The following is a 57671-nucleotide window of genomic DNA, read 5'->3' on the forward strand; positions in this document are numbered from 1 at the left end:
CATCGCTAAACATAGGAGCTTTCTTTAGCAAATGGGCCAGCAAAAAATACCGTTTTAACTCAAACAGCCGCCATTCAAAGTCATCCTCACTCTGTCTGGGATTTTCCTTCAGATACCTTTGTTTGACTTGTAGAATGTAATCCTCATCCAGCGCAGCATCTAATTGATCGAGCAAAGGCTGGACTGGCACATCCTCAAGCACACCCAGCCTGTCAGGGATATTTTCCTTTGATAATTTAGACCGATTCCTTCTAACAAACGCACGAATCCCGGCCCCAAGCCCCATCAGCACAATGCCGGCTGCAATCACTCCACCCATCATGTCAAACCACTCCCCCATACACAATTCCAACATTTCAAATAATTTACTATTACAAATATGATAAACTACTCTGCCAAATAAGCAAATAGGAAAACAAAAACTTAACATAGGGGGCCAGTCCCCCTCTCCACTGCTGCGTTGACGCACTAACAGAGCGGGGGACTGGCCCCCGCCCTGCTAAAGCGGTGAAATGTTGACGGTGCAGACTTTGAATTCGGGCATTTTGAAGTTCGGGTCCAAAGCGGGATTGGTTACGCGGTTGATGCTTTGAAGGTCCCCCCAGTGGAAGGAGGTGAACAGGGTGTCCTCCCGGATGGAGGGGGTAACCGATGTTCTCATCACAGCACTGCCCTTTTCGATTGGACCTTTACCAAGTCCCCATCTGCCAGTTGATATTTTGAGCCGTTTTTGGGTGAATGGAAATGAACGGCTCTGAAGCGAGGCTAGTTAGTTTGGGGCTTTTTCTTGTCTGTACCCCGGACAAATAATGATACATAATCCGGCCTGTAGTCAGAACTCATGACTTACCGGCTCCTTCGGCTCCTGTTTTGCCACAGCAGAAATCACCGCTTTTCCATCTGCATGAGCAAATATACGTTCAAATTTCATGAAGGTAAGAATAATGGGGATATTGTGCTACATAATTTGACAACTTTTTTAAGAAAAAAATAAAAAGGCTGCGAGAAGCTGCAGCCCTTGCACTGTAATGCTACTTTTTAGAAGTAATGTGGTTACACATCAAAAAAATCGTCCCGCTCCACTTTGCAGATTCTTAAGGAAAAATTTCGATACCATTCTGTTTTTCCTCTTTCCTTTGCCGCCTGATGTGCTGCATGCTCCTTCCAGCCTTTTATGGCCTCTAACGATTCCCAATAGGAAACGGTTATCCCTAGGTGATTGTCACGGGCACTTTCCTCACCTAAAAATCCCGGCTGCCTGGAGGCCAGCTCTGACATCTTTTCAGCCATTTTCTGATACCCTCTGTCGCCTTCCGTTCGTACGGAAGCAAAAATGACAGCATAATACGGCGCCTGCGGCGTTTTAGCAATTCCCGTCAAATGAATTCCCCCAACCGTTTTTTAGTTTGTGTGCTAAAGAGCCTCATATCTACTTATAGTGGAACGATTTTCCAATTATTATTCCATTTTGTCAATTCATTCCAAAATTTTAACGACGGCGGCGAATTTATGCTCCCTTATTCACCGATTCATTTCAAAACAATTGCTGTTCCGGCAAGACTATGTTTATAATGACATCACGCAGCAAAATAAACGAAAGAGGGATACCTTTGAATATATTATGGGACTTTGATGGGACACTGTTTGACACTTATCCGGCTCTTGTCCAAGGATTTATCGAGCTAAGCGGGAGAGACCTGGACCGTGCTGAAGTATTGAGCTGGTTGAAAAAAGATTCGAAAACAGCATTTAAGCATTATGGAATCAGTGAAAGCCAAAGAGAAAAATATCAACAATTGTATAACCATTATTCGCGATTGACCAGCAGGCCGTTTGACTACCTGAAGGATGCTCTAGCTTCTGCTGACCAAAATATTATTGTCACACACCGTGACAAGGAATCTACACTCTACTTGCTTGAAAAATATCAGTTAACAAAATACTTTCAAGAAATTGTATCTGTAGAAGAGCAAGGCTTCACCAGAAAGCCCCACAGCGCTTCCTACGAATACGTTCTAAAAAAATACCCCATCGATTTAGTTGTTGGTGACCGCGAACTCGATTTAATTCCCGGCAGAAAACTAAACATAAAAACCGCAGCCTTCCAAAACCAAAACATCGAAGCGGACTTCCACATCGACAACTACACAGAATTTGCACCAGTGGTCCTTCACTCTCTAAGAAACCAATAGGGGCCAGTCCCCCGCCTCATTAACACTGCATCACTTTATCATAGCGGGGGACTGGCCCCCGCTTCATTAACGCTGCAGTACTTTAGCACAGTGGGGGACTGGCCCCGCTAACGGAGTTTGACGGAGTAGTGTCTCATGGATTTGGGGATTCCTTTTAGCTGAAGGGCTCCGTTATAGACCATGGTTCTGATTCTGTATTCTAGGAATGAGTCGCTGATGATTTCGTCCATTTGGCTTAATGTTTCACCGATTATTCTTGCTGTTAAGATAAATTCCTGGTTTTGCTGTAATTTTTCCAGCATGCTGAGGATTAATTCATCATAATAGGTTTCGGGCACGTTTACGATTCGCTCCTGTTTCCAGATCCGCAAAACCTGTTGTGGTGAGGACCTAGACAGCTCTTGCCATTCTTTCTCATAGCGAAGCCTCTCCTCCTCTGACAATGGGGTTAACGCCGCCATCTCCAAAAACAGCCGTAACTTCTCCGGCTCAATTTGACTAGTATGTGTCATCAGCTGGAAACCGTCCTGCCCCTTCATAAATGATTCATAGAGGCTGGTTGAATTCATTAAGAACACCTTATTGGCTTTTCCGCTTAACAGCTTGAACATGAACCGGATACCAGTCTGTTCGCTGGCATTATTGGCCGTCCAAAGATAAATAGGAAGCTGCTCCGGGATATCCTCTATCTCCATAAGCGTATTTTTAAATAAAGTCTCACGCTCATAGTCTTCCATCTCTGTATTAATATGCTCATAAAGCCATTCAAAGCGAAAATCCTGCCCGGCTGTTTCATGCAGCTGCCAGACGGGGCCAATGGCAAAAAAATCGGGGAACCCAATCACCGTCTTTGGCCGCTCGAGCCCAAAACGCAAACAACCGGCTGCGGATTCAGAGACCACCATGTGAACCGGGCCGTCCATAGGAAACTGCCGATGCTGTTGAATTTGCTGATTTATGTGTTCAAGCATCTTCATACGATCGTCCTGTCTCACAGCATACCCTCTGCCGATGAGCGGCTCACTTTCCGCATGATGAAACGTTTCAAATTCCTCAGAATCGCTGAGTTCATAGGTTTGCCATTCGCCCCTATGATGTAACTCACTTAGCGTCAAGTACCGGCTCGATTCAATCTGATAAACAAAGACAATATTCGGTTCCATAAAAAAATAAATATAGGGATAAAGGGCTTTTGTTCGCATGTTATTTCCTCCTTAATCCAATTGAAAACCAATTTCCAGACCTGTTGGCTCGTCCTTGAACGGGTCCTGATACTCTTTAAAGGTCAGCTTCAGTCCTGAATAATCATCGGGTATCCTTGGTGTGACAATAAAGGTATGAGTGTATTGACCGGTTGTCCCGCTGCCCCGATCCATCCGGCATTCATACGGCTCTCCCATCTCCAATGTCAAAAAGGCAGGCCGTTCGTGCTGTAGATGCCTTAGCTCGTGCTCCCCTTCGGTCTCATGCCAATCGCAATTCAACTGAACCACGCTGGCGTTCTCAAACTGGCGGATAAACGTAATCGTGTACAAACGGCCAGCTTTTTCAACAGACTTTAGAATCGAGAGATATTTTTCAAAATGAATCGGTTCCACCCGTGGTTTAAATTGATCTTCCAGTCTTAAAGAACCAAATAAAGAGTTCAAGAAATCCTCGTAATGGCCATACTTTGAAGCCCACCCAGCAATCAAATCAGCTGGCGGAAATCCCGGGTTCTGATTCGAAAGTTCCCGCCGTTCTTTCAGAAGGGCACAAATCTGTTCATCGATGGAAAAAAGCCTGTCATCATAGTACTCCGTTGGTCGCTCAAACGGCAAACGCCTCATCTTATCTTCCTCCTCGTAAACTGTCCATTACCTTTAGACTACCAAAAATTGGTGTTTAGTTAAACTATGACTCCCAAATATATTTTTTTAAATAGGTATGGCTCCAACTAAAGCATAATGGTAAAATCATGAAAAAACCGGGAGGAAAAGCCATGATAACGTATCCCTATTTAAAAAAAGGAGCCACAGCCGGGGTAACCGCACCATCTTCCGGTGTGCCGGCTGACTTACATCCTCTAGTAAAACAGGCTTGCCAACGGCTGGAAAAAGAAGGATTCACCACGATCTGCGGCGAGACGGTTTGGACGCAGGATAAGGCGAAATCGGCTCCAGCCAAAAAACGGGCAGCTGAATGGAACGAAATGATGCAAAATCCCGCCATCGACATCATCCTTCCTCCATGGGGCGGAGAACTGATGGTGGAAATTCTCGAACATCTGGACTTTGAAAATATCGAAACCAAATGGGTTTTAGGTTACTCTGACATGAGCGGCTTGCTGCTGGCGATTACGTTAAAAACAGGAATGGCTACCGCTCATGGCACAAATCTAATCGACTTGCGGGGAGAATATTCCGACGATACGACAGCCATGTGGCAAACCGTATTATCGACCAAACCGGGAGAATCCGTCGTCCAGCATTCCTCTTCCCTCTTTCAAAAAAAATGGCGCCACGACGAGCCAACGGCTTGTGTGTTTCACTTAACGGAAAAGACGGTTTGGAAAACCATTCCCGCCCGAACAGTAAAGATCGAAGGACGGCTTTTGGGAGGCTGCATCGACATTATCAGACATCTAGCGGGAACTCCGTACGGCAATGTGCAGAATTTTAGAGATCAGCATCTTCAAGGAGATCCGGTGATTTGGTATTTAGAAAACTGCGAATTGAATACGGCTGATTTGCGCAGGTCTTTAGTCCAAATGAAGCTGGCGGGCTGGTTTCATAACTGTTCCGGGCTGATGTTTGGCCGCAGCCCAGCCAATAGGGCTGTGGAAAACTATACCGTGGAAGATGTTTATCAGGAGCTGGCTGATGAGTTGAAGGTTCCGATTATTTTTGATATCGATTGCGGCCATGTTCCGCCGCAAATGACCTTTATTAACGGGGCTTACGCAGAGGTAGAAGCTGCAGACGGAAAAGGCACAGTCATACAATCTTTTCGGCCGTAACTTTCTTTAGGATGGAAGGTGTAATCATGAATCAGCCATGGGAACCAGAAATCACCGTTCAGATCGGTCAAGCCGCCAGGATGATCACAGCACAGTTTCCACAGCTGCAGCCTGTTCATATAACCAATTTCGGTGAAGGCTTTGATAATTCGGTTTTTCTTGTGAATAACCAATACGTTTTTCGGTTTCCACGGAAAGAAATGGCGGTCAGCTTACTGGCGGCAGAATGCCGGATTCTTCCCTTGCTCGCCCCAAACCTGCCCATTCCCATTCCCCATCCGCATTTTTTGGGGAGGCCCGAAGCAGGTTATCCTTGGCCATTTGCCAGTTATGAACTGCTGCCCGGAAAGACTCCGTTCAGGTTGACAGAGGAACAGCGAATCATGTCTGCGAAGCCATTCGCGCTTTTTTTAAAAAAGCTGCACGATTTTCCAAAAGGGAAAGCGGAACAACTGCAAATTCCCTATGATCAGCTTGACCGAATGAATTTAGTAAAAAGAAAACCAATGCTGGAAACGAGTATCGAAAGCGCCAAGAGAAACGGGTTATTGGACTCTGGGACGGAGGAAAAACTTCATGATTTCCTTTCAACGATCCACGCGTCCTTTAAGGATGAAACTCGAACATTGGTTCATGGTGACTTACATATGAAAAATTTTCTTGTGGATGATAAGGGGAAGATTTCAGCTGTTATCGATTGGGGTGACACACATATTGGCCACCCGGTAATCGATTTATCAATCGTTTATAGTTTTTTACCCCCTGCAGGCAGAAATGAGTTTTTCCAGTGGTACGGAGATGTTTTGCCTGAGTGGAAAATAGCGGCAAGGTTTAAAGCGATTTATTCGCTTATTATGCTTCTCTCGTATGCGAATGACCAGGAGGATCTTAAGTTAGTAAACGAGTGTTGTGCTTCCTTACGAATAGCATTAAATTAGCTGGATCACACATAAAAACAGTCCTGAAAAGATTCATCTTTTAGACCTCTTCAGGACTGCCCTGCAAATGCTAAATCATCAAGATTTCTCGAATATCTTCCTCGGTAAGTGCGGCCATGGCCCTATCTTCGTCCGAATCAATGATCTCTTCCACCAGATGACGCTTTTTTTCTTGAAGTTCATTCATTTTTTCTTCAATCGTTCCCCGGGCAATAAGCTTAATGACTTGAACCGTGTTCTTTTGCCCCATCCGATGGGCCCGGTCCGCCGCTTGTTCTTCGACAGCCGGATTCCACCAGGTGTCATACAAAATAACCGTATCTGCCCCCATCAAATTAAGGCCCGTGCCCCCTGCTTTTAAGGAAATCAGAAAGAAATCCCGCTCCCCAAGATTAAATCGCTCACAGATTTGCACCCGTTCCTCTGCAGGAGTCTGCCCATCCAGGTAAAAGAACGGCAGGCCTTTCATTGTGAGTTCCCGGCCTATCATCTCTAACATTTTAGTAAACTGGGAAAAGATGAGCACCCTTCTTCCCGATTGCTTCGATTCATCGATCAATCGCATCAGCTGTTCAAATTTGGCGGAACTGCCTTGATACCCGTCGACAAATAAGCCTGGATGGCAGCAAATCTGCCGCAGCCGGGTCAAACCGGCCAAGATTCTAATCCGATTTTTTCGAATCGTATCCCTGTCTAAATGCTTGAGGGTGTCATGCCGGAGTTTCGCCAAGTAAGCGGCATACAATTTCTTTTGATCTCCAAGCAATTCCACTGATTCCTGCGACTCCCTTTTTTCAGGCAGCTCTGAAAGAACATCCTCCTTCATCCGGCGCAGGAGGAAGGGGCGGATTCTTCGGGCAATCTTTTCCTTGGGAAGCTTGCTAAATTCCTTTAACCCAAGGAATAGCTCAGGAAATACCACATGATAAATCGACCACAACTCTTCCAATGAATTCTCAACGGGTGTACCTGTCAGGGCAAACCGATACCGTGATGGCAGCCGTTTTACTGCCCGTGCCGTCTGAGTCAGCGGGTTTTTAAAGGCCTGCGCCTCATCAAAAAACACAGTATGGAAAAATTGCTTCTCCAAAAAGCCAATTTCCCGCCGGACTAGCGGATAGGAAATGATCAGTGCATCAGCTGCCGAACCTTCCTTTAACAGCTTTGTCCGTTCAGACTTTGTTCCATCGATGACAACCGCCTGCAATTCGGGGGCAAACTTTTTCAATTCACTAAGCCAGTTATACGTCAACGATGCTGGACAAACTATGAGAACCGGCTGCTTTGCATTGCGGATCTCCGACAGCTCGGATACCATAAAAGCGATGCTTTGAATCGTTTTTCCCAGCCCCATATCATCCGCCAAGATCCCCCCGAAGCCATAGTAAGCCAATGTTTTCATCCATTTGAACCCGTGCTTTTGATACTCCTTCAGAATCGGCTCCAAGCTGGCTGGCACCTTGAACTCTAAGCGGCCGGGATTGCGCAGGTCCTCAAGAAGCTCGCGGAAGGATTCTTCCAGCTTAAACGCATCACTGATCTCCACCGTGTCAAGCAGCTCCAAGCATTTTTCCATGGGCAAAGCTAATCCATTGGCCAAATCCTGATTCTGGGCAAGCGGCGAAAGCAAAAACCGCTGAATTTCAGCAAACTCCTTGGTTTGCAGAGAAAGCAAGGAGCCGTTTGGCAGGCGGTAATATTTTCGTTTTTCTTCTAACGCCGCTAACACTTCCCGAATTTCACCATCCGAAATGCCATCCATTTCAAACTTGAATTCCAGCCAATTGGTCCGCTCCTTTTTGACCTTGACCCGCACTTGAGGGATCGACGTTCCGCGGACAATTCGATTTCGAACAGCTGTAGTGGCATATATTTGCACCAGCTTTTGAAGTTTGGGTACTACATGAACCAAAAACTCATATTCCAGCTCCTCATTTTGCAAAAAATACCCGCCGTCCGTTTTCGCAAAGGAACTGTCATCCATTATTTTTAAAATGAGCTCTTCCTTCTCCATATCCCGAATCAACAGGCTGCCGGCCGGCAGGTCTTTCCTTTCCAATGGATTGATCATCCAGTTTTCATAATGGAATTCGAGACCGGCGAGGAGCAAATTGTTGACACGATCCAAATAGAGCTTCGCCTTTAAAGGTGTGCTCCGCCATTTTTTCGCAACGGCCTCTGATACATGAACTTGGCCCAGCCTTTTCAACCCCTGTGCAGCTTTTTCAAGAAAAAAATGAATTTGTTCAGCCGAAATCGGAATTTGGTTGGTACCGGATGCTTCAAGCATTTGTTTCATGTCTAACAGCCGTTGGCCATCCTCGCTTTCCAGCTGCTTTATTTTTCCATCATACAGAACGGAATGATAGGAGGGCAGGACGAGCAGTTGCTCCATGCCTTTTATCCTCAATTGATAATGGTCTTCCTCTGTGTAGGAAAAATCGAATTGCAATGGCAGTGGTCCTGTTAGTATTTGCAGCCCTTCATACATATGGCCATCGTATTCGACAGACACATGGGGGGCAGCGATCAGCAGCGGCAAAAGGCGCTCCCAGGCGGATGGAGGGAGGAGCATCAAATGCTCCTCCTCCATAGCCGACAGCTTTCCATATACCCGTTCATCCTGCATTACGTGAATGAGCTCTTGAAGAACGGCATCTGTTTCTTTCTCAAAGCAAAAATGTTCAGGGTTAAATAGGAATGTCTCAGCAACTTGCCAGGATTGGCCTTTTCTCGCCTGCTCCAAAAATTCTCTCAGCTGATTCACTTTGAACGAATCAATCGACATTTCAATGCCCAATAAATACTGGCTGTTCCCCATCTCGACCGGCTTACAGCTAAAGGCGGCAGCAAGCACTTTTCTTTGCTCAAAATGAGGCAAATGTCCGGTTGGCTTAACGGACGAAGAGTTGAAAAGTGTGAGAAAATCCTCGGTAAGTTCTCCACTGGCACCCGTTAGCGGTATTTTTTGGCGCTGGTTTTCAGAAATGGCGATCAAAACAGCAGCTATATGCTGACAATCCTTATGAAAAGAAGCTAATTTAGGACAAGTGCATTCGGTGTACATTTCCCCGATTTCATCTATTTGAATTTCAACATGAAATTCTTCCTCTACTGTTACGGTTGCACGATAACGATTGGGAAGATATTGCTGAAAGGCAACTTTATTCGTTCGATAAAAATACTCCCCCCGTTTGAAGGAGACATCGCCGCACAGTTCCTTGATGTTTTTTTGGGTGAATGGCATGTTCATGCGCCCCGCTCCCTCCTTTTCTGGTATAAAAAAACGCTTGGATTACCATAGTTAATAAACTCCATTTTAACACATAAAAGGACTAGGCAAGGTTAAAATAAGGCAAAATGAGGCTGTGCCGATCAGGGTAAAGGAAGGATTCAAATGAAGGATAACAACCAATCCGAACGTTTAACATCTCCAGAAATTTCTAATTTATGGACTCATTATTTCCGTGAGACCTTATCTGTATGTGTGACAAAATATATGTTAAGAATTGCCCATGACCCAGAGATACATAATCTGCTTCAAACGGCACTTGATTTGTCCAATCAACATATCCGTACATTAAAGGATTTATTTCATAAAGAAAATTTTCCTGTTCCTAATGGCTTTACCGATAAAGATGCAAATTATGATGCACCCCCATTGTTCTCTGAACTTTTTTGTTTATATTATCTGCATACCATGACCCAGCATGGTGCCCAATCTTACAGTCTTGCCTTTAGTGTGTCGATCCGAAAAGATATTCGGGATTTTTATTATCAATGTAATTTAGATACGATGAATCTTTATAATCAGTCTCTCGAATTGCTGATGACCATGAAGTGCTACGTGAAGCCGCCATTTTATGAATTACCGAAAAAAATTCAATACGTCCAAAATCTTCAATACATAACCGATGTATTCGGAGACAGCCGGGCCTTGAACTCCATGGAGGTTGGAAATATTTTCTTTAATTTAGAAAAAAGCCGGTTAACTAAGGCACTGTTAGTGGCATTCAAACAGGTGTGCAAAGATCAAGCGGTAAATAAATTTTTGGATAAGTGCATCCAAGTAAAAAACAAACATATTAGCATCTTCTCCACTATGTTGTTAAAAGAAAATTTTCACACCGCGGTTACTTTAGATACGGAAATTACTACTTCCACCGTATCCCCTTTTTCTGATCGGCTCATCACCTTTCATTCCGGTTTCCTCATTGCAGCTGCCATCAGCTACTACGGAACCGCCAGTACCGCAAGCGCAAGAGTCGACATCACCACCAGCTGCGAAAAATCCATAATCGGCAACTTCCTCGTCCTCGGATCATTCAGCAAATTAGTCATAAAAAAAGGCTGGATGGAACAACCCCCCTTTGCCGACGACCGCCTAAAACTACCTGAATAGGGGCCAGTCCCCCGGCAGAGTAATACGTTAATGCAGCGGGGGACTGGCCCCCGGCTCTTTAAAGCGTTACTGTCATTAAAAGTTAATATGTTTCTTACAAATAGTTAATAGTTTGGTAATATTGGTGGTTTATAGTAAGAGGCAGTGGGGATAGCGAGTGTGGCTATCATGGTACTCGGCGAAGGAGGAGCCGATGCTGAATCATTTTTTAGTTCTCTCGAGTATGGCTGAATCCAGTTTAAGATTGGGATCCAGTCCTAAAAATGTGTCTGTCTCATGGTGAGGAACATTCCCTCACATCAACCAAAACAATAGCTGCTATTTAGTGAAAGTATCATCCCCACATCTAATGATGGGGAATGATACTTTTTCCAATTTATTGGCCTCCATTTCACCAACCAATCAGAAAACTCCGAAAAAATAAGTTGAGAAAATGCCTGTTTTGTGATTGGATTAAACATTAGGAGGGATACCATATGAGGGGAAAAATGAGACTAATCGTGACCATGCTCATTTTTGGAAGCATCGGTCTCTTTGTAAAAAAAATTGATTTAACTTCTAGTGAAATTGCCTTTTTAAGAGGGATCATAGGAAGCCTGTTCCTGCTTATAGCCAGTTTGCTGGTCAAGCACAAGCCATCGGTAAAAGCATTAAAAGAAAATGCCGTTCTGCTTCTAGTATCTGGGGCTGCTATTGGGCTGAACTGGATTTTTCTCTTTGAATCCTATCGGTTCACGACCATTTCCAATGCCACCATCAGTTATTATTTTGCCCCCGTGTTCGTCATGATTTTAGCTCCATGGGTTCTGAAGGAAAAATTGACGGCCGGCAAAATCGTCTGCATTCTCATGGCTATGATCGGTTTATTTTTAATCGTCAATCCTGGTTCAGGAGGCACGGACGGTTCAGCAAGTCATACACTCGGCATCTTCTACGGCCTCTTGGCGGCAGCATTATATGCCAGTGTCATTTTAATGAATAAATTCATGAAAAATCTGTCTGGTTTTGAAATCACATTAGTGCAATTGATGGCCGCGTCTTTAGTCCTGCTGCCATATATCAGCTGGAAGGGACAGCTCAGCTTTGCTGGGTTAAATGCAACATCGATTATATTTATTTTGATACTCGGGATCATTCACACCGGGTTAGCTTATTTTTTATACTTTACATCGATCCGAAAGCTAAAGGGGCAGACCATTGCGGTTCTCAGTTACATCGACCCGATTTCAGCCGTCATTTTTGCAGCCATTTTCCTAAACGAAAGCATGACCTGGATGCAAATGATAGGTGGAATCCTAGTCCTAGGCTCCACTTTCGCCAGCGAAAAACTAGAAATGAAAATCGAAAAAAACCAGGCAACCACCACATAGACGCTTTACCGCGGCGGGGGACAGGCCCCGCGGCGGTAATACTACAGTTTAACTTCCTTCAGGCATTTTCCCAGTTTGTCTCAAATTTGTTATCTTGTTCAAAAGTTCGCCATAACATTTCGAACAAAATTTGAACTTATCCCTATTGCCATGTTTTTTACCTTTAAATTTTATATATTAATGGTGTAAAGGAAAACAAAAGAATTTAAGGGGTGGAAAACTTATGTTTAACAAATTTTTAAGAGAAAACAAATACGCTGCTATCATCCTTGCGGTTTTACGTGTATATCTTGGTTATTCTTGGTTCACAGCCGGGCTTGGCAAATTAACGGGTGGATTTGATGCTTCTGGATTCTTAAAAGGCGCGATTGCCAATCCGGTAAAAGGTCCTGAAGGCGACATGGTATTTGGCTGGTACGTCCATTTCTTGAAAGGCTTTGCTCTGCCAAACGTCGATATCTTTAACTTTGTCGTTCCCTGGGGAGAAACATTAATCGGTTTAGGCTTATTGCTTGGATGTTTAACGACTGCTGCCATGTTCTTCGGATTATTCATGAACTTTATGTTCTTCTTAGCAGGAACGGTTTCTCACAACCCTAGAGACATTTTCATCGGCTTCATCATCTTAACAGCAGGCTACAACGCTGGCCGGATCGGTTTAGACCGCTGGGTCATTCCTTACATCAGAAAGTTTACAAACAAAAATGCCTCTGCTGAAAAACCAAAGGCTGCTGCGTAGCGATACACAAGGCGATTCAGGTTTCCTGAATCGCCTTTTTTTGCGCACATTATTGGATTCCTCCCTCTATTGGAAATCAAAAACAGCATCCTTTCTTTGCATTAGTGTTATAATAGTTATGTTTTTTTCACAACAGGAGGAATTCCTATGGATCAATTATTGCAATTAAATACAATCTTTATCAGTATAGTGATTGAAGCCATCCCGTTTATTATTATCGGAGCTTTCGTCTCAGCCCTTATCGAAGTATTCGTTTCTGAAAATATGATTGTGCGGATTATGCCAAAAAATAGAATTCTTTCAGTTATTACAGCCAGTTTAGTAGGTGCCTTGTTTCCAGGATGTGAATGTGGAATCATTCCCATAACTAGAAGATTAGTAGAAAAAGGGGTCGGACTTCCGGCAGCCATTTCATTTATGCTGACAGGACCAATCATCAACCCAATCGTTCTGTTTTCTACTTACATTGCATTTGGAAATAGCTGGACGATGGTCTGGTACCGGTCTGGGTTCGCCATCGCTGTTTCCATTTTAGTAGGGATTGTCCTTTCTTTCGTTATTAAAACCAATCAATTAAAAATTAACCCGGATGAGCACGTTCACGAACATGACCATTCGAAGCAAAATACAAAGCAAAAAATATGGAGTGTCATTACCCATACGATTGATGAGTTTTTTAACGTAGGAAAATTCTTGGTGATGGGGTCATTGATCGCCTCAGCGATGCAAACCTATATCCCTACCGCCACGCTCGCCACGCTTGGACATTCAAAAGTGGCGGCCATCCTTGTGATGATGGCTTTAGCTTTCATCTTATCGATTTGTTCTGAAGCGGATGCTTTTGTTGCTTCCTCCTTCAGAAACACATTCTCTCAAAGCTCAATTGTGACATTTTTAGTATTTGGTGCTATGGTAGACATTAAAAACCTGCTAATGATGTTTGGAACCTTTAAACCGAAATTCGTTATTCTTCTTGTATCCTTAATCTCCGGATTCGTGTTTATCGGCTCATTGTTACTGTAAAGGGGTGAATGAAAATGTTCCGTGTGATTATACTATTAGCGTTTACCTATTTGTTCTTTTATTTGCATCTTTCAGGAAATATTTCAAAATATATTAACATGAAGTATTCCTTTCTATCCTACAGCATGATTTATGCCCTATTTTTTCTGACGATCATCGAAGTTATCCGATGGTATCGGGCTGACAAAAAATCAGAAAAACAAGCAGATTGTCAGGAATGCCATCATGACCATGCACACGGCCATACCCATAAAGCCGAAAAGCCTTCAGTAGGCAAACGGGTAAAAAGAGTCATTTCGTATACCATGGTGATTATTCCAGCACTCACAGGTGTCCTGCTGCCGGTTGCAACCCTGGACTCCCAATTAGTCAATGCGAAGGGGTTTAGTTTTCCTACGCTGGAGGACGGGGCAGATAAATATGGAATGCATCAAATTTTAAATCCTGATATGAGCCAATTTCTGGGGAAAGACGGATTTTTAGAATTGGTAAGCAAAGAATTCAAGTCCTATAAAGGTCAAGATGACATCACCTTGACCGATGAGGATTATTTAAAAGGCTTAGAGGTCATTTACAATTATTCGGGGGAATTTGTTGGCAAATCCATTACCATGAAGGGTTTTTCCTATAACGGTCCGGGTTTGAACAGCAATCAAATATTCTTGTTCCGATTTGGGATGATCCACTGTATCGCGGACTCTGGCGTGTTCGGCATGCTCATTGAATTTCCTGAGGATGTCCACATTCCAAATGACCAGTGGTACCAGGTGACAGGAACCGTTGACACGATGTATTATCAGCCGTTTAAAATGAAAATTCCTATCTTAAAGGTAACGGATTATAAAATTATCGACCAGCCAAAAGATGCTTATGTATACCGAAACAGTTTTTAAACACTAAAAGGGGCTGCCAGAACACTTACTGTTAATGGCCAGCCCCTGAATTCATTTTTTCTTCTGTTTTTTGGTAACCTAGTTTTTTCTTTCTCTGGCCTGGTTTCAGGCACGTGTAGAAGCTTGCCAGAAAAAACTTTTTCCTGTTTGGCTTGTACATCATGATGAGACGTGCTGAACAGGGTTCCAAACGCAACGGTTGACAGGACCGCAACCGGTATAATTTTTCCCTTCATTTTGTTAAACAAACGAATTCCCCCTCCATTTTTTTTAAACACAAGTAAACTTTAATGATAAATTGTTAATCTACTATTACTGCATTGTAAAAATAGAATTTAGATTTTTAGTATATTGGCAGCAGTCCAAAAGATGGACAGCCTCATTCTTGTGTTTTTCCCTTTTAATGTTAATAATGATAGATGAAATACTTACGAAGGTGGGATGAAAGATGAAATATGTTCAGTTACAAAATGACCAAATCCCCTCCATTGCACTTGGCACATGGTCGTGGGGAACTGGCACAAATGGCGGCGATAAAGTTTTTGGAAACCAGCTTACCGCTGAAGACTTAAAACCGGTTTATGATGCTGCCATGGCCGCTGGATTCAATTTATGGGATACCGCAGCTGTTTATGGAATGGGGGCTTCGGAAACCATCCTGGGCCAATTTATTGACGGAAAACAGGATATCGTGATTTCAACGAAATTCACTCCGATCGGTGATCAGCCAGACCTAGCGATGGAGGAAATGCTCAACCATAGTTTATCCCGCCTTGGAGTGGACCATACCGATATCTATTGGATTCACAATCCAAAGGATGTTGAAAGATGGACAGCCAAACTCATTCCCCTGATGAAAAGCGGGAAGGTAAGGCACGCTGGTGTTTCCAATCATAATTTGGCAGAGATTAAATTAGCAGCTTCCATTCTTGAAAAGGAAGGCTTTAAGCTCTCTGCCGTGCAAAACCATTACAGTCTGCTTTATCGATCTTCCGAGGAAGCTGGCATTATTGATTATTGCAGCCAGCATGATATAGTCTTTTTTTCCTATATGGTACTCGAACAAGGGGCTTTAACCGGAGCCTACAGCTCTAAAAATCCGTTTCAACCGGGGACAAGACGAGGTGATGCCTTTAATGCGGATATCCTGGCCAAGCTGGACCAATTACTGAATGTCATGGATTCGATTGGCCAAAATCACGGGGCAGATCCGGCTGCCATTGCTATTGCTTGGTCGATCGCAAAAGGGACCGTTCCGATTATTGGCGTGACCAAGCCAAAGCATATTGAAGGGGCCATTCAGGCTGCCAATATTGAATTAACCGAAGCAGAAATAAATGATCTAGAAGCGGCAGCAAGGGAAACAGGCGTTGAAATCAGAGGCGCCTGGGAAAAGAGCATGGTGTAATACACTGCTATAAAAAAAGAAATCCCCGCCTTTAGCAAAACAGATTGCCGGCGTCACGGTCCTTACTGCTGTGACGCCATTTTAATAGGGATCCACTCCTCATTTGCTGGCAAACACCACTGTTCAAAAGTTCGCCATAACATTTCGAACAAAATTTGAACTTGTCACTATTGCCATGTTTTTTACCATGAAATTTTATATATTAATGGTGTAAAGGAAAATAAAAGAATTTAAGGGGTGGAAAACTTATGTTTAACAAATTTTTAAGAGAAAACAAATACGCTGCTATCATTCTTACGGTTTTACGTGTATATCTTGGTTATTCTTGGTTCACAGCCGGTCTTGGCAAATTAACAGGAGGATTCGATGCTTCTGGATTCTTAAAAGGGGCCATCGCTAAACCTGTTACAGGTCCTGAAGGCGACATGGTATTTGGCTGGTACGTCCATTTCTTGAAAGGCTTTGCTCTGCCAAACGTTGATATCTTTAACTTCGTCGTTCCTTGGGGAGAAACATTAATCGGTTTAGGCTTATTGCTGGGATGTTTAACAACTGCTGCTATGTTCTTCGGATTATTCATGAACTTTATGTTCTTCTTAGCAGGAACGGTTTCTCACAACCCTAGAGACATTTTCATCGGCTTCATCATCTTAACAGCAGGCTACAATGCGGGCCGCATCGGTTTAGACCGCTGGGTGATTCCTTTCATCAGAAAATTTGCAGGCAGGAACGCCAGCGATGAAAAACAAAAAGCAACAGCGTAATGACAGCATAACAAAGACGGTTCGATTTCCGAACCGTCTTTATTTGACTATATCCCTTTTGAATAATAACACCTCAACATTCCATATTAGTAATAAAGAGGTGATATTATGGGACTTTTCCATCGAAGCACAACGAAAGCTAACGCGAAAAATAAATGCCCAGTCTGCCGGGGTAAAGGCTATCATTCCTTTGCAGGAAGTGATTTCTTTACTGCAGAGCATCATCGATGTTCCCATTGCCAATCTAGTAACAGCAGCAGTTTATTTACAAAGTGGGAGTAGATCGGGGCTGGCAAAGCCGCCAGTTATTCTTTTTTCACAAAAAAACCGCTGAATTTTATCAGCGGTTTTCTTTTTGCGGCTATATGATGGACGTTCTTTAAATAGCCCAGTCTCCGTTGCGGAAGATCGGTACAACCGTGCCGTCTTGTTTAATGCCGTCAATATTCATTTGATTAGAGCCAATCATAAAGTCCACGTGGACAGTGGAAGTATTCATGCCATTCTTCAATAGTTCTTCTTCACTCATTTTGGTGCCGCCTTGAATCGTTGTTGGGTAAGCAGCCCCAATCGCTAAGTGGTTGGAGGCATTTTCATCAAATAGTGTGTTAAAGAACGTGATGCCGGATTGGGAAATTGGTGATGGGTCCGGTACTAAGGCTACTTCCCCTAATCCTGTGCCGCCTTCATTGTCAAATACCAGCTTCTTGATGGTTTCGTCCCCTTTTTCAGCAGAGATGTCGACGATTTTTCCATCTTTAAAGTGAACTTCGATTCCTTCAATAAGGGTGCCTGCGTAGCTGAGCGGCTTGGTGCTGCGAACGACACCATCCATTCGGTGTGTATCAGGAGCGGTATACACTTCCTCTGTCGGCATGTTGGCAATAAATTCTTCGCCCTTTGGATTTTGGCTTTCTGCACTTAACCAAATATGATTCTTTGGCAGTCCTAAAGTTAAATCTGTGCCAGGTGCCGTGTAGTGCAGGGCATCAAATTGGATTTCATTGAGCACAGCTGCTTTTTCATTCAACGTTTTCTTGTGTTCATCCCAGGCAGCCACTGGATCGTCTTCATACACGCGGCAGGTCTTAAAGATTTGGTCCCATAAGGCATCCACTTGTTCTTCAGATGTTGCCAAATCTGGGAATACGGTTGCTGCCCATCCGGCTCCAGCTGCAGCCGCAACGGTCCATTTCAAGTCATCATTTTGTGTAGCAACGCGCTGGGCTTTGAACGCTTTTCCAGCCACATTTTGGTAAGCCGCAATTTTGGCCGCGTCTACTTCATTAAGCAGGCCAGGATCGCTCGATAGAATCGATAGACGGCTTACCCGGTGATTCAAGACATGGTCTTCTGATTCTTGAATTTCGTAATCAGGAATGTTTGTCAGTACTTCAACAGGCTGATGTATGTAATTTAGTTTGGTAATTTCGTCGTCGGACCATTTAATGATTATTTTTTCCGCGCCTAATGCATAGGCTTCTTTCGTAATCAAGCGGGCCAGCGGAGCTTGGTCAACCGTAATCGTCATTTTCACCCAATCACCGGGTTGAACATTAATTCCTTTCGCCACTAACAGACGAGCGTATTTTTGTAAATTCTCATTAAAATTAGGGAGCACCATACTTTACCTCCAATATTTATTATACCCTTTATACTAGCATAGTTAATCGAAAATTTCTGCTTTTGGCAACTATTCAATATTACTCATTCTTACCTGATTCAGGGACAGGCATGCAATGATTGACAGATGATTAGTAAAGTCGTTTCGTATAGCTCTCTTCCAATGCTTTCTCGATTGCATCAACACTGCTGCCCGGCAATTTCGCGTGATCAAATAGGACTTTTGAAGGAGATGGAAGTGTCCCTTTATCAGGCCAAGTGTGGGGTTCCCATAGTCCTGAACGCTTAAAGGCTTTCGCGCAATGCATAAAACATTCTTCTACTTCCACGGCAATTCCTAGAAGAGGTTTCTTCCCGTTTATGGCCATTTTATCCAATACTTCTTTCTCTTTTACAATGACAGCCTTCCCGTTGACTCTCAATGTCTCCCCCATCCCTGGAATGAAAAATAGCAGGCCAACCTGCGGGTTTGACAATATATTTCTCATCGTGTCCATTCTCTTGTTACCTGGCCGGTCCGGGATGATTAACTGCTTTTCATTTAAAACCTCGACAAATCCTGGCATATCCCCTCTTGGAGAAACATCACAATTTCCATAATGATCGGAAGTGGAGATAACCATAAAGGGAGATCTGGAAATAAAGTCCGAACAATGGTGATCCAAAAAGCCGATCACCTTGTTCTTTACCAACTCACTCGAAAATCCAACAATTGACCGTAATTCCTCTTCCGAACTAACCGTATCCTTAAAAACCTTGCCCTCTGCCATTCACATAACTCCTTATTCAATTATAATCAGGCTTTCTAAAACTACCCTATCCCTATAAATATTCAATAATAACAGCCCATTTCCTTCCGGAGAAAAGCGGACCTTCCCAACTGAATTGGCTGGGGGCCTGTCCCCCAGCCAATTAATGCGTTACTACACCGGGGGACAGGCCCCCTTTAGTGTTCAATAGTTTGCCATAAGATTTCGAACAAAATTTGAACTTATCCCTATTGCCATGTTTTTTACTGTGAAATTTTATATATTAAGGGTGTAGAGGAAAACAAAAGTAATTAAGGGGTGTAAAACTTATGTTTAACAAATTTTTAAGAGAAAACAAATACGCTGCTATCATCCTTGCGGTTTTACGTGTATATCTTGGTTATTCTTGGTTCACAGCTGGTCTTGGCAAACTAACAGGTGGATTTGATGCTTCTGGATTCCTAAAAGGGGCCATCGCTAAACCTGTTACAGGTCCTGAAGGCGACATGGTATTTGGCTGGTACGTCCATTTCTTGAAAGGTTTTGCCTTGCCAAACGTCGATATCTTTAACTTCGTCGTTCCTTGGGGAGAAACATTAATCGGTTTAGGCTTATTGCTGGGATGTTTAACAACTGCTGCTATGTTCTTCGGATTATTCATGAACTTTATGTTCTTCTTAGCAGGAACCGTTTCTCACAACCCTAGAGACATTTTCATCGGCTTCATCATCTTAACAGCAGGCTACAATGCGGGCCGCATCGGTTTAGACCGCTGGGTGATTCCTTTCATCAGAAAGTTCACAAACAAGAACGCCGGTATCGAAAAACAGAAGGTCACAGCATAATTAAATATAATCGAGTAGGAAGGGGCGATTAATCCCCGACCTCTCACACCACCACCCTACGAACCGTCCGGTTTACGGCGGATCAATTAAGTTTGACGTAGAAATTCATATCTCTGATATAGACTTTTCAGCCCTCGATTGCTCCAATAAGCGTAATCGAGGGTTTTGTGTAGAATCGGACTACCAGTTATTCTCCAGTATTGCTTTCTAGCGTTTCCCATTCGTATGCCTTGTATGGTGGAACTCCCAGACTTTTGAGTTTTCTCACTCTTGTTTTGGGTATTTCCTTAGCTTCCATTCACTCATCAAATTGTTTGAACTTACTTGCTGTATCCGTTAAAGCAAAATATCCACATCAGCCCGTTAAATATTGATTTAGTTTCACAATTCTTATTTCCATCGGGAGGGGTCTTGAACGTGAAGTTTGCTCACGTATTTTTGATTTTAATCTTTGAGACTTTCACTGGAAAAACGGACCTTCGGTTTCTTATAAACTGTAAAACTCCGATTGAAGAAAATTATCTCTCGGATTCTCACTATATTGTCTTTAATAAGCGGGATTGAAGACAGTTCCCTTCATGAAAGCCAACAGTCTGTCTTTAATGGTTTTCTGTCAAGAAAGCGGACACTAAAATTTGGTGGACTTGCCCCCTAAAGATTGCACCCATGCTGAACGCACCAGCACAAAGACGATTCGGGGAATCCGAATCATCTTTTCAATTGTTCTTATAGGAAAGACAAACCAAAAAATCGCTATTGATCCGTTAAAGACTTAATTTTTCTAATCGACGGGAACAAAATCATCCACAGTCCTGCAATCAATACGGTACCGATTCCCCCGATGAACGCGGCCGGCACAGGCCCAAGCAAACCTGCCACCGTACCAGACTCAAACTCCCCAAGCTGATTGGAGGTTCCAATAAACAACGAGTTCACCGCATTCACCCGCCCCCGCATCTCATCTGGTGTTTGCAGCTGCACCAGAGATGAGCGAATGACCACACTGATCACGTCCGAGCCGCCAATCAGCAGCAGCGCAATGATCGATACAATGATATTGGTGGATACGGCAAAGAGCATCGTAGCCAGCCCAAAAACGGCAAGAGCCCCAAACAATTTAAGTCCCGCGGCTTTCTGAAGCGGAAAATAAGCCAAAAAGATCGAAACGATTAATGCTCCCACTGCCGGTGCCGTCCGCAGCAGCCCCAAGCCCCACGGCCCAACATGTAAAATATCCTGAGCAAAAATCGGCAGCAGGGCTGTCGCTCCTCCTAATAAGACAGCAAATAAATCCAGCGAAATCGTACCTAAAATAACAGGATGTTTATAAACAAATTCCAGGCCCATCAGCATCGACCTTAATGTAACCGGCTCCGCCTTCCGGACAGGAGCCTGCTCAATCCGGATCAAGAAGGTAAGGATTGAGGCCAATAACAAAGCAGCGGCTGCCGTACTATAAACGAAGTTCGGCCCTAACGAGAACAAGACCCCGCCAAGGGTCGGACCAAGAATTTGAGCAGTTTGCCCAGCCATCGTAGTCAAAGAGATCGCTTGCGCTAAAATCGACTTTGACACAAGCTGCGGCAGCAAAGCCGAGGATGTCGGTCCCTCGAACGCCCGGCAGGCGCCAATAATCGCGGCCGCAAGCAAAATCATTTCACGGTCGATCCAGCCAGCCAAATTGCCGTATAACAAAAGGGCCGCTACCACGCCTTCAATAAATTGGCAAACCAACAAAATTCTCTGGCGGTCAAACCGGTCTGCCGCCTGTCCGACCACCAATGTCAGCATCACCATCGGGATAAACTGGGCGAGACCCACTAACCCAAGACTAAAGGCGTCATGCGTCAAATCATACATCTGCCAGCCGATTGCGACAGAAAGCATTTGAAAAGAAGTAGAAGATAAAATCCGGCCAGTCCAATATTTAGAAAAAGAAGGCTGCTTAAATAATGAATTACCTGTTTGAACCAAGATGCAACACACGTCCTTTAATCATGAATAAAAATGGAAGCACCGATGCCTGCCGCATCAGCAAAACCAGCCAAAGGTATTTCTAAAAATTCAGGCAAATCAAAGTGTCCTGTATCCCTATCTTTGAGCCAAAAAAGACAGAACGGCCTCGTTCACTTTCTCATACTGTTCAATCGTCAACCCATGGCCTGCCTTCGGAATCATTTGAGCAGTCACATTCGGCATCAAACGTATGGCTCTTTCCAGCATTTTGACGGGGTTATAGATCACTTCGTCTGCACCAATCAGAAGCAATGTCTCAACAGAAAGATTTTGAAGCTCCATATCGCTAAAAACAATAGGATTAACCCGCTGACAGGGCACACAATTCAGGCCGGAAACAATAAATTGGCGGAACAAGATCTCTGACTTTTCATCCGGCTGAAAGCTTGGACTTACGAACCACTCAATTTCTTTCTGGATCCGCGATTCTGAAGGAAACGCAAGAGCAGGATACACCTTGAGAAGAAACTTCGGTGTCACCTTGCCTATTCCCGCTGCGGGAGCAAATAAAACTAGTTTGTTCACCTTTTCTGGGGCCAGAATGGCATAATTCAATGACAGCCAGCCGCCCATTGAGTGTCCCGCAAAGACAGCTGAGGAGATATTCAGCCCTGATAGGACATCGTCAAGCCAGTCCTCTGCGTCCTGACGAGTTTTCATCATTCTTGTCACATTCCCTTTCCCTAAATCCCCGATCGTATCCAAGGCATAAACACGATAAAAGCGGGAAAGCGGTTCAATATTCGGGTACCACATCGTCGCGCTAAACGTCATTCCATGAATGAGAATGAGCGGCTCCCCATCCACCGGCCCTGCTGCAATGATATGTGTATCCCCGAAACGGGTCGGAATCAAAAGCTCTTCGTACGGAACCGGCCAAAGCTTCAGCGTTTCATCATAGGCTTCAATAAAAGATTGTTTATTTCCTTTTTTTCTTATGATTGTGAGACTATTAGACATATAGCACCGCCCTAAGATAAATAGACAAACTTTTCCAAACCCCATTATATCATAGGCAAAAAGCAGCAGAGCCTCTTGGAAATAAAAATTTTTTAATGATGGAAATAGTCATAAGCATTTTTCGCCAACAACAAAAACGTGACCAAAATAAATAACGCACGGACATAGCTGCTTCCCCGTTTAATGGCAAATCGGGAACCGCAAATGGCACCGGCTAATTGGGCAATTCCCATAGGAATCCCATACGCGTAATTGACCTGGCCCAAAACCATGAACATGATCAGTGCGGCAATATTACTTCCAAAATTTAAAAACTTCGCATTTCCTGCCGCCTTTAAAAAATCAAACCCCATCATTAAATAAGCAAAGATTAAAAAAGAGCCTGTTCCTGGGCCGATAAATCCATCATAAAACCCAATCGCAAAGATTAACACGACAAAAATAATAGAATGACGGATCGATAATTCTTTTTTAACTGAAATAGTGCCCAAATTTTTCTTAAAAATCGTATAGATGGCGACAGCGGCCAGCATCACAAGCATGAGCGGCTTCAGTACTTCTGGATTCATCAGGTGAACGGTCCATGCCCCGATCATTGAGCCAATAAAGGTGAGCGGAAATAATTTATAAATGGATTTGAGCTCAACCTTCCCTGACCGGTAAAACATAATCGTGCTCGTTAAGGAGCCGACTGTTCCTGCTAATTTATTGGTTGCCACCGCTGCTGCTGGGGGCAGGCCCGTAAACAATAATGCCGGCAGGGCAATTAGACCGCCTCCGCCTACAACGGAATCAATAAATGCCGCTAAAAAGCCAAAAACAAGCAAAATCAGTAATAACGAGGGATCCAAATCAAAAAACATCTTATCAGCCTTTCTTATGTACATATAATCCAAATTATACCTTACTAGTTGAGAGAACTGAAATGCAAAACCTTCTGCCAAATGATACAATAAGAACGATTTTCTAGTTTAATTGCCACAATCGGCCCTCTAGCTTTTTCCAACAATTACATCCGCTAAATACGAAACTATTAGCCTATGTTTTTCGTCTTAGAGGATAAGAATTTTTGCAATAAAGGATTTGAAACGATGAAACGAAGAAAAGTAAAGAAATCCGTTAAGAGATTTACTATTCTATTGATTACTCTCCTCGTCTTGATTCTCATTATCCATTGGAAGGACCAAGAACCTCTCAAAAAAACAGAAGCAAGGGAGCCAGTTTCTATGCCCACTGAACTGAATCCGATTGTGAAGGAACGCAGCCAGCAGCTCCTTCAGCAAGCAGCGGACAAGGGAATTGTCGTCGTGATCACAGATGGATTCCGTAGTGCAAAAGAACAGGACAGGCTTTATAAGCAAGGCCGCACCACAGATGGGAATATTGTCACCCATGCCAAAGGCGGCGAATCCTACCATAATTACGGACTTGCCATTGATTTCGCCCTCCAGACCCCGTCAGGAGACGTGATTTGGGATATGGAGTACGATGGAAATCAAAATGGCAAAGCCGACTGGAAAGAAGTCGTCACGATGGCCAAAGCATTAGGGTTTAAATGGGGCGGTGATTGGGCGAAATTTAAAGACTATCCACACCTGGAAATGGATTTTGGTTTAACGATTGCCGATTTGCAGAATGGACAGAGACCGCCTTCCTCCTCCTTAACAGCGGAGACCGAAGGAGACTAGCCGCTTATCTAAGAAAAATGGGGACAGATATCTGCTTGGCGAAGCAGGAAATCCGTCCCCGTTTTGCATTAAATCGCCGGCAAAGTCCGTTGCAGGAATTCTCTCGTGCGTTCCTCTTTTGGAGCGTTGAAGATTTGCTCCGGTGTCCCCTCTTCAGCAATAACCCCTTTGTCCATGAAAACGACGCGGTCGGATACTTCTTTAGCAAAGCCCATCTCATGTGTGACAACCAGCATCGTCAAGCCTGATTCAGCCAGTTCCTTCATGACTTTTAGAACCTCGCCGACCATCTCAGGGTCAAGGGCTGATGTCGGTTCATCGAACAGCAGCACATCCGGCTCCATTGACAAGGCTCTGGCAATGGCGACCCGCTGCTTTTGCCCGCCTGAAAGCTGCTTTGGTTTGGCATGTATATATTTGTCCATCCCCACCACTTTCAAATATTTCATGGCGACCTTTTCCGCCTCTTCCCTAGACCGCTTCAACACTTTGATTTGGCCGACCACACAATTGTTTAACACATTGTGGTTATTGAACAAATTAAATTGCTGAAACACCATTCCCAGCTTGGTCCGATAGGCAGCGATGTCATGTTTTTTATCTAAAATATTCTCGTTATGATAAATAATTTGTCCGCCTGTTGGTTTTTCTAATAAATTGATGCAGCGAAGGAGTGTGGATTTCCCTGATCCCGATGAACCAATAATACAGACCACTTCGCCTTTATGAACGGAAAAATCAATGTCCTTTAACACCTGATGTGAACCAAAGGATTTACTTAAATGTTGAATATCTATGACTGTTTCCATTTGGCTGTCCCCTTTCTCTACCTATTTTTCTCCTTTATAACCGGCGTTTCCACCTGCATCTGATTGCCCATCATAATCATGTCATAATTGTCAGGACCGTCCAGTTTCCGCTCAATATACCGAAGGATTCTAGTAACTGCAAAGGTCATGATTAAGTAAAGAATACTTGCCACAAAGAACGACTCAAAATAGCGGAAATTATTTCCTGCAATCGATTTGGTTTGGAAAAATAACTCTGAAACAGAGATTACGTTCAATACCGATGTATCTTTAATATTAATGACAAATTCATTTCCGGTTGCCGGTAAAATGTTGCGGATTGCCTGTGGCAGCACCACATTGATCATTGTTTGAAAGTGATTCATCCCGATGGCATGGGCTGCTTCAAACTGTCCCTTATCAATCGAAAGAATGCCGCCGCGGACAATTTCTGACATATACGCCCCTGTATTAATCGAAACGATAAAAATTGCAGCAGCCACTCGGTCCATGTCAAAACCAAACGCCAGTGCCGAGCCATAATAAATGACCATTGCCTGGACAATCATCGGTGTACCGCGGAAAAACTCGATATAAATCGATAAAATTGCATTGACCACTTTTAACAGGCCTTTTTTGGCCCCTGATTCCGGTACTGGGATCGTACGGATCACGCCAATCAGCAATCCGATAATGGAACCGATGATCGTGCCGATTAACGATATTAACAGCGTCATCCCTGCACCGCGAAGGAACATCGGCCAATTCTGCTGGATGATGGTCATTAACCAATCAAAACTCATAAGGTTCTCCTCCTGTTTTTGCTTTTCCGTTCACTTAAAATTAAAAACCGGCTGCACTAAGAGGCAGCCGGTTGATCACATCATTGCCTATTTTTCTGCGGCTGGCTGATTTTTAATGGCTTCATCCATGATGCTGGTGCGCTCATCCTCAGAAATGCCAGCTAAGATCTCGTTGATTTTCTTCGTCAGCTCGCTTCCTTTTTGCAGTCCGACCGCAATCGCCGTATCATCATCAGAAGTGTTAAAGCCGTCTTTGAACTCAACCATGGCATAGTGATCATTGGCAGCCGATGCACTGACCGCTTCCGGACGTTCAGACACATAGCCGTCTATTACACCTGACTCCAGCGCCACCCTCATCGCCGGGAAGTTATCCATTGCCGGCTGCTTGCTGACACCCTTAATCTGATCAATCACGGAATAGTGGAACGTATTTAATTGAGCCGTGATTTTAGCACCCTTGAAATCTTGAATGGAAGCGGCGTTCTCATACTTGCCGCCTTTTTTAACGACCATCACTAAATCTGATTTATAGTAGTTATCGGAGAAATCAATCGTCTTTTTACGTTCAGCTGTTGGCGACATCCCTGCGATGATCGCATCAATTTTCCCTGAAGTTAACGCAGGCACAAGACCGTCCCATTCTGTTTTGACAATCACTAATTTCTTCCCTAGGCCATCGGCAATTTTCTTAGCGATTTCCACATCATAGCCGCCGGCATATTCGGCTGCACCGTCTATTTTCACGCCGCCATTGGCATCGTCTTTTTGTGTCCAGTTAAATGGAGCATAGCCTGCTTCAAGTCCCACTCTAAAGGTATTTTCATCTTTTGCTGATGCCGTTTTTGTATCAGAAGCGCTGCTTGTTCCGCACGCTGCTAACATACCTGCTGAAAGCAGCATGACAATCATCATTAAAAATCCTTTTTTCATTTTTTTCCTCTCCCCCAAATGATTTTTTTGTGGCTATCTATGATGCAATGAGAAGGTCATTAAGATTTTTGGCAAAATAAAAACGGCCTGAGATGAACTCAGGCCGCCGCATGTAATCATAGCCGTCCTTAAATTCCCCTCTTTTTCTCAAACGAGATAGCGCTCCTCAATAAACCGGGAAGTTTATTGAGACAGTCCTGCAGTTATTCACTGCAGACCCAGCAAGTAATAGTCGAGTCCTATTACAAGCTTCGGCGACATTTCCTTCTCCATAGCTTCATTGCTTCTCGAGCTCCGCTAAAGACTGTTAAATATCGCGCCTCTACCCCACTGTAAAAAGCGAGGTCTTATTAAATTATAGTATATTTATATAATAATATTTCGCTTGTGTCAACCGATAGTCACAATTATTTCTGTTTTTTAAGTTTACATTCAATCACAAAAACTCTATGGGAATAATTTCCGATTTTAAATAAATGAATGAGGGACTAATCTTTTGTGATTAGTCCCTCCTATAACGATTAAGAGTTCAGCAGTTCGTGAAGGGTTGTTCTTACTGCACCTGGACCTTGGATTAGCTGTTTAAAGAGCGCTTCTACTTTTGTGCCCATGCCAATTTGGTAGAGGTCAACACCAAAGATTCGTTGGTTTGAAAGGATTGGCTTTAATTGTTCGCCAACAGAATCAGGGTTTCCAAATTCAATCGTTTTGATCGATTGCTGAACTTCTTCCAAAAGCGGATCCGGGCTGAGATTCATTTCCTTGCCTGCATCATTAAGGCCCAGCAAGTATCGGCACCATCCGGCTAACACTAATGGAATAAAGGTTAAATCATTGACATCCAAGTCGGTTCTTTCGACATATGCCTTAATGGTCTCCCCAAAGCGGATCGCCAGCTTCTGTGAAGTATCTGTTGCAATCCTTTGCGGCGTATCCGGGTTGTTTGGATTTGGAAAACGCACGTCAATTACTTCTTTAATAAAGTCCATTGGGGCAATGATGCCAGGATCGGTTACGGTCTTCATGCCTTCCACATACCCAATTTTTTCAACAAGGGCTTTTAAATCCTCATCATTCATTTCATCGGCAATCGACGTATAGTCCAGCAAGCAGCCAAAAATCGCCAATGCGGTATGCAGCGGATTTAAACAAGTGCAAACCTTCATTCTTTCGACCTGGTCAACTACGCTTCTTTCTGTAAAATAGACGCCAACCTTTTCTAATGCAGGACGTCCATTTGGAAAACGGTCCTCGATGACTAAGTACTCCGATTCCTCTGTATTCACAAATGGGGCAATCGCCGGCCCATTCGGTCTTGTATAAATCAATTCGGCACTGCCATAGCCAAGATTGGTCAACTTATCTGCGACAATTTTAGATGGCTGCGGGGTAATTTTGTCAATCATACTCCATGGGAACGTGATTTTGGTTTCATCATTCAAATAGTCAATGAATCCTTCATCAACAAAACCGAGTACCTTCCAGGCAGTAGCGACCGTTACGATTGCATCCTTCAGCTTGTCTCCATTATGCGAAAAATTATCGGTGCTGACTAAGGCTAACGGTGCTTGGCCATTTTGATATCTTTCGTATAAAAGAGCGGCCACCATCAGCATCGTATGGCTTGGCTGAGCGGGTCCCTGCTCCATTTCTTTTTTAACATTTTCACGGATTTCCCCGCTCAAGTCCCGCAGGTCATAGCCTTTTTCCGTGATCGAAAAAGTGGTGAATTGAAGGGATGGATTGCGGAAAATTTCCTTCAACCGTTCCCACGGTTCTGGATCACCATAGGCGGCAATACTTTCAGCCACACTGGCGATCACTTCCATATCCAATGTCCCATCTGCCTTCATGACGACATTCAGACTTAAATTATCATGCGGATGATAGACTTTGTCGATCACGCCATCACTAAAAGTGGAAACTGCAATAATTCCCTTGTCAGACTCGCCTTTTTCAATTAAGTGCTGCTGCAGTACGGAATGGAAGGCCCTAAATAAATTTCCTCCTCCGAAATGCAGCCAAATAGGGGATTTTTTCGTTGCGTCCCAGACTTTCTCAAAATCATAATTGGGTGTTTTCATTCCAAGTGCTGAAAAACGATCTTTTTTTGTTTTGAGTTCTTCTTTTCCTAAATGTAGCATGTCGATTACCCCTTTTCGTTATGCGTCCTTGATGGGCACCAAGGACGCTATATGTTTACTTCAGCTGAAAATTAAAATAGTTTTTGGCGTTGGTATAGGAAATATCCTGCACGATTTCCCCTAACCATTCTAAATCATAAGGATACTCTCCGTTTTCAACCCAAGTCCCGAGAATATTGCATAAAATCCTTCGGAAATATTCATGCCGGCTGTAGGATAAAAAGCTCCGGGAATCCGTCAGCATCCCTACAAATCTGGCCAATACGCCTAAATTGCCGAGGATTTTCATTTGCGCGATCATGCCATCAATATGATCATTGAACCACCAGGCCGAGCCAAACTGAATCTTAGACGGTGTGCCGCCTTCCTGGAAATTCCCCGCCATCGCTGCCAGCATTTCATTATCATTTTGATTCAGGCTATATAAAATCGTTTTTGGCAGCTGCTGATCCCTGTCCAGTTCATCCAGCAATTGGGATAGCGGCACAGCAAAGGAAGCATCCCTCATCGAGTCCACGCCAACATTTATGCCAATCTTGCGAGTCAGTCGTGAATTGACACTTCTCAATGCGCCAATATGGTATTGCATGACCCAGTCCCGCTTGCTGTAGGCTTTCCCAAGGCTGACAAGTAATTGAGTAAGAAATTGATTGTTTTCCTGCAGTGAAATGGTTTCCTTATTTAGCGCTCTTTGGACAATCCGATCTAGCTCATCTAATGTGGCAGGTTCATACACGACAACCTCTATGCTATGGTCAGATAATCGGCAGCCAGCCTCATGGAAATAATCCATTCTTGCTTCCAGCGCTTCTATTAAGCTTGTATATTGATCCACTTGAATCCCGGTGATTTCCCCCAGCTTGCCGACATAATCGGCCCATGCTGGATTTTGAATCGCCATCACTTGATCTGGACGGAAGGACGGCAATACCGTTGTTGAAAAATCTTGATCGGCCTTCAGCTGCATATGGCAGGACAAATCGTCAATCGGATCATCGGTCGTGCCGATAAGCGCTACATTGGAACGCCGGATCAAACCTCTTGCTGAAAAATCAGGACTCTGCAGCTTCTGATTGCAGGTTTCCCAAATTTCCTTTGCTGTTGCTTTTTTTAAGACCGTTTGAACATCAAAGTATCGGCGCAGTTCAAGATGTGTCCAATGATAAAGTGGATTGCCAATTAATTTTTCTACCGTTTCAGCCCACTTTTCAAATTTTTCATAGTCATCCGCTTCACCGGTAATATAGTACTCTTCAACACCATTGGCCCGCATTGCCCGCCATTTATAATGGTCGCCCTCTAACCACAATTCTGTCATGTTTTTATAGGTTCTATTTTCATAGATTTCCTGCGGGCTTAAGTGGCAATGATAATCAAAGATCGGCATGCTGGCAGCAAATTCATGATAAAGTGTTTTGGCTGTTTCCGTTTCTAGTAAAAAGTCTTCGTCCAAAAACGTTTTCATTTGTTACATCCCTTTCAATTAAATGACTTTTGAAACATGTTGTTCCGTTGTACCAGATCCACCCCATAGTTTTTCATATTTATAACCAGTAAGCGCCTCCACTACTACTTTCGTTTCTGGATCGACATCTTCCTTGCGGCCGTTGTTTTTCAAACGGTTGATTTCATCCACAAGGATGCCATGTGTTTGTTTATTCAATTTAAAGGTAAAGGCAGCAATCAGCGCCACAAGAAGCAGGCCGACAACCCCAATCAGCATGATGCCAACAATGGTGTGCACAGCACTATCCGGCTGTACAGATGCCTTTTGCACAAAGCCTCCCGCTTCAAGAACGGCACCCACTAAGAAGGTGGCCAGTGCTACAGAAGATTTTCTAAAGAAAGTCATAACCGATGCAAAGATTCCTTCGCGTCGTTTTTGCGTAATCATTTCATCGACATCCGGGATGAACGGGAAGATGTTCCAAGGCACAAATTCCAGCATACTTCTTCCGATTTGGTAGACGACAGAAATCAAGATCAGTGTAGTCATTAAGTTGCTTGGATGAAGGAAATAGACGGCTCCATATCCCAATAAGCAAACGATCATCGTAGAGTAAGAGATTTTTGCTAAATTAGCCGGGCCGATTTTAATCATTAAATAACCATAAACCATCGCACCTGGAAGTCCAATGATACTAAAGGACAATAGGTTAGCTGCAACCTCTGATGTACTGTTTAGGGCATAGACACAGTAATAAACAAATACTGCGTTGAACGCATCTTTTGCGGTCATTGAGCTAATATAAATCAATAAATGTTTACGGAAGCTTTTTACTTTAAATGTAGAAGCAAAGTCAACCAATGTTTGTGTGACCACTTTCATACTTTCAGCAAAGCTTTTTCTTTCTCTCTTTTCATTGATGATTTTCTCCATATCTTCAGGAGAAACTTCTCTTTCCCATGTTGAGCGATAAGAAATAAACACACAGACCGCAAACACGACGGCGAAAAAAGCACCATTCGCGAAGAAAGCCATTGAATTGTCTTGTCCTAAAGCACTGAATAAGCGTCCTGGAATAAAGGTGGCCAAAAATGTACCCGTTGCCGAGATAAACATTCTAGCTGTTGATAAGAGTGTTCTTTTATTAAAATCCGTTGTCATTTCTGACGGAAGTGTTTCCCAAGGAATTAATACTAATGCTGCAATAATTTCAAAGGCTAAATATGCGAAAAGATAATAGAAATAGTTCATTCCTGTTATCCATAGCAAGACGTAAATCAGCATTAATGGCGAGCCGATTAATAAGAAAAATCTGCGCCGTCCAAATTTTCTTCCCAGTTTAAATCGAAAGAAGTTATCAGAAAAGCTGCCCATGAACAAACTAACAACTGCATCCACAATCCGGGCAATAGCAATGATCGAAGCACCTTGAACAGGTGTTAATCCAGCAAAGGTGGTAAAGAAGAACAGCAGCCAGGCACCGATGATCGTAAAGGCGCCTCCGCCCATCATATCCGTTAAGCCAAAACCAACACCTGTTTTCAGCGAAACTTGCTTATTTTTTTTAGACATTAAGAATGCCTCCTTTAAAATATGTTAACAACATGGATGTAGGTTAAACGCTTTCAACCCAAGTTTTAAAAAATAGGAACAAAAATTTTTGTTCCTATTCACATTTCGATCAAACATTTTGAAGCGTTTTTCCAGCCTGTTCTTTCAATAAAACCTGGGTATCCCAAGCACCTAACAAATACATGACACCTAAAGCACGGTCATATAAGCCGTAGCCTGGGCGGCATACTTCATCCCAAATATGGCGGCCGTGGTCTGGGCGGATATAGCCATCGAAACCGTTCTCATACAGGGCCTGGATAATGCCCGTAATCGGAACAGAACCATCTTCCACGCGGTGGGAGGTTTCGATAAAGCTTCCATCGCCAAAATGCTTGACATTCCGAATATGAGCGAATGGAATTCGGCTCGTAAACGTTTTCGCGATATCGACCAAATCATTGTTAAGATTTCCGCCTAATGAACCCGAACAAAAGGTTAACCCATTTGATGGACTATCAACAGCATTTAATAGATTCTGAATGTCCTGCTTGTTTTTCACAATCCGTGGCAATCCGAAAATGGAAAATGGCGGATCATCTGGGTGAATGGCCATCTTTATGCCGTTTTCTTCAGCGACAGGGCAAATTTCCTTTAAGAAATAGGTGAGATTTTCTAAAAGTTCTGCTTCAGACACATTCTTATAAAGATCGAATAAACGCTTTAAGTCTTTTAATCTTTCAGGCTCCCAGCCTGGCAGTGTGAAGTCCTTTGAGTTTTCTTCCATGTTCTTGACCACTTCTTCTGGTGTAAGGGAAAGAACTTTTTTCGCATCGAAATATAAGGCGGTACTGCCGTCTTCCATCTCTTTAAATAAATCAGTGCGGAACCAGTCAAATACAGGCATAAAGTTGTAGCATACGACCTTCACGCCAAATTTGCCTAAATTTCTCAACGTTTCTTTATAGGCTTCAATGTATTGGTCTCTTGAAGGCAATCCCAATTTAATATCTTCGTGAATATTAACGCTTTCAACCACTTCCGTATTTAATCCATAGGCTTTGGCTTGATTGACCACTTCCTCAATTCGTTCAACCGTCCAAACCTCGCCAACCGGCACATCATGCAGGGCCCAAACAACTCCTTTGACTCCTGGAATTTGGCGAATTTGCTTTAAAGTAATGGAATCATTGCCTTCTCCGTACCATCTAAATGTCATTTGCATATTAGTTACCTCCTCATAGTGTTAACGCTTACTTTTTCTATAAAAATAATGGTTCACTTGAATTATCCGAAATACTCTGGGTATTGTTGAAGAAGAATATCCTTTTCAGAAATCATCAGCCTCATATGGCCAGACATAATCTCTTCCGCTTTCTTTTTATCCTTTTGCCGGATGGCTTTAAAAATTTCTTTATGATGATCCATCAAAACATCCCAATCCAAAACCTCGGTATCCATTAATCGCAATAAACGGAATCGATTCAAATGTCCCGCCATGTCATCGATCATCTTCCAGGTGCGTTCCTTCCCACAGCATTTAAACAGCTCTTTATGGAAGGATTCATCCAAGTCAAGGAATTTTTCTACTTCCCGATTTCCAATCTCGTTATGGACGAGCATTTCTTGCATCTTTAAGTTGACTTCCAGATTAAAGATCATTTCATCCGTAAGGTTTTCACAGCATAGCTTCACAATTTGCGGTTCCACGATTTCCCGAACGAACCGTGCTTCTTCAGCAAGATCTAAATTGATGCGTGAAACTGTTGTTCCGCTCTGCGGGATAATGGTTAATAATTCTTCCTGGGCTAATTTCAGAAAGGCTTCTCTGATCGGGGTACGACTAACTTGCAATTGGTCGGACATTAATTTTTCTGAAATTTTTGTACCAGGAATAAGTTTTAATTTTAAAATTTGCGACTTCAGCTGCTCATACGCAAAGTCTTTGGCATTAATATTTACATTTGGCATGGATTTTCCTCTTCTCTTCCGACTCTTATCTACCTCCTATTTTATCAGGTAAACGTTTTAATTACCATACTATCATACTACTATATTACAACATTAATATACTAATATGGTAGTTATATTTCCATAATAAACCCCTTTCATAAATTTTGCAATATTCATTTGTGACAAAATTTATAACATCTATGAATGAAAACTCAAATAAAACAGTAAAAAAATGAATTCATTCTTTCTGGTTTTTTTTACTATTTTTCCAGGTATGATTAGGTAGGAAGGATAGGTGATTGAATGTGATGATTGATAATGGGTTGATCATGATTGAATTGGAGGCTGAAGCTTACGGGCAGAGGTCCATCCTTCATCCCGTTTTAATATGGGACGATACGGCCGCCGTGTTAATCGATACCGGGATGCCAAAAAGCAGATCGAACAAATCATCAGGGAAAGAGGGCCCAGTGATTTCATTCATTTAGAAAACAATCAGAATTTCTTTTAAAAGTTTCTTATTTCTTTCATCTTGTGTTACACTAGGTATACCATTTGAATTACTGTTTTCATGTTCCCTATTCATTCGTGAATGGGGTTTTTTTATGCCAAAAAGCCTGGCTTGGTCATTTTTTTCAAAAAAAAAAAAAAAACAGACCCCAAATTGGAGTCCGTTTCTGATGGTTAATTAAGCTTTACGAACGTTTGCAGCTTGAGGTCCACGGTTACCTTGCTCAACGTCAAAAGTAACTGATTGACCTTCTTCAAGAGTTTTGAAACCTTCGCCTTGGATAGCTGAGAAATGAACGAATACGTCTTCTCCACCTTCGCGCTCGATGAATCCGAAGCCTTTTTCGCTGTTAAACCATTTTACTTTACCGTTTTCCATGTTTGTTGCCTCCTAGTGTGCAGACCACACAATGTAATACTATCCTTGCTCTCAGTGATCATCAAGACGAAAAGTTTAAAACTTATACCAATCCTTTACACCGGACAAAAATAATTCTTTCTAAGAATAACATTTTTTTGAAGTAATAGCAAGTCACCGTGAAACATAATTAAAAAAATACCCGATTAAGTGGTTAATCATGCGGTTTGTTAAATATTTCCTAAGCAAAATCCACCCTTTATTAGCTCCAAAAAAACCATTAATAGTGCTTTTTTCGTCAAAAGATTTCTTTTATAAAAATAAAATTCTTCACAAGTTCTGCTTCACTGATCGAAATTCTATTCGCTAAATCTTTCGTTCTAAATACAAACTCTTTAACCCCTATAAATTCTGACTCACTTATCAAGTAAAACTGCGTTCCTTTTTTATAGCCATTAAACTGCCTGTTTAGTCGATATACTTTCATGTAATAACCTCTACTGCTTGATTTGGAAATGAAGCTTACTCTTCTTTACTTGGTTGAAGCGGCTCGTTTTTTAAAATACTTTCTACTTCTTCATACCCTTCTAGAAAAGCAAAGTTATATCTTGCTGGAAGCGCAAAAACATATTCTTTATTTTGCCCCAGCATCTTTGGTCCAATTGGTGCTGCTCCAATATGAAATTCTTCGTTTTGAAGGGAGGACCATTGTTCCATAGTGAAAACCATAATTGGAATATCTTGTCTCGGGTTATCTTCTGTCCAATCAGGATGCCTAATTAAGAGGATCGGTCCATTTTCCATCGGCTGTTGGTCAGCACTAACCCCTTCCCATGAATCCGAAACAATTTGGTACCCCTCCCAGCTTTTTGGCAATGAGAAAGTAAATCCATATTCTGTATTTTCATATACCATATTTTCATCCGGTTTGTTCTGATCATGATCCTCTGTATCAGGGTTCTTACTATTTTTATCTGATGAAATCGGTTCTTCACTTTTCTTTCTTGCTTCAGTTGAACCAGATTGGGATGGGCTGTCGTCATGAATCGGAAAAGTAATAATTGCAAACAGCAGGAGAGCCGCGATACTTGCTAAGCCGACTGAAATCTTTTTCATTATACCAGCTCTTTTTTTCTTTTGATCGTATGAACGTGCAAATTGGAGAATGGTTTCATGGATGGCATCTTGAACTTCCTTCGTATACTTCTGATCATAATCAGGTTCAGGCAAGGATCGAATTTTTCTCTCTAAATCATAAAATCTCTGATTGTCATTCATAGAAAAATCCCCCCATACTTTTTTGTAGTTTTTTTAAAGCACGATGATAGGTGATTCGAACCTTATTCTCATTCCAGTTTAAAATGGAGGCTGTTTCAGAGACGGAGAATTCTTTAATCCCTCTCAGAAAAATGGTAGATATCTTTGTTATATAAGTAAAACCACTCAGAAATTTTGCTGCTAATCATCCGCTGATCAACTCCATTTCCCCTCCAATTTTTTTCTACTTAGTAAGTTAGTCGATTCAGAACATGATTTATTTCAATTTATATAAAATTAGGTTAACACGAATCGTAACCATGCAAAAAAGGGAGACAGAATCCTAAAAAGAATACTGTCTCCAGATGATCCCTAGTCCCTTTGGCCATGATCGGATCGTGAAACTATTTGTTCACTTTTATTTTCTCGGGTATGGCCTTCCAGTATGCAGGGTTTTCTAAGCCGAGACGCCAAATCCCGATTCCCAGCAGGTCATATTTTTCTACAAGGTTCAGCTTGAACTTCAGACTATAGCTATTTTCAAACCAAGCCTGGTGGCTATGCTGCTTAAACTGGTGTAGTATGAGTCGACGGTCGGCTGGGAGCCTGGAAACGTTCCTTCTTGTTCGGTATAGAAGCCTAAAACTTCACGAGAGGTTTCCTTCCTTTTGCTTTCCTCTTTTCCTTCTGAAGGACTACAAGATGACATGAGCCATAATCCGATGCTTAAAGAAATAATGGTGAATAACCGGCAGCCCTTTTTCACCATAACACACCTTCTTCTATTTTTTGTATAGGTCTTTAAGTTGATGAGAAAAGTGGGAACTTATTCACGATTTGAATTTTCCCTTTTCCTCTCTCGTCCGGGAGGTTAAGGCAGCAGCATTGTGTTATAATATCCACGAGTTATTTTGATTTTTTCAAGGAGGCAATAGGTATGGACAAGCAAGGTCAAGAAATGTTTTTAAATTTTATTATAGAAAGAGTTCAGGAGGGCAAGGAGGAGGAAGCAAGAGCGATTCTTGCTGAGAACTTCAAAAAGCTAGAGGCAGGTACGTTTACACAGGCTGATATTGCAGCGTTTGTCCCTAAGATGATCAGCATTATTAAGCCAGAAAAATTAGCGGAGCTTCAAGCAGTGGCGATGCAATTTGCCGGGAGCTTCGGTATTAAATAAGAGCCAACATAATGTAGGATCAGCCCGCCGCTCTTAAAGGATTGGCAGAAGAAGAGAATGATTCGTTACGAGAGAACCGCGAATGGTTCTCTTATTTTTGTATTTTGCCCATCCTCTTCAAGTTGAACTAATCTTAAGATTTGCCGTCTTTCTTGTTAGTTCTCAGAACGGTATTTGGCAACTCTAATTACCAAATTGTTTAACTTATTAAATTATATTTTTTTGGAAGAATTCTGTAATTTCCTCAAATGGTATAATATCCGTCTTGTCATACAAATCTGTATGACGAGCATTTGAAATCACCATCAGTTTTTTTCACCTGTAAATTTTTTAAATGCGTCTTGACTAAAGTATAAAGAATGAGCTTTTTCACTATGTACCATGAGAACCGCATTGCGAATTTCATTACTATATTGTAAAAGTGGCATATTCATATATGACAAGCCATCGTTTGAGCATATAATCAAAGAACCGAAAGAGTTGTTGATTGTTCCTGAAGTAGACCATGTGGACTTATACGATAATAAGGGAAGTTAACGTGTTAATCCACAAGAGGGATAACCCACCAGTGGTTCAATAAGGCGTAACTACTATATAGGCTGCCGACCCGGATTCTCAAAGAAAATTCGGATAATCAACATCGTGTGTTGATGCCATTGGAGGTTCTTGATACCAATCACCCTCATCCCCAGTGTTCACCATTTTGCGTATCAATTATTAAACTATCCTGCCCCGGTTGTTCTATAAAAATGGTGATCCTTCGTTATTGGTTAAAGCAGTTGTTCAATTTATTTATTTCTGGATAGTGTAACAATAATTTCTCGTTTGCTAACTCTATCTGCATACAATACTCCGAATAAGAAACACTTAATTTTTTCATTGCAGGAATGAATACATCATAATAACCACTTGTATTATTAAACACTTTAAGAATTGTTTGGATCTTATAAATGGGTGAATTTTTGTATTCTTCGGACTGCCTGTACGCCAAGTATCGGTCGATAACTTCCTTGTTTTCTGACAAGAATTTATCAGGATTTTCAATAGATTGCTTTGTATTCTCTATCAAGTCACGAATATTTTCTGTGTTAACATGTTTTGTGTTTTCCATTAAGAATAATTGTAAGTCTTCAGTTAACGGCAATGAAGGTGCATTATCCAGAAATGCTATTATTTCTTCATATGCGGATTGCGTATACTGCTCCTATTTTGTAGCTTTGTGCATTTTATGAATTCATTTTAAAACATTAATAAGTCTTTGAAAATCTAATCATTTGTCCAATTCTTTCCTTTTTTAACTATTCTGCTTCGTTAGCTCCATAACAAAAATAGACCGCCGCAGCGATTCCATCTAAGGCTCTTGCAACCGTAGTTAAAGAAGCCGTATCAATATGAGGCATTATTATTAATAAGGATTTGGTTGTTTATAGGATATTCTACGTAAAAAATCTCTATTATAAACAACACTCTTACACTTAAGTAAGAGTAATCACAAATTCATTATTTCAAAGCCACAGCTTTAAGTTATTTTGTCCAGACAATCCCCACAACTTCATCATAATAACTTTCTAATGCCCTGCCTTTCTCTGGAGACATATTAGACACAAAGAATGAGTAATCATTTAAAAGTGCGTTCACGAAGTCGTATTCTTCTGCAACTTTATCAAACTGTGATTCTGTTGTATTCAAAAAAATCCCCACTTCCTACTTATCGACATTGTGTTAAAATGCATTCCTTCACAATCAAGGTATTTTGGTTGTTGTTATCTGTTTTAGGCTTTCCATAAATTAATCATACGTACCTTCAAAGATAAAGTATTTGGTAGCAGCCTTAAATACCCAGAAACTAAAATTTACATTTGTAGTGGCAGGTCAACTAAGACTCAAGACCGATAAAAAAAAACAAACATTAAGGTTACTATTATAACGAGAGTCTGGAAAATAAAGGAGAACAGGATGAGAATTATAACGAAAAAAGCATTTTTTCTATTATTGTTTTTAGTTATCAGTGTTTCAGCAACAGGATGCAGCCTGTTTAACCAAAAGCCTGAATTAGAGAAGTCTGTTAAACAAAAAGTGGTGAACCACTTAGTATCTGAAGGATATAAGGAAAATGAATTTAGCGTAGATGTGGAATATCACGCAGCTGGGGCTAGTAAAATGGGAGGACCTTACGCCATTCAGGTAAAATTTAATGATGAAAAAAATGTGATCTATTATTACAAGTATGATTATAACTCAAAGAGTAAGGAAATTACACAATACGGCGTAGCCCCATTGCAAAGTAAAGAAGACAAAAACTTTAAACATGCAGAGTAAAAAAATATAAGCATAATTACGAGAAATACATTTGTTTCTAAATAATATTGTTGAAATTCTATTGAAGGTCTTGATTGACTTGTAACCATTTTGCTAACTCAAACAAAAAGGACCGCAGAAAGACGATCCATCTTTGAGAATGCCCCATATTATAGTTTTGATAAGATGTCAGGTCTGCGTAAAATCTTGTGTAAGTAAAATCTGACAATCTTCGCAAGGCAAGAAATAATAGGTATAAAAAAACATCATCTGTCAAAACTAATATTGGCTTTTACCATAAAACAGGATAGGGCAATGCAGAAGTGCAACCCGAGCGGTTCTATGGTTTTTACCCTAAAACGGACGTATTTATACTGTCCGTTTTTTGTGTCTGTTTTAGGGAAAATAAAAGCGATAAACTTCAGGGGTTTGGGGACAGAGTCCCCAATTATGATGTTTGGTTCAAAATCTCTAGCTGGCTCAAGATCATGTCCCAACAATTCGTTTAACCTTCATTCTTACCACCTCCCAATTGCTATTACTTTCAGAACTGCTCTACACGTCAAAGCTTTTTTTCCCTTGTTTTTTAACACGATACATCGCAGCATCAGCATGTTTTATCAGCGACTCTACCGTGTCCCCCTCTTCGGGAGCATACGAGACTCCTATACTGGCAGAAATAAAAAGTGTTTTGCCTGCAATGCTTATTGGTTCAGAGAGTACATCCTGGATCCGCTCCATCAAGAAATCCACATCAGACCTATCTTGGATATTCGTTTGAAAAATCGTGAACTCATCTCCACCCCAACGGGCCACAAACCGCTTATCTCCAGCGGCAGCGGTTAACCTTTTGGCCACCTCAATAAGAAGCATATCGCCCATGTCATGTCCATATGTATCGTTGACGTATTTAAACCCATCCAAATCCAGTACCATCAGACTGTGAATTTCTTTTTTAGATTCCGTTAAAACCTGACTCACGTGCTGCTTAAACAAACGCCTATTTGGCAGATCCGTTACGCTGTCATGGTAAGCAAGATAAGCAATGGTCTCCTGTGCTGCTTTACTGTCTGTTATATCACGTCCGACGCAAATGGTTTGGATAATTTTTCCTGATTGATCGCGGATATACTCAGCTGTCGTCTCATACCAGCGATACTCGCCATTTTTATGCCGGACACGGCCGGTAAATCGCACCGTGTCTTGATCAATAAACAACGAGTGGCGATGTGTTAGAAAATCTTTATTGGTTTCCGGGTGGTTAAAGGATGCTGCTGGTTTCCCGATTACCTCTTCTGGATGATAGCCAAGTAATGCGTGCACAGTTGGGGAAATATACGTGAATACGCCATCAGCTGAAATGGAGGAAAGGATGTTTTGGGATTTCTCTGAAATAAACGAGAACATTTCCAGCGCATCCGTGAACTCCTTGCTTTGTTCCACTGGCTGCGGAATAGGTTCAAACCTGATGAGACTTCCAATCTCTTGCCCGTCACTTTTAAGCGGAATACTCGTCAATTCAACATAGACTGGACAACCGCTTTTATGCTGTATTGCCAGTTGAGAACAGCTTTTGATTGGTTGGCCTGAAGAATTCAATAGTTGATCCAGTGACATTTGTGAAAGCTCTTTTGGTGCATAGCCTAGCATTGTGACTATAGAGTTATTGACATATATAAAATGGCCTTCCCTATCTACTATACTTATCCCGTCAGGATGATTTTCGAATAAACAGTGAAATGGACTAAGTTGTTCGAATAAATTTTTTTGCAGCATTCTTCCTGTTTCCACCTTTAATGACATTGATTCTATTCTTTGCCCCGAATAGATTTTCTTCTTATTATATAATTTCTTAAAATGCAAAGACAATTAAATCTAGGTGTTTCTCAGGACGCCAGTTTGGGCCGGGGAAATCATCGTTCAAAAAGTTCGGCTCAGAGGCAGGAGTCTCTGAGCGCTATTTTTACATTGTGATTTATTTTTATAAGAAGTGATCCACTTAAAACCTTCTGGGTGATGGCGGGCAGCCAACCGATGTTTTGAGCTTCATGAACTGGTACATCAGGTGCGCCTGTCTGCCTTTTTGAGTGCGGGGATTGATTTTGGACCGCAGGCAATGCATAAACTGCCGATCACAATAGCATGGCGAGTTTCCCTGACTAAGGCAGCGGTCGTGATAGTAGCAGCAGCCGTCTACTTCATTAATAGGACGCCCTGGACCGCTGCAGCCTGGGCCGCACCATCTGTAGCCGGGAAAAATACAAAAGGAAAACGGGCTTTTCCTTCTTCGTGTCAATGTCTCCACCTCCTGGAATTCCTCCTCTTATATGGATATGCCCTAAGAGAAAAATGGTTTGGACATGCACGATGAAGGTGTGGCCTGTTTGGCTGTCTGAAAGGGTCACCGTTAGTAATCTTTAAGGTCGTTTACCCGCTATTTCACTTTCACAGGAACGGCTAATTCCACAACCGCATCCATTGGCCATCAAACCCTGACAGCTGTCTGTCATATATTTGGAGATATGTATGAAAATCGAACGATTAATAGTATCATTATGATTTTATTAAAGAGGGAATTGGTCTCGGCAACAGAACTGGCAAAGACGTTTGAGGTTACGACACGGACGATTTATCGTGATGTCGAAACGCTGCTCTGTAAAGCCAAAAGGGATCCCCATGATTCTGAAGCCAACTATTTTGGGAAAATTTCCGCCGTTTCGGAGTCGATTATTCAAAAAGGGATGCTGCCTCAGCAAATCTAAGTTTGAAAAAAAGAGGTTGTCCGAAATTCGGACAACCTCTTTTGATTGAAGTCGGGTTATTTTGAAGCCTGGCCCTTCCAGACCTTGATTAATTGATTAGCATCCGCGATTAATTTTGTCTTTAGATCCTCATTCACATTCACTTCTCTGCTGAGATGCTTCACAAAATCATCCATGTGCTTGGCTGCCTGGGAAGGTTTTCCACTCTCTAACTTATGCTGTGCCTGATCGAGATTATTTCTTAATACGGAGTATACTGGACTATCCAGCTCAAGACCTACGGTATGTTTCATGGCTTGAAGATTAGCTGTATAATCAACGCCTGGTGCCGGTAATTTTCCATTAAGGACCGTATCCTTGATATCTTCCCCAAGGTAGAATCCCAGATGCGGCGGCTGATTGTAGGCGCTGTTCTGGAAGCCGATCCCGTTTCGATAAAGTGGATCCTGCATGAGTGTAAACAGTCTGTATGGTGTAGAAATCGTCGTACTAAAGATTCTCAGCTCTGTATCGTCTGTCGTCGGCAAGAGCACCTCTTCGCGCCAGTCTCCAAGAATATCTGCCTGCAGCGTCGGCGTCGCCTTTGTGCCATTATTGCTATGAACCCCGGCAAATTGATTGAGAAGATCCACATTCCCGGTTGATTCATTATATTTGGTGATGGAGGTATCATCCAATAATTCATTCAACAGGTCGCCGTCCCAATATAGGGCAAAGTTAGTCGAAAGCCCAGCTGGCTTCTTCGATAATTCTACATTCCCTTGAACATTATACACTCCGCCGCCGGTATCAACCGTAGAACCAGCCGCTCCCCAAAACTCATAGCCTGGGCTGGAGGTAATGTTGGCCGCTAATCCACGGCCTGCATCCGTATAAGCATAAAAGGACATTAAGGTTTCCCCTGTTGCCGCATCATGCAATTCTTCTGAAGCAACGGCCGGAATTTCATGCACTTCCATGGCGCTAAGACCTTCACGATCCGGATCAAACGCCCCTAAATGCTGAGCATCACCATGGGAGCCCTGTTCACGTCCCATTTCTCCATCCATGGCATAGAGAATGCTTCCATCTTGATCGAGTGTCAACGAGCCCGCCACAATTTCATCGCAGCCATCATTATCGACATCTCCAACGGACAAGTTATGGAAGCCTAATCCTGCTCCTTTGCCTGCTTGATCAGAATCAAACGTCCATTGTTCCTTGAGCTTGCCATTTTCCAGCGTATAGGCAGCAAAGGTTGTCCGTTCATAATAGCCTCTTCCAAAGATGGCGCTTGGTTTTTTGCCATCCAAGTAGGCCAATCCAGACAGGAACCGGTCGGAACGGTTATACCAAGTGTCGCCCCACGAAGCACCGCCATCTTCCTCGCCAACTGGGAACGCATAATCGATGGTGTCAATCACCTTCCCGGTTTCCCCATTGAAAACGGACATATATTCAGGGCCGCCCACGACATGGCCGTGGGTACCGACATATTTTCCGTCATCGGCAGGATGGCCGATTTCACTGATGACCTTACTTCCGTCAACCTTTCCATCTGTCGCACCGTAGGTTTTGGTTCCATCCGCTGTTTTAATCATAAATTCATCTTTGCCATCGCCGTCAAAATCGGAAATCACAAATTGATTGTAGTGGGCACCGGATGTCAGATTATGCCCCATATCCATCCGCCATAGAAGCGTTCCATCCAATTTATAGGCATCAAAAATGGTTGGGCCCGTATAACCGGTAAAGGAACTGTCAATCGCGTTGGATGGATACCATTTGACGATGACCTCATATTGGCCGTCACCATCCAGGTCGCCTACACCGGAATCATTCACGGAGTAGGTATAGGATTGCCCATCAGGAGTAACCCCGCCCTCAGGCTTTTGCATTGGAATCGACAAATAATCCTGGTCAGCAGCTTGGACCTCGTTTTTCTCTGTCGATTTGCCATTCACCAGTGTTTCCACGGTATACGTATCACCTGAAGCACCTGCTGCATCACTGTAGTTTGTCACCTCTAATGGTTCCTTATTTAATTTGTCTCCATTGCGATAAATATTAAATTTCACATCTTTCTCATACTCATCGGCAAGCAAACGCCAGCTGACAAAGTTTCCTTGATCGGATTTAAGGGCAATGGCACCCCTATCAAGAAACTCTGTTTGTCTGTCTGTTTCTTGCGGAGACAGGCGGTTATAGACATAGATTTTCGCCGTTTTGTTAAAGCTGTTCACGATCCCGTCTGTTGCAGCAAGGGTGCCTTTAAACTCATAGACTCCCGGTTTGCTAGGATCCCAGGCGTTGTCTCCAACGTTTTCCCACTTGCTGACCGACACTTCTTTTTTACTATTATCCGCAAGTGTCACGCCAACTGTTTTTGGCAGTCCAATGGAGGAGATGTCCGTAGTTGTTTGGTCGACATACACGCGGTGGTAGGCTAGTTTATCTACCAGATAGAGGACATTATCTGCAACTGGCACATTGGAAACCTCAAAATTATCAAGGTATGTATCCCATGTCTCATTATTTCCGGATGTTCGGATCCCGACCAATTTTAGCGAGGCAAGCGAACCATCAAAGCCCGAGCCATCTAATGAAAAGGTATGTTCACTTAAACTGGCCCCATTGTCGTCTTTCATATTTAAGGTGACAGTATTGTTTCGGTTATCAAATTGAATGTCAAAATGATACCATGCTTCCATATTGCTAATGCTTGTTTTGACTGTTTCTTGTCCTTTAGCAAAATAGTTCAAGACCTCATTACGGGTATTGTTGATGGTAAAAACAATATTGCCGGCGCTGTCGATCAATCGAAATTCTCCGCCGTTTTCGTAAGGGTTGCCGCCTTTATCATTGATCTTGCCCGGATACCAGTCGAAGCTGACACGGACCTCGCTGCCTTTTACCGCCGTATCAAAATTTTTGGTGGCTACACGGCCCCCTTTTTGATCGACAATTTTGTATTCAAGCTTGGCTGAACTATTGCCCGCTACATTGTCTTTGTTAATCGAAACCGTTGCACCGGATGTTGAAAATCCCCATAGGTCACCATTTTCAAAATCAGTATGGGCCAGCACATTGTACGGGACCGTCGTGTCAGCCGCCGCATAGGGCAGACTGGAAAAGATGAGGCCTACCGTTGTGACAACGGAGGCGATTCTGGTTTTGTTTTTGTTTTTCCCCACTGTACGTTTCACTCCTCGAATTTTTTGACAAGGGTTGAAGCAGATCCTGATGAAGGTCTCCCCCTTAGAAAAGGTTTTGGTTTCTCAACTTCCTTCTTGAAAGGACAAGCGTCTATTTCATTCCGTTCTGTCCTTTCCCTTCTTAACCTCATGTCAAATGGCAGAAATCGTATCTCCTCCTTTTTGAACGGCAGAATCCATGATTCTGATTATTTTTTCGGACAAAGGTTTCCTTAGATTCTGCAAGCGGTTACAAAATATCAGAAAATTTTTTTGAAGTCCTTACTTGCCGTTTTCATCCACTTGGCTTTCAAAACCATGAACCATTGTCGTAACTTATCGTATTGCCTTTAAAATATTCCTTCAACTATACTTTTTTGCAAATAAAAAAACCTTGCAGGACAAGGTTTATCAGCTTTATTGGACTTTTTTTCAGAATTATCATTTTTTTGCCGCGACGACAATCTCCACTGTTAAAGCAATGGAGTTCTAGGAACTAAATTCATTTCGCTTGCATTTTATAGGTATATTGTACCATTTGGAATGCTTCGTGTACAGAATATCCTTCGAACTTTTGCCTGTAAATTCTTTTGTTACGATACTTATAGGTAAGAAGCGGAAAAGACAGCAATCATTCTCCCAGACAAGTTATCTGTTACTCAGTCAATCTTAAGTACCCTAAATAATAAAAACCTTGCCCATCCAATGACAATGAGGTTTGATTTTAATAAAATGTCCACTATGGTCGTTCATTAAGTGGACAATCGAAAGTTTTTCGCTTAAAAAGGTGAGATTCATAATAGAATAGAAAAAAACTTCCAATTATAATGATGATTAGGATGCAAGTTATGCGGCAAGAGAGAAGGACTATTATATGCGATTTTATGTTATTGCATTCCTCGTTATTGTGATGGACCAGCTGTCTAAATATCTCATTCGTTCCTACATTGCGATCAATGGAACATTTACATTGTGGGGAATCCCACTCACGCATATCGAAAATAGCGGGATGGCAGGAGGGTTATTTCAAGGTCATGCACGGTTCTTCGGAGTTGTGGCTGTGTTTTTCGTGGCAGCTGTTTATTGTCATTTGACTGCAAGGTTTTTTTAAGAGGAGGTAAAACATGGATTACATTTCACCGAAAGAAGCGGTATTACAGGCAAAACGTCGGCCTCAAGAGACCATAGCAGCAGGCCGTCGTCATGCAGTAGGACTTAAATCAGATGGTACGGTAATGGCTGTGGGTGATAATGAATATGGCCAATGCGAGGTAAGCAGCTGGCGCGGCATCCAACTGTCCAGTAATTAGTTTTTACATAGAAAAAGGAATAGTGACATAGTCATGAAAATAAAGGAGAAAGATAAGAATGGTAGAATTAATGGATTGGAAAAATAGTGTTCACGGGCATAGATTTATAGCTTCTTTTAGCGGCGGAAAGGATAGTACTTTAGCTCTATTTAAGGCAATGAAGGTTGGAGAAGCGGTTGGACTAATCGTCATGATGGAGGAAGAAGGCAAACGTTCTAGATCCCATGGAATGCCTCCGGAACTCATACGTGCCCAAGCTAGTTCTATAGGTTTGCCTATTTATTCTGCTGCTGCAAGTTGGACAGATTATGAAAAAGTATTTATACGTCTTTTGGAAGAGGCTAAAAATCAAGGAGCAGAAGTGTTAGTTACTGGAGACTTGGATATGCCTGGTCATGGCAGTTGGAATGAAAAGGTGACTAACTATGTTGGATTAAAGCTTGGGATGCCCTTATGGGAAATGAACCATCGTGCAGCTGTCGAAGAGTTCATAGATCTAGGATTTGTAACGGTTATTGTAACTGTTAATTTATCACTTGGAATGCTAGAGGACGATTTAGGGCGAACGTTAACGCATGAATACGTGAAAGAGCTTGAAGCCCGTGGTATTGACCCCTGCGGAGAAGGTGGAGAGTTCCATACCACAGTAATTGACGGGCCCATTTTTAAACATCCTATTCCAGTTCGTCATGGTGAGATTGTCAGGGACGGAGATTATGCTTTTTTGCCTTTGGAGCTAGATCAATAACTTAAAGAACCTTAATAAAAGTGCAAAAAGCGTGTTTTGAAAAATGATTAAAACACGCTTATTCTATTTTCAATTGAAACATCCTTTTAATAAACCCCATCTCCAATAAATGCAGAGTGGTCGAAGGAACTCCTACAAAGAGTGAACACACCAAACTAGTTTGGTCAATTAGGAAGGAAATACTAATAATGTGTGGAATTCATACAATAATAGGCTTTTTAAAGAGGTGGATTGTGTGCTTTTTCATTATCACTTTTGGACTCCATTTGTAGAAGAAACCGAAAAATTTTACGTAGATCACGGCTTTCGTATCTCCCAACGGATAGGAAAATACCAAGGCGACTTCCAGACGTTTAATCCTCCCTTAAAGTGGGATGATTTTCGCGAGAAAAAGATTCTTTTTCGAATTATTGAGGCAAGGAAAGGGGCGATCAATATTACGTTTGGATACGGAAAGAGAATTTCCTTTGACCATATTGGTTTTTTAGTTTCAAAAACAGAGCAAAGCGAGATCTGTGAAAATGCTGCTAAAATGAATTGGGTTGTCGATCAAGGAGAACGAAGGACCTTTATTGCAACGCCTTACCATTTTCGGATTGAGCTTCAAACCAACAAAGATGCAGTTGACTCTTTGACGGCACCGATTAACATTCAAGAATTACTGCTGACAACAAAAAGCACAGGGCTAGAAAAGGATCTTTCCCTTTTGTTTGGTCATCCGGTTCACACTATTAAATCAGTAGTTGGGGATGTGGTGACAATCAAAGAAGCTGTTTTTAATGACAGCTTCGCTGAAGATCTAGTGGATCCTAATGGGGTTAGAATTTTAATCTAACTGCAGGGATTGATTCTATATTTTTAACGTTCGACTGTTTGTTTGAGAAGAAAGATGAAGCGGATTGAACTATTTTCTATGTAATGTCATTATTAAAGTAAATCAATAAAGGAGATGATGGTTAATGGGAAAAGTGACACCATTCTTAATGTTTCAAGATGGTAAAGCAGAAGAAGCGATGAATCATTACATATCAATCATTGACGATTCAGAAATTACAAGTATTGTTCGTTACGGTGCAAATGAAACAGGAGACGAAGGAACGGTAATGCAGGCTACCTTTTCCATAAAAGGGCAAGAGTTTATGTGCATTGACAGTAATTTAAAGCATCAGTTTACCTTCACTCCTTCATTCTCCATTTTTGTAAATTGTGATACGGAACAAGAACTTAATAACCTTTATCAGAAACTAATCGAGGGCGGACAAGCACTTATGCCAATAGGTAACTATGGTTTCAGTCAGCGGTTTGGCTGGATAAATGATCGGTTTGGCGTATCGTGGCAGTTGAATCTTCCTTTGTGAAAGGTTTTATGTACTAGTTTAAAACAGGTAACAAGAAGTGCTAACCAGCTACAGAGCCCTGCAGCTTTTTCTTTTTTATACTATCCCCCAAAAAAATGATATCATTATGAATATGAAAAATTTAAGGGAGGATCACCTTTGAAAAAGCTAGTAAAAGTGGTAGCAGCCATTATCGAAAACGAACAACAAGAAATTCTCTGTGCTCTTAGGTCACCCGAGATGTCAATTCCTAATCGATGGGAATTCCCAGGTGGGAAAGTGGAAGCAAATGAGGATATTTATTCTGCCTTAGAAAGAGAAATATTAGAAGAATTAGGTTGCAAAATTGAGACGTTTAATGAAGTATTTCATGACAATACCCATGAGTACGAAACGTTTATCATAAACCTCATTTCCATTAAATGCAGAGTGGTCGAGGGAACTCCTACAAAGAGTGAACACTCCAAACTAGTTTGGTTAAAAAGAGATAATTTAGATTCGCTAAAATGGGCTCCGGCTGACATTCCTGCGGTGGAACAATTAATCCAAGAAAAATAGTCTTCTCGTTATGAGAAGACTATACTTTTAGTGATTCGTACCATTAATGATGTAGTTGTAAAGTTTATTTTCAATTGGATTTTCCATTACCAAGTTCATATGAACAACTGGCAGTTTCTTCCCCTTACCGTCTTCCATCATTGCCTGTTCGATATTATTTTTGTCAGGGGCAGCTTTTCCTAGATAATAAAAATCAGTTCCTTCATCATCATCTTTCTTTACAAAAATATGAAGGTCGATCCCTCTTTCTTCGGATTCAATAATTGTTTTCACTTCTTGGGATTCTAACGTTCTGTTACTTCTTGTTGACCACTTAAGGACCTCAGGACTTAGGAATTCTTCGGCATAGTCTATACTAGATTCAACATCTTCATCTTTGTGATAGGTCACAAAAATTGGACAAGTGCCGTGTTTTGTTTTATAGCCATAAACGGTAGAACTCTCATCGTTAGTCCAATTCAAGAACTTACATGCATCTTTTCTTGAATACTTCTGATAAAGCGTTAGTGGTTCTTCAGAATCGTATAACTTAGATTTTTCCTTGGCACTTTTTATGACATCTGTTACTAAAAAGTTAAAAAATGGATTATCCAGTAAACTCTCTCGAACCAGACTATTAAATGCAAAGGTACCATCATCTTTTAAAATAATAATTGGCTGATCCCCATACTTTTCTTTATAACTTTGCGTGAAAAATTCCAAGCTAAAGACGCGCAAAACTGAAGAAAGGGTCTCTTCATCAACAGGACAATTTAAATGAATTAAATTCTCTATAAAATCATCATATTTTACTGTTTCTTGTTTAAAAAGAAGGTCTAATAGAATAATCTCATGTTTCCTTTTGCCATTTAAGATTTCCGTAGAAAGCATAGTCAAAACACTGTTTTGATACTTCGTCAATAACGGTATTTCTTCCTTTAGCTTTAATAAAAATTGATAATAGTTAGTGTACTTATCGACTATTACTTCAGGGTCAATGGAATGGTTCGTTACAAAATCATATAAATAAGGAGTTCTGCCAATTCGATTTTTCAACTCAACAAATGCTTCTTTTAAAACCTTTAACGCTGTTAAATTACTGTTGTTGATCGCTTTAAAAATCTGCTTTTTGGCAATTTCCTCAAAATTAATCGTAGAAACACCTTTAATATAGCTGGTATCCTTTATATAGCGACGGATATTATCCTTGTTCTGTGATTTATCCCCAGATAATGCAATAGGTATTAAATAGTTATTTTTATAATTCCCGATAAAATCAATGATTGTTACAAAGTCCTTTGTTGAATGTTTACGAAGCCCACGACCTAGTTGCTGAATAAAAATGATACTGGATTGGGTTTGTCTTAGCATGACTACCTGATTGACACTAGGAATGTCGATCCCTTCATTAAAAATATCCACCGTAATGATATAATCTAACAAGCCCTCTTCTAGCTGCTTTACACGACGTTCCCGTTCATCCTGATTGTGTTCCCCTACTAAGGCAACTGTTCGCAGTCCTTTCTCATTGAAAGCATTAGCTAGTTTTATTGCCTCCTCTTTCCTACTACAGAACATTAACCCTTTCACTTTTTCTCCTGAAAAGCCATAGTAATCGATTTTTTCAAGAATATGATTTACGCGTTCTTCAGTAACAAGCTTTGCTAATACAGCTGTTTCATCAATCATCTCACCATTATATTCAAGGTCTGTAACTCCAAAATAATGAAAAGGACATAACATATCTTCTTCCAGAGCCTCTTGCAAACGGATTTCATAAGCGATGTTATAATCAAAAAGCTCAAAGATATTAAAATCATCCGTCCGTTCTGGTGTAGCAGTCATTCCCATTAAAAAGTCTGGATTAAAATAATCAATAACCTTCTGATAGGATTGAGCACCAGCTTTATGTACTTCATCAATTAAAATATAATCAAATTCTTTCGAATCATATTGAGCCAAAGTTTCTTCCTTCGAAATGGATTGAATTGTGGCAAATAAATATTTCGCATTTGTCTGTTTACTAGTACCCGACAGTATGCCAAAATCCTCATCTATTCCACCAAGTATCTTTTTAAAATCTTCTTTAGCCTTTTGCAGTATTTGCTCTCTATGCACAACAAATAGCATCCGTTTTGGGCTGAACCTTCTCACATCAAATGCAGACAAATATGTTTTTCCAGTTCCAGTTGCCGATATTATTAATCCCCTTTTTGCTCCAGCATCACGAATCGCCTGGATTCCTTGCAATGCAGCCTCTTGCATTTTATTGGGCTTAATCTTCAATGTCTCTTCGATCGAATTAATATTATATTGGGACGGTAATTCAACAACCTGATCTAAAGCTTTCCGGTTAACAAGAGGTGTATACCTCTTCTCGTACACTTCAATCCATTCTTCATTTAAAGGAAGAGCATCGTTCCAAACGTCTTCAAATTGAGCCTTAAAATGATTAACAATTTCCCCGTTTTCATGTGATGTCAATTTAACGTTCCATTCATAATTCACTTTTAATGCATGGGCTGTTAAATTGGAACTCCCAACAATTAAAGAATAATGGTTATTTTGGTTAAAAATATATCCTTTTGAATGGAATCCTTCTAAATTCGTCGTCCTAACTTCAACATTTTCAATTTTCATTAATTCCTTAAAAACTTTTGGTTGATTAAAATTTAAAAAGGTTGAGGTTAAAATACGACCTTTTACCCCTTTTCGTTTAAGGTCAAGAAAATGGGATTTAAGAGTTGCCAGGCCGCTTTCCGTAATAAAGGCTACTGAAAAAATAAATGAGTTACAGTTATCTAATTCATCAAGTAAGGTATTTAATACATTCTCGCCTTTTTTGGTATTATTCACTAATAACTTCGGCTTATAATTCCCATGCTTATTATACTGTTGGTCAATAAACCCTTTATGTAAGGAAAATTTTAGATTCTCGATAAAATTGCTCATTTGATCACCATTCATTACCATTTTGATAAATCAATTGTAATGCTCCCTAAAATGTAGTGCAACCTTATAATAACTGGAATACTCTAATACTGTTTTAAACTGTGTTTAGCAAAATTGAATTCAGCATACTAGAACACCCTCAAAGTATATAGAAAAAAGGCCGCCAAATTAGTTGACGCCCAGTTAATGATTTTTCATAATTAATCTATTTATAATGATCCCTTATAAGATGTATCTCCCATAGTTTTAAGTTGGAAATAAAGTTTACACACTCCACATGTATTGGCTACAATATCCCTATGATATTTCTTTCTAAATCATTGATGGGTTAACTCTACTATTCAATAATTAAACTGGATTTTGATAAAATCCCATAGGACTGATTCTACCAATAACTATTATATAAAAATTTCATTCCATTTTTTGCCGATAACCACTTACAATAACATTTAGAATATGTCTTCACGGACACTACTCTTACATTCGAAATGAATTCACGCTGTTATTCTTTCATTTTTACGGCTTTTTCTTTTTACACTGTCTTTTGTAAATAAAGCGGATACAAAAGAAATTAAACCGACAATCAATAGGTACAACGAAACTAACCAAGGTTTTCCGTCTAGTGGAACAAGCAGTGATGTCGCAATCAGAGGTGTTAAGCCCCCTAAAATGGAAGAAAACTGATAGGCAATTGATAATCCAGTATAACGAACTTTCGTTTCAAACTGTTCTGCGAATAGCACTGATTGAACACTAAACATCATGGTAGGACCGAAAGTATAGGCTACAATAATCGCCAGAGCAATAATACCAGGTACCTTTGTATTGATTAGCGCGAAGAAGGGGAACGAAAAGGCCATAACAAAAAATGCACTAATCATGTAAATGATTCTTCGTCCTACTTTGTCTGAAATCGCTCCGAAGATCGGGCAGGCAAATATACCAATCGCCGAAGCTATCATAATTCCTGTTGTAGATACGGTTGTATTAAATTTCAATTGAGTGGAAATATAGGCAATCGTGAATACGTTGAAAATATTCGAAGAAATCCCTTCACCAAAACGTGCTCCTAATGTAATGAGTACACTTTTTAGATCAGTACGTAAAAGTTCTACGACTGGCATTTTTGCTTCATCATTTTTATCTAATACATTTTTTTTGAAATCAGGTGATTCCTCAACATTAGTACGAATAAACACACCGATGAAAAGTAATAAAATGCTTATTAAAAATGGAATTCTCCATCCCCAGGATAGAAATTGAGCATCTGGCAGCTTAGAAACCAATGTGAAAATACCCGTCGATAATAAAATTCCTGCTGAGGAAGAAGATTGCGGCAAGCCTGCCCAAAACCCTTTTTTGGATTCTGGTGAGTGCTCAATGGTCATGAGTGCCGCACCGCCATACTCTCCACCAATTCCAATTCCTTGCAAGACTCTCAATGTACATAATAGAATCGGTGCCCAAATTCCAATAGATTGAGCGGATGGCAATAAACCAATTAAAAAGGTTGATAAGCCCATTATATAAATCGTAAGGATTAAAACCTTTTTGCGCCCAATTTTGTCACCAAAATGGCCAAAAATAATACCGCCGAGTGGTCGAGAAATAAATCCAATAGCAAATGTTGTAAGTGATAATAAGGTTCCAACTAAAGGATCGGTATTATCAAAGAATATCTTATTGAAAACCAGAGCAGCCGCTGTTCCATAAAGAAAGAAATCATACCATTCGATTAAGCCACCAATAAAACTCCCCATTACAACTTTTTTCAAAGACCTGTTGTCTGTCATCTTACATCCCCCATTCGTCCGTTTTTTTATTCTTGCATCCTACTAATTGCTTTTTCATCCCATTCCAAACAAAGCCCTTTACCTTCTGGCATTAATACAGTCGCATTTTCACAAACAAGCGGTTCTTTAAACAATGGTGTTGACCAACTAACCCATTCTAATTTTCTCTTTTTTTCAATTAACGGAAACAAGTGGACAGAGATTTCCGGAAACAGATGAAGTGAAGAAAACTTATTATGGAAATCAAATAATACATTTAATCTTTTCCACCCAGTTATCCCGCCGATTCTTTGTAAATCTGGAGTAAGCGTTTTCACATTATCCATTTTTAAAAATTCGAGAAATGAATTGATATGATATAGGTTTTCACCAAATGTGAGTGGTGTTTTCATCGATTTTGATAAATTTTTATAGCCTATTACATTTTCAGCATCGATCGGTTCTTCAATCCACTGGACTCCATAAAGTTGTAGATATTTATCCATTTCACTTGATATTTCTGTATCCCATCCTTGATTCACATCACATAGTAACTCTGTGTCGTCACTTACGATATTGCGTATTTCCTTCAACACCTTAATGTCATCATTTATATCCCTTCTTCCTAAGCGAATTTTTATGGTTTTGAATCCTTGACTAACGAATTCCTCGGCTTGTTTTTGGACTGCCTCTGGAGATTCCAGCCACAATCCATCACTTTGATACGCCTCAAGATTTTGCTGTTTTCCACCTAAATATGTGTACAAAGGTAATGCTGCCACTTTTGAGGAAATATCCCACAAAGCAATATCTACTAATGAAACAGCAAAAACAGCTAAACCTTGATGACCTAATAGTTTTGTAGCATCCCACATTTTTTTCCATAATGCATATACATTCCTTGGATCTTCTCCGATGAGAAAGGGTTCTAAATAATTGATACATGATGTAATTGCCTTTGCCCCATGGTTATGAAATGCTTGAACATAAGAAATTCCTGTTATTCCTTCGTCAGTATAAATATCTAAAATGACAAACATAACTTTTTTTGATTTCCTAACACATGAAACAACTGGATATTTAACGGGTACTCCAACAACACGGTGTTTAAGTCCAGTTATTTTCATCAGCATTTCCTCCTTCCCAGCATTGCCAAAGGAAATATTCCCTTTGACCATGCCTTTTTTCAAAGATTAGATTAAATCCCGATTGACGCATACTTCATTTCTAAAAATGATTCCATCCCATAATAGCCGCCTTCCCGCCCAATACCACTTTCCTTCCAACCTCCAAACGGAGCTTGAACAACTCCTGGTATCGGATCATTTACACCAACAATTCCATATTCGAGTTCCTCTAATACCCGATAAGTTCTACTTAAATCTCTTGTGAATATATAGGCTGCAAGTCCATAAAAACTATCATTTGCCTTTTGAATCACTTCGTCTTCAGATGCAAACGTAATAAGCGGTGCAACCGGACCAAACGTTTCTTCGTAATAAATTTTCATTGTTTCATTAACTTGTCCAATGATTGTCGGTTCATAAAAATATCCTTTATCTCCATTTACATAACAACGATTACCGCCCGTTAAAATGACTCCACCTTTTTTGACAGCGTCGTCAACATGTGATTGAACTTTCTCATAGGATTGACGGTTGATTAAAGGTCCGATATCAGTATTTTCATCAAACCCATTCCCAATCTTCATTTCGGCTATCTTTTGAATCAGCTTCGTTGTAAACTTTTTTTGAATGGACTCTTGAACAAATAATCGATTTGTGCAAATACAAGTCTGCCCCGCATTTCTAAACTTACTTACAATAAAGGAATCAACTGCAAAATCAATATCCGCATCTTCAAAAACAATAAACGGAGCATGACCGCCTAATTCAAGGGAAATATGTTTAACTTGCTTCGAAGCCTTCTGATATAAATACTTTCCTACTTGTGTTGATCCCGTAAATGCAATCTTTCTAACCTTTCGATTCTCTAAAAACTCCTCACCAATTACCGGACCATTTCCAGTAATCAAATTAATAACTCCCTTTGGAAATCCGGCATTATGAAAAGCTTTAAACATTTCCACTGCAGTGAATGGTGTGGATTCGGCAGGTTTGATCACAACGGTACATCCCGCCGCTAAAGCTGGAGCAATTTTTCTAGTAATCATAGAGGCCGGAAAATTCCATGGTGTAATGGCACCAACTATACCAATTGGCTGCCGAATTACCATTAAACGCTTATTTTTTGCAGAAGACGGAATGGTGTCTCCATATACCCGTTTCGCCTCTTCCGCATACCATTTAAGGTAATCTGCCGCCATGACAATTTCATTTCTTGCTTCAGCAAGTGGCTTTCCCTGCTCCAAGGTCATGATTCTTGCAATATCTTCCTTCATTACTAAGAGTTGCTCATAAGCGCTATACATAATATTGCTTCTCTCAATAGCTGTCATTTTCGACCAGATTCGAAAAGCTTCATTAGCAGCTTCAATTGCAATGGATGCATCCACTCGATTAGCAGATGGAATATACCCAATCAATTCATCATTAGCAGGATTAGTCACTTCATCCCAAGTTTGTGTAAATGATTCAATCCATTCCCCATTCACATACATTTTCTCTTGTATCAACATGATCCCCCCTTTTACGCTTTTCCTAGACTGCCAAACAATTCGATTTTCGTTCGAACAATATCACAAATTGTATTTCGTATCCCCATGTTTAATGCAAAGAAATTGTTTTGATCTTCATTACTTAATTCGCTTCTTAAGTAATCAATAGTTGCACGTCTCCATTCAGTAGCAATGTTTACTTTGCTGACTCCTAATTGGATTGCTTTTTTTATATCATCATGTAAGACACCTGTTCCACCGTGTAAAACAATTGGAATTCCTACCCGGTCATTGATTATTTTTAAGTGTTCTAAATTGATACTTAAATCTTCACCATATGCGGCGTGGATATTTCCAAGAGCAACTGCTAAACTATCTACGTTCGTTTCTTTCGCAAAGTATTCTGCTTCATCGGGATCTGTTAGCAGTTGAATTTCATCCGAACCCCTCGTTCCTAATTTCCCAAGTTCTGCTTCTAGCGGGAGACCTAGAGTTTCTGATGCAATTTTAATTTGTCGTGTAATCGAAATATTCTCTTCTATATCTAAGCGCGACCCATCAAACATTAATGAAGTATAGCCGCATCGGATGGCTTGAATTGCTTGCTCAAATCCCGTTCCATGATCAAGGTGTAAC

At 41.3% G+C, this 57671-nt stretch carries 57 protein-coding genes, 4 pseudogenes and 1 riboswitch (2 of these 62 only partly in view); of the genes and pseudogenes, 24 read left to right on the top strand and 37 right to left on the bottom strand.

The genetic code is table 11. From position 1 onward, the window contains the following. On the bottom strand, window positions 1–322 hold the beginning of the coding sequence (locus NFS43_RS07660; RefSeq protein ID WP_251551047.1) for a glycine-rich domain-containing protein. 674 nt of this gene lie to the left of the window's left edge; only the first 322 of its 996 coding nucleotides appear in the window; it begins with the start codon at window positions 320–322; its stop codon lies beyond the left edge, outside the window. Window positions 323–499: 177 nt separating this feature from the next. Beyond that, window positions 500–661 carry a molybdopterin dinucleotide binding domain-containing protein gene (locus NFS43_RS24585; protein WP_420910303.1) on the bottom strand — a complete coding sequence of 54 codons (162 nt, stop codon included), beginning with the start codon at window positions 659–661 and terminating at the stop codon, window positions 500–502. Here NFS43_RS24585 and NFS43_RS24355 point away from each other — a divergent pair. Beyond that, window positions 624–758 (top strand): hypothetical protein, encoded by a 135-nt coding sequence (locus NFS43_RS24355; protein WP_277613910.1) that lies wholly within the window; start codon window positions 624–626, stop codon window positions 756–758. The genes NFS43_RS24585 and NFS43_RS24355 overlap by 38 nt on opposite strands. On the opposite strand, the pseudogene NFS43_RS24590 reads toward NFS43_RS24355, so the two are convergent. Beyond that, window positions 759–818, bottom strand: a pseudogene (locus tag NFS43_RS24590) (hypothetical protein); the annotation flags it as partial. It abuts the gene before it with no gap. Window positions 819–1053: 235 nt separating this feature from the next. Continuing rightward, window positions 1054–1380 carry an antibiotic biosynthesis monooxygenase family protein gene (locus NFS43_RS07665; RefSeq protein WP_251551048.1) on the bottom strand — a complete coding sequence of 109 codons (327 nt, stop codon included), beginning with the start codon at window positions 1378–1380 and terminating at the stop codon, window positions 1054–1056. A gap of 230 nt (window positions 1381–1610) precedes the next feature. Between NFS43_RS07665 and NFS43_RS07670 the strand changes: the two genes are divergently transcribed. Further along, a complete protein-coding gene (locus NFS43_RS07670) occupies window positions 1611–2192 on the top strand; it encodes an HAD-IA family hydrolase (protein WP_251551049.1) in 582 nt (193 codons plus the stop codon). Between the two features lie 107 nt (window positions 2193–2299). On the opposite strand, the gene NFS43_RS07675 is transcribed toward NFS43_RS07670, so the two are convergent. Next, window positions 2300–3394 carry a DUF1835 domain-containing protein gene (locus tag NFS43_RS07675; RefSeq protein WP_251551050.1) on the bottom strand — a complete coding sequence of 365 codons (1095 nt, stop codon included), beginning with the start codon at window positions 3392–3394 and terminating at the stop codon, window positions 2300–2302. 12 nt (window positions 3395–3406) lie between these two features. After that, entirely contained in the window at window positions 3407–4021 is a 615-nt protein-coding gene (locus NFS43_RS07680) for a hypothetical protein (protein ID WP_251551051.1), read from the bottom strand. Window positions 4022–4173: 152 nt separating this feature from the next. Here NFS43_RS07680 and NFS43_RS07685 point away from each other — a divergent pair, with 152 nt between their 5' ends. Next, entirely contained in the window at window positions 4174–5190 is a 1017-nt protein-coding gene (locus NFS43_RS07685) for a S66 family peptidase (protein WP_251551052.1), read from the top strand. A gap of 26 nt (window positions 5191–5216) precedes the next feature. After that, on the top strand, window positions 5217–6128 hold the full coding sequence (locus tag NFS43_RS07690; protein WP_251551054.1) for a phosphotransferase: 912 nt from the start codon (window positions 5217–5219) through the stop codon (window positions 6126–6128). A 70-nt stretch (window positions 6129–6198) separates the two neighbouring features. On the opposite strand, the gene NFS43_RS07695 is transcribed toward NFS43_RS07690, so the two are convergent. After that, complete coding sequence (locus NFS43_RS07695) at window positions 6199–9381, bottom strand: SNF2 helicase associated domain-containing protein (protein WP_251551056.1); 3183 nt, start codon at window positions 9379–9381, stop codon at window positions 6199–6201. A 144-nt stretch (window positions 9382–9525) separates the two neighbouring features. Between NFS43_RS07695 and NFS43_RS07700 the strand changes: the two genes are divergently transcribed. The 5 genes from NFS43_RS07700 to NFS43_RS07720 all read left to right on the top strand — a co-directional run bounded on the left by NFS43_RS07700 (window position 9526) and on the right by NFS43_RS07720 (window position 14555). Then, window positions 9526–10530 (top strand): DUF3231 family protein, encoded by a 1005-nt coding sequence (locus NFS43_RS07700; RefSeq protein ID WP_251551058.1) that lies wholly within the window; start codon window positions 9526–9528, stop codon window positions 10528–10530. Window positions 10531–11006: 476 nt separating this feature from the next. Then, window positions 11007–11900: a DMT family transporter gene (locus tag NFS43_RS07705; protein ID WP_251551060.1), complete on the top strand. Its 894-nt coding sequence runs from the start codon at window positions 11007–11009 to the stop codon at window positions 11898–11900. A 223-nt stretch (window positions 11901–12123) separates the two neighbouring features. Continuing rightward, window positions 12124–12639: a DoxX family membrane protein gene (locus NFS43_RS07710; protein ID WP_251551062.1), complete on the top strand. Its 516-nt coding sequence runs from the start codon at window positions 12124–12126 to the stop codon at window positions 12637–12639. 147 nt (window positions 12640–12786) lie between these two features. Continuing rightward, on the top strand, window positions 12787–13662 hold the full coding sequence (locus NFS43_RS07715) for a permease (RefSeq protein WP_251551063.1): 876 nt from the start codon (window positions 12787–12789) through the stop codon (window positions 13660–13662). Window positions 13663–13676: 14 nt separating this feature from the next. Then, complete coding sequence (locus tag NFS43_RS07720) at window positions 13677–14555, top strand: TIGR03943 family putative permease subunit (protein ID WP_251551064.1); 879 nt, start codon at window positions 13677–13679, stop codon at window positions 14553–14555. Here the strand turns inward: NFS43_RS07720 and NFS43_RS07725 are convergent. After that, entirely contained in the window at window positions 14552–14803 is a 252-nt protein-coding gene (locus tag NFS43_RS07725) for a hypothetical protein (protein WP_251551065.1), read from the bottom strand. The two genes, NFS43_RS07720 and NFS43_RS07725, sit on opposite strands and share 4 nt — an antisense overlap. A 200-nt stretch (window positions 14804–15003) precedes the next feature. On the opposite strand from NFS43_RS07725, the gene NFS43_RS07730 reads away from it, so the two are divergent. The 3 genes from NFS43_RS07730 to NFS43_RS07740 all read left to right on the top strand — a co-directional run bounded on the left by NFS43_RS07730 (window position 15004) and on the right by NFS43_RS07740 (window position 17061). After that, on the top strand, window positions 15004–15963 hold the full coding sequence (locus NFS43_RS07730) for an aldo/keto reductase (RefSeq protein ID WP_251551066.1): 960 nt from the start codon (window positions 15004–15006) through the stop codon (window positions 15961–15963). 248 nt (window positions 15964–16211) lie between these two features. After that, window positions 16212–16727, top strand: coding sequence for a DoxX family membrane protein (locus NFS43_RS07735; RefSeq protein ID WP_251551067.1), 516 nt, complete (start codon window positions 16212–16214; stop codon window positions 16725–16727). Next, window positions 16702–17061, top strand: a complete 360-nt coding sequence (locus NFS43_RS07740) for a hypothetical protein (protein WP_251551068.1) — start codon at window positions 16702–16704, stop codon at window positions 17059–17061. Before NFS43_RS07735 ends, NFS43_RS07740 begins: the two co-directional genes overlap by 26 nt. A gap of 45 nt (window positions 17062–17106) precedes the next feature. On the opposite strand, the gene NFS43_RS07745 is transcribed toward NFS43_RS07740, so the two are convergent. Beyond that, window positions 17107–18351 carry an aminopeptidase gene (locus tag NFS43_RS07745; RefSeq protein WP_251551069.1) on the bottom strand — a complete coding sequence of 415 codons (1245 nt, stop codon included), beginning with the start codon at window positions 18349–18351 and terminating at the stop codon, window positions 17107–17109. Window positions 18352–18481: 130 nt separating this feature from the next. Then, entirely contained in the window at window positions 18482–19120 is a 639-nt protein-coding gene (locus tag NFS43_RS07750; protein ID WP_251551070.1) for a pyridoxamine 5'-phosphate oxidase family protein, read from the bottom strand. A 308-nt stretch (window positions 19121–19428) separates the two neighbouring features. Between NFS43_RS07750 and NFS43_RS07755 the strand changes: the two genes are divergently transcribed. Continuing rightward, window positions 19429–19944 carry a DoxX family membrane protein gene (locus NFS43_RS07755; RefSeq protein WP_251551071.1) on the top strand — a complete coding sequence of 172 codons (516 nt, stop codon included), beginning with the start codon at window positions 19429–19431 and terminating at the stop codon, window positions 19942–19944. Window positions 19945–20030: 86 nt separating this feature from the next. On the opposite strand, the pseudogene NFS43_RS07760 reads toward NFS43_RS07755, so the two are convergent. The 4 genes and pseudogenes from NFS43_RS07760 to NFS43_RS07775 form a co-directional block, all read right to left on the bottom strand. Then, window positions 20031–20460 (bottom strand): annotated as a pseudogene (locus NFS43_RS07760) (group II intron maturase-specific domain-containing protein); the annotation flags it as partial. A 237-nt stretch (window positions 20461–20697) separates the two neighbouring features. Continuing rightward, window positions 20698–21930, bottom strand: coding sequence for an MFS transporter (locus NFS43_RS07765; RefSeq protein ID WP_251551072.1), 1233 nt, complete (start codon window positions 21928–21930; stop codon window positions 20698–20700). A gap of 105 nt (window positions 21931–22035) precedes the next feature. Continuing rightward, a complete protein-coding gene (locus tag NFS43_RS07770) occupies window positions 22036–22920 on the bottom strand; it encodes an alpha/beta fold hydrolase (protein WP_251551073.1) in 885 nt (294 codons plus the stop codon). Between the two features lie 92 nt (window positions 22921–23012). After that, window positions 23013–23783, bottom strand: a complete 771-nt coding sequence (locus NFS43_RS07775) for a TSUP family transporter (RefSeq protein ID WP_251551115.1) — start codon at window positions 23781–23783, stop codon at window positions 23013–23015. A 228-nt stretch (window positions 23784–24011) separates the two neighbouring features. Here NFS43_RS07775 and NFS43_RS07780 point away from each other — a divergent pair, with 228 nt between their 5' ends. Then, window positions 24012–24608 carry a M15 family metallopeptidase gene (locus NFS43_RS07780; protein ID WP_251551074.1) on the top strand — a complete coding sequence of 199 codons (597 nt, stop codon included), beginning with the start codon at window positions 24012–24014 and terminating at the stop codon, window positions 24606–24608. 68 nt (window positions 24609–24676) lie between these two features. On the opposite strand, the gene NFS43_RS07785 is transcribed toward NFS43_RS07780, so the two are convergent. From NFS43_RS07785 to NFS43_RS07820, 8 genes are all read right to left on the bottom strand, one after another. Beyond that, on the bottom strand, window positions 24677–25417 hold the full coding sequence (locus tag NFS43_RS07785) for an amino acid ABC transporter ATP-binding protein (RefSeq protein WP_251551075.1): 741 nt from the start codon (window positions 25415–25417) through the stop codon (window positions 24677–24679). Window positions 25418–25434: 17 nt separating this feature from the next. Beyond that, window positions 25435–26199 carry an amino acid ABC transporter permease gene (locus NFS43_RS07790; RefSeq protein ID WP_251551076.1) on the bottom strand — a complete coding sequence of 255 codons (765 nt, stop codon included), beginning with the start codon at window positions 26197–26199 and terminating at the stop codon, window positions 25435–25437. Window positions 26200–26286: 87 nt separating this feature from the next. Continuing rightward, window positions 26287–27132, bottom strand: a complete 846-nt coding sequence (locus NFS43_RS07795; protein WP_251551077.1) for a transporter substrate-binding domain-containing protein — start codon at window positions 27130–27132, stop codon at window positions 26287–26289. Between the two features lie 149 nt (window positions 27133–27281). After that, window positions 27282–27465, bottom strand: a riboswitch (Lysine riboswitch). A gap of 188 nt (window positions 27466–27653) precedes the next feature. Next, window positions 27654–29276 carry a mannitol dehydrogenase family protein gene (locus NFS43_RS07800; protein WP_251551078.1) on the bottom strand — a complete coding sequence of 541 codons (1623 nt, stop codon included), beginning with the start codon at window positions 29274–29276 and terminating at the stop codon, window positions 27654–27656. Between the two features lie 55 nt (window positions 29277–29331). Then, on the bottom strand, window positions 29332–30741 hold the full coding sequence (gene uxaC / locus NFS43_RS07805; RefSeq protein ID WP_251551079.1) for a glucuronate isomerase: 1410 nt from the start codon (window positions 30739–30741) through the stop codon (window positions 29332–29334). An 18-nt stretch (window positions 30742–30759) separates the two neighbouring features. Further along, entirely contained in the window at window positions 30760–32295 is a 1536-nt protein-coding gene (locus NFS43_RS07810) for an MFS transporter (RefSeq protein ID WP_251551080.1), read from the bottom strand. Between the two features lie 109 nt (window positions 32296–32404). After that, window positions 32405–33499, bottom strand: coding sequence for a mannonate dehydratase (uxuA, locus tag NFS43_RS07815; protein WP_251551081.1), 1095 nt, complete (start codon window positions 33497–33499; stop codon window positions 32405–32407). 62 nt (window positions 33500–33561) lie between these two features. Next, on the bottom strand, window positions 33562–34245 hold the full coding sequence (locus NFS43_RS07820; protein ID WP_251551082.1) for a GntR family transcriptional regulator: 684 nt from the start codon (window positions 34243–34245) through the stop codon (window positions 33562–33564). 281 nt (window positions 34246–34526) lie between these two features. On the opposite strand from NFS43_RS07820, the gene NFS43_RS07825 reads away from it, so the two are divergent. Beyond that, window positions 34527–34715: a hypothetical protein gene (locus NFS43_RS07825; RefSeq protein WP_251551083.1), complete on the top strand. Its 189-nt coding sequence runs from the start codon at window positions 34527–34529 to the stop codon at window positions 34713–34715. 200 nt (window positions 34716–34915) lie between these two features. Here NFS43_RS07825 and NFS43_RS07830 read toward each other — a convergent pair whose 3' ends face one another. From NFS43_RS07830 to NFS43_RS07850, 5 genes are all read right to left on the bottom strand, one after another. After that, the gene (locus NFS43_RS07830) at window positions 34916–35116 is read right to left on the bottom strand and encodes a cold-shock protein (RefSeq protein WP_223587661.1); all 201 of its coding nucleotides are present in this window, start codon (window positions 35114–35116) and stop codon (window positions 34916–34918) included. A 277-nt stretch (window positions 35117–35393) separates the two neighbouring features. After that, window positions 35394–35582: a hypothetical protein gene (locus NFS43_RS07835; RefSeq protein ID WP_251551084.1), complete on the bottom strand. Its 189-nt coding sequence runs from the start codon at window positions 35580–35582 to the stop codon at window positions 35394–35396. Window positions 35583–35617: 35 nt separating this feature from the next. Then, window positions 35618–36373 (bottom strand): hypothetical protein, encoded by a 756-nt coding sequence (locus NFS43_RS07840; protein WP_251551085.1) that lies wholly within the window; start codon window positions 36371–36373, stop codon window positions 35618–35620. Beyond that, window positions 36366–36542, bottom strand: a complete 177-nt coding sequence (locus tag NFS43_RS07845) for an RNA polymerase sigma factor (protein ID WP_420910306.1) — start codon at window positions 36540–36542, stop codon at window positions 36366–36368. Before NFS43_RS07845 ends, NFS43_RS07840 begins: the two co-directional genes overlap by 8 nt. A gap of 333 nt (window positions 36543–36875) precedes the next feature. Continuing rightward, window positions 36876–37121 carry a hypothetical protein gene (locus NFS43_RS07850; protein ID WP_251551086.1) on the bottom strand — a complete coding sequence of 82 codons (246 nt, stop codon included), beginning with the start codon at window positions 37119–37121 and terminating at the stop codon, window positions 36876–36878. A gap of 168 nt (window positions 37122–37289) precedes the next feature. Here NFS43_RS07850 and NFS43_RS07855 point away from each other — a divergent pair, with 168 nt between their 5' ends. Next, a complete protein-coding gene (locus tag NFS43_RS07855) occupies window positions 37290–37529 on the top strand; it encodes a hypothetical protein (RefSeq protein ID WP_251551087.1) in 240 nt (79 codons plus the stop codon). 763 nt (window positions 37530–38292) lie between these two features. On the opposite strand, the gene NFS43_RS07860 is transcribed toward NFS43_RS07855, so the two are convergent. Both NFS43_RS07860 and NFS43_RS07865 read right to left on the bottom strand, forming a co-directional pair. After that, the gene (locus NFS43_RS07860) at window positions 38293–38673 is read right to left on the bottom strand and encodes a hypothetical protein (protein ID WP_251551088.1); all 381 of its coding nucleotides are present in this window, start codon (window positions 38671–38673) and stop codon (window positions 38293–38295) included. Window positions 38674–39068: 395 nt separating this feature from the next. Then, window positions 39069–39218: pseudogene (locus NFS43_RS07865) on the bottom strand (class I SAM-dependent methyltransferase); the annotation flags it as partial. A 267-nt stretch (window positions 39219–39485) separates the two neighbouring features. Between NFS43_RS07865 and NFS43_RS07870 the strand changes: the two are divergent. Continuing rightward, window positions 39486–39848, top strand: a complete 363-nt coding sequence (locus NFS43_RS07870; protein ID WP_251551089.1) for a DUF3139 domain-containing protein — start codon at window positions 39486–39488, stop codon at window positions 39846–39848. Between the two features lie 534 nt (window positions 39849–40382). Here the strand turns inward: NFS43_RS07870 and NFS43_RS07875 are convergent. Then, window positions 40383–41630 (bottom strand): diguanylate cyclase domain-containing protein, encoded by a 1248-nt coding sequence (locus NFS43_RS07875; RefSeq protein ID WP_251551090.1) that lies wholly within the window; start codon window positions 41628–41630, stop codon window positions 40383–40385. A gap of 196 nt (window positions 41631–41826) precedes the next feature. Then, complete coding sequence (locus NFS43_RS07880) at window positions 41827–42123, bottom strand: phospholipase (protein WP_251551091.1); 297 nt, start codon at window positions 42121–42123, stop codon at window positions 41827–41829. 230 nt (window positions 42124–42353) lie between these two features. Between NFS43_RS07880 and NFS43_RS07885 the strand changes: the two are divergent. After that, window positions 42354–42478 (top strand): annotated as a pseudogene (locus NFS43_RS07885) (HTH domain-containing protein); the annotation flags it as partial. A 167-nt stretch (window positions 42479–42645) separates the two neighbouring features. Here the strand turns inward: NFS43_RS07885 and NFS43_RS07890 are convergent. Continuing rightward, complete coding sequence (locus NFS43_RS07890; RefSeq protein WP_251551092.1) at window positions 42646–45762, bottom strand: rhamnogalacturonan lyase family protein; 3117 nt, start codon at window positions 45760–45762, stop codon at window positions 42646–42648. Between the two features lie 874 nt (window positions 45763–46636). Between NFS43_RS07890 and NFS43_RS07895 the strand changes: the two genes are divergently transcribed. The 6 genes from NFS43_RS07895 (at window position 46637) to NFS43_RS07920 (ending at window position 49715) form a co-directional block, all read left to right on the top strand. Further along, complete coding sequence (locus NFS43_RS07895; protein ID WP_251551093.1) at window positions 46637–46873, top strand: signal peptidase II; 237 nt, start codon at window positions 46637–46639, stop codon at window positions 46871–46873. Between the two features lie 13 nt (window positions 46874–46886). Next, complete coding sequence (locus tag NFS43_RS07900) at window positions 46887–47072, top strand: RCC1-like domain-containing protein (RefSeq protein WP_420910304.1); 186 nt, start codon at window positions 46887–46889, stop codon at window positions 47070–47072. A gap of 58 nt (window positions 47073–47130) precedes the next feature. After that, entirely contained in the window at window positions 47131–47820 is a 690-nt protein-coding gene (locus tag NFS43_RS07905) for a Dph6-related ATP pyrophosphatase (protein ID WP_251551094.1), read from the top strand. 235 nt (window positions 47821–48055) lie between these two features. Then, window positions 48056–48655: a hypothetical protein gene (locus NFS43_RS07910; RefSeq protein ID WP_251551095.1), complete on the top strand. Its 600-nt coding sequence runs from the start codon at window positions 48056–48058 to the stop codon at window positions 48653–48655. A gap of 124 nt (window positions 48656–48779) precedes the next feature. Further along, on the top strand, window positions 48780–49178 hold the full coding sequence (locus tag NFS43_RS07915) for a VOC family protein (RefSeq protein WP_251551096.1): 399 nt from the start codon (window positions 48780–48782) through the stop codon (window positions 49176–49178). Between the two features lie 138 nt (window positions 49179–49316). Beyond that, entirely contained in the window at window positions 49317–49715 is a 399-nt protein-coding gene (locus NFS43_RS07920; RefSeq protein ID WP_251551097.1) for a (deoxy)nucleoside triphosphate pyrophosphohydrolase, read from the top strand. 27 nt (window positions 49716–49742) lie between these two features. Here the strand turns inward: NFS43_RS07920 and NFS43_RS07925 are convergent, their stop codons facing one another. The 5 genes from NFS43_RS07925 to NFS43_RS07945 form a co-directional block, all read right to left on the bottom strand. Beyond that, on the bottom strand, window positions 49743–52646 hold the full coding sequence (locus NFS43_RS07925) for a DEAD/DEAH box helicase (RefSeq protein ID WP_251551116.1): 2904 nt from the start codon (window positions 52644–52646) through the stop codon (window positions 49743–49745). Window positions 52647–53140: 494 nt separating this feature from the next. Beyond that, entirely contained in the window at window positions 53141–54439 is a 1299-nt protein-coding gene (locus NFS43_RS07930; RefSeq protein ID WP_251551098.1) for an MFS transporter, read from the bottom strand. 26 nt (window positions 54440–54465) lie between these two features. Continuing rightward, on the bottom strand, window positions 54466–55608 hold the full coding sequence (locus NFS43_RS07935) for a mandelate racemase/muconate lactonizing enzyme family protein (RefSeq protein WP_251551099.1): 1143 nt from the start codon (window positions 55606–55608) through the stop codon (window positions 54466–54468). A gap of 8 nt (window positions 55609–55616) precedes the next feature. Then, window positions 55617–57056, bottom strand: coding sequence for an NAD-dependent succinate-semialdehyde dehydrogenase (locus NFS43_RS07940; RefSeq protein WP_251551100.1), 1440 nt, complete (start codon window positions 57054–57056; stop codon window positions 55617–55619). An 11-nt stretch (window positions 57057–57067) separates the two neighbouring features. Next, window positions 57068–57671, bottom strand: the 3' portion of a protein-coding gene (locus NFS43_RS07945) for a class II fructose-bisphosphate aldolase (RefSeq protein ID WP_251551101.1). It continues 233 nt past the right edge of the window; only the last 604 of its 837 coding nucleotides appear in the window; its start codon lies off the right edge, out of view; its stop codon occupies window positions 57068–57070.

The organism is Neobacillus muris (assembly GCF_943193175.1).
Lineage (GTDB): Bacteria > Bacillota > Bacilli > Bacillales > Cytobacillaceae > Neobacillus > Neobacillus muris.

Bases quoted from the DNA above. Each gene is read 5' to 3' on its own strand.
- NFS43_RS07680 (WP_251551051.1), bottom strand. From the start codon at position 4,021: ATGAGGCGTTTGCCGTTTGAGCGACCAACGGAGTACTATGATGACAGG.
- NFS43_RS07695 (WP_251551056.1), bottom strand. From the start codon at position 9,381: ATGAACATGCCATTCACCCAAAAAAACATCAAGGAACTGTGCGGCGAT.
- NFS43_RS07780 (WP_251551074.1), top strand. From the start codon at position 24,012: ATGAAACGAAGAAAAGTAAAGAAATCCGTTAAGAGATTTACTATTCTA.
- uxaC (WP_251551079.1), bottom strand. From the start codon at position 30,741: ATGAAAACGTTTTTGGACGAAGACTTTTTACTAGAAACGGAAACAGCC.
- NFS43_RS07905 (WP_251551094.1), top strand. From the start codon at position 47,131: ATGGTAGAATTAATGGATTGGAAAAATAGTGTTCACGGGCATAGATTT.
- NFS43_RS07735 (WP_251551067.1), top strand. From the start codon at position 16,212: ATGTTTAACAAATTTTTAAGAGAAAACAAATACGCTGCTATCATTCTT.
- NFS43_RS24585 (WP_420910303.1), bottom strand. From the start codon at position 661: ATGAGAACATCGGTTACCCCCTCCATCCGGGAGGACACCCTGTTCACC.
- NFS43_RS07915 (WP_251551096.1), top strand. From the start codon at position 48,780: ATGGGAAAAGTGACACCATTCTTAATGTTTCAAGATGGTAAAGCAGAA.
- NFS43_RS07840 (WP_251551085.1), bottom strand. From the start codon at position 36,373: ATGAATGACAATCAGAGATTTTATGATTTAGAGAGAAAAATTCGATCC.
- NFS43_RS07870 (WP_251551089.1), top strand. From the start codon at position 39,486: ATGAGAATTATAACGAAAAAAGCATTTTTTCTATTATTGTTTTTAGTT.
- NFS43_RS07785 (WP_251551075.1), bottom strand. From the start codon at position 25,417: ATGGAAACAGTCATAGATATTCAACATTTAAGTAAATCCTTTGGTTCA.
- NFS43_RS07770 (WP_251551073.1), bottom strand. From the start codon at position 22,920: ATGTCTAATAGTCTCACAATCATAAGAAAAAAAGGAAATAAACAATCT.
- NFS43_RS07740 (WP_251551068.1), top strand. From the start codon at position 16,702: ATGAAAAACAAAAAGCAACAGCGTAATGACAGCATAACAAAGACGGTT.
- NFS43_RS07930 (WP_251551098.1), bottom strand. From the start codon at position 54,439: ATGACAGACAACAGGTCTTTGAAAAAAGTTGTAATGGGGAGTTTTATT.
- NFS43_RS07875 (WP_251551090.1), bottom strand. From the start codon at position 41,630: ATGTCATTAAAGGTGGAAACAGGAAGAATGCTGCAAAAAAATTTATTC.
- NFS43_RS07790 (WP_251551076.1), bottom strand. From the start codon at position 26,199: ATGAGTTTTGATTGGTTAATGACCATCATCCAGCAGAATTGGCCGATG.
- NFS43_RS07830 (WP_223587661.1), bottom strand. From the start codon at position 35,116: ATGGAAAACGGTAAAGTAAAATGGTTTAACAGCGAAAAAGGCTTCGGA.
- NFS43_RS07895 (WP_251551093.1), top strand. From the start codon at position 46,637: ATGCGATTTTATGTTATTGCATTCCTCGTTATTGTGATGGACCAGCTG.
- NFS43_RS07710 (WP_251551062.1), top strand. From the start codon at position 12,124: ATGTTTAACAAATTTTTAAGAGAAAACAAATACGCTGCTATCATCCTT.
- NFS43_RS07730 (WP_251551066.1), top strand. From the start codon at position 15,004: ATGAAATATGTTCAGTTACAAAATGACCAAATCCCCTCCATTGCACTT.
- NFS43_RS07690 (WP_251551054.1), top strand. From the start codon at position 5,217: ATGAATCAGCCATGGGAACCAGAAATCACCGTTCAGATCGGTCAAGCC.
- NFS43_RS07700 (WP_251551058.1), top strand. From the start codon at position 9,526: ATGAAGGATAACAACCAATCCGAACGTTTAACATCTCCAGAAATTTCT.
- NFS43_RS07855 (WP_251551087.1), top strand. From the start codon at position 37,290: ATGGACAAGCAAGGTCAAGAAATGTTTTTAAATTTTATTATAGAAAGA.
- NFS43_RS07925 (WP_251551116.1), bottom strand. From the start codon at position 52,646: ATGAGCAATTTTATCGAGAATCTAAAATTTTCCTTACATAAAGGGTTT.
- NFS43_RS07720 (WP_251551064.1), top strand. From the start codon at position 13,677: ATGTTCCGTGTGATTATACTATTAGCGTTTACCTATTTGTTCTTTTAT.
- NFS43_RS07940 (WP_251551100.1), bottom strand. From the start codon at position 57,056: ATGTTGATACAAGAGAAAATGTATGTGAATGGGGAATGGATTGAATCA.
- NFS43_RS07835 (WP_251551084.1), bottom strand. From the start codon at position 35,582: ATGAAAGTATATCGACTAAACAGGCAGTTTAATGGCTATAAAAAAGGA.
- NFS43_RS07745 (WP_251551069.1), bottom strand. From the start codon at position 18,351: ATGGTGCTCCCTAATTTTAATGAGAATTTACAAAAATACGCTCGTCTG.
- NFS43_RS07775 (WP_251551115.1), bottom strand. From the start codon at position 23,783: ATGTTTTTTGATTTGGATCCCTCGTTATTACTGATTTTGCTTGTTTTT.
- NFS43_RS07750 (WP_251551070.1), bottom strand. From the start codon at position 19,120: ATGGCAGAGGGCAAGGTTTTTAAGGATACGGTTAGTTCGGAAGAGGAA.
- NFS43_RS07715 (WP_251551063.1), top strand. From the start codon at position 12,787: ATGGATCAATTATTGCAATTAAATACAATCTTTATCAGTATAGTGATT.
- NFS43_RS07685 (WP_251551052.1), top strand. From the start codon at position 4,174: ATGATAACGTATCCCTATTTAAAAAAAGGAGCCACAGCCGGGGTAACC.
- NFS43_RS07795 (WP_251551077.1), bottom strand. From the start codon at position 27,132: ATGAAAAAAGGATTTTTAATGATGATTGTCATGCTGCTTTCAGCAGGT.
- NFS43_RS07800 (WP_251551078.1), bottom strand. From the start codon at position 29,276: ATGCTACATTTAGGAAAAGAAGAACTCAAAACAAAAAAAGATCGTTTT.
- NFS43_RS07900 (WP_420910304.1), top strand. From the start codon at position 46,887: ATGGATTACATTTCACCGAAAGAAGCGGTATTACAGGCAAAACGTCGG.
- NFS43_RS07810 (WP_251551080.1), bottom strand. From the start codon at position 32,295: ATGTCTAAAAAAAATAAGCAAGTTTCGCTGAAAACAGGTGTTGGTTTT.
- NFS43_RS07705 (WP_251551060.1), top strand. From the start codon at position 11,007: ATGAGGGGAAAAATGAGACTAATCGTGACCATGCTCATTTTTGGAAGC.
- uxuA (WP_251551081.1), bottom strand. From the start codon at position 33,499: ATGCAAATGACATTTAGATGGTACGGAGAAGGCAATGATTCCATTACT.
- NFS43_RS07820 (WP_251551082.1), bottom strand. From the start codon at position 34,245: ATGCCAAATGTAAATATTAATGCCAAAGACTTTGCGTATGAGCAGCTG.
- NFS43_RS07675 (WP_251551050.1), bottom strand. From the start codon at position 3,394: ATGCGAACAAAAGCCCTTTATCCCTATATTTATTTTTTTATGGAACCG.
- NFS43_RS07755 (WP_251551071.1), top strand. From the start codon at position 19,429: ATGTTTAACAAATTTTTAAGAGAAAACAAATACGCTGCTATCATCCTT.
- NFS43_RS07850 (WP_251551086.1), bottom strand. From the start codon at position 37,121: ATGGTGAAAAAGGGCTGCCGGTTATTCACCATTATTTCTTTAAGCATC.